The following is a 54,949-nucleotide window of genomic DNA, read 5'->3' as shown; positions in this document are numbered from 1 at the left end:
GCGCGCCGGGCGGCGGAGGGCCCGGGCCGAGCACCGGAGCGTCGGGCCCGGCCACGCCGCCGTCGACGGGCGGGACCGGCTCGTCGCCGTCCACCTCGCCCACCAGCAGCGCGCCCAGCACCCCGGCGCCGACCCTGCGGGTGCTCAGCGTCAGCATCGACTCCTACGGCTGCTACGGCCTCTACGGGACCACGGCCAAGGTCACGGTGCAGACCGACGGCGCGGCCGACGGGGTGCTGACCCTCAGCTGGCTCGACGCGGGCAACGCCACACCGGTCGGGGTGGACCACATCGTGCTGCCCAAGGGCCAGCGGACCGTGTCGGGCACCTACACCCACACCTTCGGAGCCGGCGACCGGGCAGCCGACTGGGGCGTGCGGGTGGCGACCGACCCGGCGGCGACCCGCGGGCAGAACGGCTTCCAGCAGGTCCCGTCCTACTACTGCAACCCGCCCCGCTGAGACGTAGGAAGAGAGCGATGACAGCACGTCAGGAACCGTCGGGGCCGGAGCCCGTGGCAGCTACTGAGGACCGGCCGACCGCCCGGCTCGGGTCCGCCGTGGACGGTGGGGCGGCGGCGACCGTCCGGTTGGATCCGGCCGTCGCGCAGACCGTTCGGTTGGACCCGGCCGTGGCGCAGACCGTCCGACTCGAGAAGTCGTCGGCGGAGACCGTTCGGTTGGCGGAGCCGTTGGCGGAGACTGTTCGGCTTGAGGAGCCGTTGGCGCAGACCGTTCGGCTGGAGAAGCCGTTGACGGAGACCGTTCGCCTCGAGAAGTCGGTCGGTGTGACTCTGCAGTTGGACCCCGCCGTGGCGGAGACCGTTCGGTTGGATCCGCCGGCCGACGAGACCACCGTGCGGCTGAGCGACCCGGTGGACGCCGAGGCGATCACCGTGCGCTTCGCCGAGCCGCACGGCGCACCCGCCGAGGAAGTGGACACCGCCACCCTGCTCGCCGACGAGGTCTGGCACACCCCGGACCTCACCGTCGAGCTCGCCCACGGCACGGTCGCCACCCTGCCCCTGCCCGCCGACGAGCAGCCCGACCGCGCCCCGGAAGCCGCCTCCGAAGCCGCCTTCGAAGCCGCCCCCGAGCCGGCCCCGATGCCCGCCGGCGAAGCCGTCCCCGGACTTGCCGCGGAGCCCGACGCCGACGGTCTGCGCCGCTTCGGCCCCGGCATCCCGACCGCCACCACCCCCACCCCCGAGCGGGTGGCCGAGCTGTGGCACGGCACCGGGCCCGGCCAGGCCGCGCGCCGGCGTCGGCGGTGGCTCGCGCTGCTGCTCCCGCTGCTCCTGGTGCTGGCGCTGCTCGGCCTGTTCGCGTGGCAGCGCTACGTCCCGGCACTGACCGTCACCGGGGTGTCCGCGCACACCGACCCGGCCGGCCCCGCGTGCGGCGGTACCCAGCAGGTGATCGGCACGCTGGACACCGACGGCCGCGCCGGCACCGTCAGCTACCGTTGGCTGCGCAGTGACGGCACGGTGTCCGGCACCCTGAGCCAGCCGGTCCTCAAGGGCACCCACCACACCGACGTCGTGCTGCGCTGGACCTTCGAGGGCCACGGCACCATGGCGGCCACCGCCACCCTCCAGGTGCTCTCCCCGAACGCGCACTCGGCCACCGCCTCCTTCGCCTACAACTGCGCCTGACCACCGCTCAGGCGGGCCAGCCGGTCGAGTTCGGCCAGCAGGCTCCGCCCGAGCGCGGCTATGCCGCGGGCGGCCTCGCCGGCCGCCTGCGGGGCCAGCAGCGCCACGTACTCCGCGCTGCCGGCCTGGACGGTCATGGCGGTCAGCTCGTGGGCGATCACGTCGTGCAGCTCGTCGGCGATCCTGTTCCGGGCGGCCTCGCCGGCCAGCTCGGTCTCCGCCTGTACGACGCGGTCCGTCAGTTCGGTCGCCGCCGCCCGCCGCACCCGGGCCCACCGGCCCCACCCCCAGCAGAGCAGCCAGGGCAGCGAGCCCAGCACGGCGATCACGGCCAGCTGCCCGGCGGAGCAGGCGTCGAGCTCGCCGTCACCCAGCCCGCGCCACACCGCCACCGGCCCCACCAGCAGCGCGCTCACCAGGACGGCCCGCCCGACCCCGCACGAGCCGAAGCAGGCGCCCCAGCGGGCCAGCACCAGGAAGCCGAGGTCGAGCGGCTCCGGCGGCGCACGGGTGAGCAGGAGCCCGGCGCCCAGCACGATCGCGGCGGTCACGGCGAGATCGGGGTGCCGGCGACGCACCATCATCAGCGCCGCCAGCACCGCCGCGAGGGCCAGTCGCCCGACCGGCTGCGCGAGGCCTGGCCCCGGCAGCACCACGGCCTCCCGCACGCCCAGCAGGAGCAGCAGGAGTGCCCACCCGCCGTCGCCCACGACGGGGTGGCGCAGCAACCAGTTCTGAAGTCGGTACACGCAGCAAGCCTAGGCAGCCGGGGCCTGACCGCGGGTCAACCAACTGGATGATCTGCCCTCAATCTTCGGGGGTAGCCCGCCACCCCGATAGGCTCGGCCCGCCCGGCGGAGGCCGTGGGTCGGGGCCGGGGGAGCGAGGGCGCAGGTCCTGTTCGGCGAGCGGTACCCGGAGGTCGAACCGTCCGGAGCTGCCGGCGCTCGGGCGGCTGCTGCGCGGCCCGGCCGGACCCAGGGTGCGCGGAAGTCAGGGCGCGCGGAAGGCGCTCGCGAACCGTGGGGCGAGCCACGGCTTGCGGCCCCAGGCGACGATCGAGCCGGTCAGCACGGCCTGGGCCGTGCTGCGGCGGCCCAGCGCGAGCAGGAAGAAGGAGACCGGCTCGGCCATGATCGTGCAGTCCGGGCGGTGCGCCGGCGGCTGCTCGCTGACGGTGGCGGTGCCGCCGGCGACGCTCACCCAGAACCTCGGGCCGCCGCGCAGGTTGACCGCGAAGCGGGCGTCGAGCCGGGCGGCGGTCGTGGGGTCGACGACCCGCGGCATCGCGCGGAGCAGGAAGGGCACCGCGTGGACGACGCGGGCGCTGTCCACCATGTGCGGCTGCCGCAGGGCGCGGGCCAGGTCGTAGCCGTGGCCGAGCTGATGGGTGAGCAGGTAACTGGCCAGGGTGCCCTGGTCCATCGGGCCCATCGGGGTGTCCACCGGTTCGTCGGCGGCGCGGGCGGCGGCCTGCTCGGCGTAGTCGCGGGTGTGGGCGACGAGCGCGTCGGCCAGCACTCGCGGGTCGCGCTCCGGGTAGTCGGCCAGGCCGTCGTCGTTGGCCGCGGCCAGGCCGGCCGGGGTGCCGTCGCCGTACGGGCGGTCCAGGCCCCGGGCGAGGTCGGCCATCAGGGCGTTCGCCAGCACGAGGTGGGCCGCGGCCTCGCCGACGGTCCACCTGGCGCCGGGGATCGCGGCGGCGGGGTCGGGGTGGGCGCGCAACAGACGGGCGATGTCCTCGGCGGTGGCGAGGTTCGCCTCGATCAGGGGCGCGGGGACGCGGGGGCCGGCGGCGGACTCGGTCATGGTGACGGAGCATGCGGCATCTGCGGCCCCCTGTCCAGAGGTTGGGCGCGTTCCGGAAGCGCGGTCCGGGGGACAGGAACGGGTGGCGGGACGGATGGCGAGAATGTACCCAGGGATGTCTTCTGAGACTCTCGGGAGCCGCCCCGCGAGCGGACAGAGTGGGGACATGAGCGAACAGAGCGAGAACCAGATGAAGACCGTGGTGCAGGTCGAGGCCGTGCCACCGTTCGAGATCGGCCCCGGCATCGTGAGCCGGCGACTGCTCGCCACCGAGCACGCCCGTGGCTGGCTGATCGACTTCGCCCCCGGCGCCGAGTGGCCCGAGGTCGACCTGCACGCCACTGAGGAGCGCTACTACGTCCTCAGCGGCGAGGTGATCGAGGGCACGGAACGTCACGGCCCCGGCAGCTACGTCGTCTACGCCCCGGGCAGCAGCCACCGCCCCCGCACCGAGACCGGCGCCCGGATGCTGGGGTTCAGCCTGCAGCGGTAGGTCGGCCGCCGCAGTGCAGGAGCCCGGCGCGCCGGGGCGGTGCCGGTGGCGGCCGGGGAAAGTCGGGTGACTCCACCCAGGGCTCCGGTGACACTGGCGGCATGACCGCTGCTGCACTGCCTCCGTTGCTCCGGCCGCGTGCCCTGCGGCCCGGGGATCTCGTCGTCATCGCCGCGCTGTCCGGTCCGCTGCCGCCCGCTCACGAGCCCCATGTGGAGCGGGCGGTGGTCGTGCTGGAGCGGATGGGGTTCCGGGTGCGTCGGGCTCCGCTCCTCGAAGCAGGGCGGTGCCACTGGTGGAGCGCGGCCACGCCGGCGGAGATCGCCGGGGAACTCAACGGTCTGCTGCGTGATCCCGAGGTGCGGGCGATCGTCGCGAGTGACGGCGGCCAGACGGCGCTCGGCTACCTCGACCTGATCGACGTCGAGGCGATCAAGGCCGACCCCAAGCCGATCCTCGGCTACAGCGACATCTCACTGCTGCACCTGGTGCTTCATGCGCGCACGGGACTGGTCGGGTTCCACGCCGACATGGCCGTGCCCGGCTTCGGCGGGAACTGGCAGACCGCGCCGGTGGCGCGCCAGGTCGAACTGGAGAGGCTCTACGCCGGGTTGCTGACCGGCACCGAGCCGATCGGTGCGCTGCCGGCCAGTCCGTCGTGGGAGTGCTGGCGCCCCGGCCGGGTCGAAGGTCGGCTGATCGGCGGGGTGATCAACCGCATCGTGCTGGCGCAGGCGACGCCGTTCGCGCTGCCGCTCGAACGGTTCGACGGTGCGGTGCTGTTCTGGGAGGAGATGGGCGGCCTGGCCTCGTACGTGTGGAGCTACCTGCAGGTGATGCGGCACTGCGGCATCCTCGATCGGATCTCCGGCATGGTGGTGGGCGTTCCGCGGGAGATCGGTGGACTCGAGCCCGGTGCCTCCCCGACCCTGGCCGAGATCGTCCTCGACGTCCTCGGCGACCGCGACATCCCGGTGCTGGGCAACGTCGAGTTCGGGCATGCCGGCCCGAACCTGCCGCTGCCGGTCGGCATCCGCGTCGGCCTCGATGCGCGGCAACGGACGCTGTCGCTGCTCGAACCGGCGGTGGCGCCGCACCCGACGACCGGTCCGGCCGGCGGGGCACCGTGAGGACGGCGCCCCGCAAGCGGACCCTGACATGCCGTCAGCCGCCGGCTCGCCAGCCCCTGCCGGCTACCCCGTCAGCAGGGCGAGCCGCTGCGCGTCCTCGGTGTCGGGTTCCGCGCTGTAGACCATGATGCGCAGGTCGCTGCCCGCCACGGTGAGCAGGTCGCAGTCCAGAGTCAGGGCGCCCACCTGCGGGTGCTCGATCCGTGGGTGCTCGATGACCTCGGCCGCGGCCCGCAGCTGGGCGGCGGTGCCGCGGTCCCACAGTTCGGCGAACCGCTCGCTGCCGGCGACCAGTTCGGCGACCAGGCGGTGCAGCCGCCGGTCGTCGGGGTAGCGGGCGGCGGTCGCGCGCAGGTCGGCGACCACCGCGCTCTCGTAGGCCCGCCGGGACTCGGGCGTGTGCCGGACCCGGCCGCTCCGGCCGAGGAAGTGCCGCCAGACGCCGTTGCGTTCGTTGCCGGACCGACCGGCGGCCTCGCCCATCAGCGCCGCGTAGGGCGCGGTGGCCACCAGCAGGGTCCAGCAGGCGTCGTAGACCGCCACGGGGGTGCCGGTGAGCCGGTCCAGCAGCCGCTGGACGCTCGGGGTGAGGTACGTGGGGACCATGTCCGGGCCGGGCAACGGCACTCCGGCCAGCCGGAACAGCTGGAGGCGCTCGGCTCCCGACAACCGCAGGGCTCTGGCCAGCGCCTCCACGATCAGTGCCGACGGGTGGCGCGCGCGGCCCTGTTCGAGCCGGGCGACGTAGTCGACCGAGGTGCCGGCCAGCAGGGCCAGTTCCTCGCGCCGCAAACCTTGTTCGTGATCCTGCTCGCAGGTGGGCAACCCCGCGGCCGCCGGTGTGACCCGGTCGCGCCAACGGCGAACCGCCTGCCCGAAATCCGACCTCGCCATACCCACCAGTGTGCACCCGCCGGGCGGAGTACCTTTCCGGTACCGGGTAGTTGGAGGAGGACCGCGGCCGAAACCGCAGCCCAAGCGGTACACCATTCGCAGACGGAATTCTTGGGGACATGACGACAACACTGATCACCGGGGCCAACAAGGGCCTCGGCTTCGAGACCGCCCGCCGCCTGATCGCGGCGGGTCACACCGTGTACGTCGGCTCGCGGGACCTCGAACGCGGCCGCCGCGCCGCCGAGGAGTTGGGGGCGCGGCTGGTGCAACTCGACGTCACCGACGACGCCTCGGTCACCGCCGCGGCGCAACTGATCGAGGCCGACGGCGGCCTGGACGTGCTGGTCAACAACGCCGGTGTCGACAACCCGGTCGGCGCCGCGGACCTGACCGCCGAGCTGATGCGCCCGCTCTTCGAGACCAACCTCTTCGGCCTGGTCCGGGTCACCCACGCCTTCCTGCCGATGCTCCGGCGCTCCGCCGCCCCCGTGGTGGTGAACGTGAGCAGCGGCCTGGCCTCGCTGACCCGGGCCACCGACCCGGACCACCCGGTCTACGTGTACCAGGGTGTCGCCTACCCCGCCGCCAAGGTGGCGGTCAACATGGTGACGGTCCAGTACGCGAAGGCGTTCCCGGAGATGCGGATCAACACGGTCGAGCCCGGCTTCACCGCCACCGACATCAACGGGAACACCGGCACCAGGACGGTGGAGGAGGGCGCCGAGATCATCGTCCGTATGGCCCAGCTGGGCCCCGACGGCCCGACCGGCTGCTACTTCGACTCCGACGGCCCGGTCCCCTGGTGACCTATCCGTCCTGACCCTTCCGCGCCGGGTTCCGCACCCGGCTCCACCCCCGACTCGCCCCCGCCGGTCCGCAGCGACCGGCGGGGGCTTCGTCGTCACCCCTCCTCCGCGTCACTCCTCCTCGTCACTCCTCCGCGGGGCCGCCGGCCCGGGTGCGGCGGGCGTAGGCGCGGGCGGCGCGGGCGCGGTCGCCGCAGCGCACCGAGCACCAGTGGCGCCGGGCGTGGGTGCGCAGCAGGAAGCGCCGGCAGGGGGTGGAGGAGCAGGCGGCGAGCTGGTCGGCGTCGGGGCCGGTGAGCAGGTCGGCGGCGTCGGCGGCGAGGACGGCCAGGACGTGGTCGACCAGCCGGTCGAGGGGGTGCACCTGGATGCGGTGCAGGCCGAGGGCGGGGTCCCAGCCGAGCAGGGCGGCCGCGGGCGCGCCGGCGAGGGCCTCGTTGACGGCGCGCAGGGCCGGCTCGGGCGCGGGTTCGCCCTGGACGCGGGCGGCGAACAGCTCGCGCAGCCGGTCCCGCAGGGTGCGCAGCCGGACGGTGCACGGTTCGTACACCTGGGCGTCGGCCGGGATCAGGTCGTGCTCGGCCAGCCAACGTGCCGCCGCCGCGGGGGAGTCGAGCAGCTCCTGGGACCGGCCGCCGGGCAGCTGCAGCGTGGTGTTGACGAAGTCGAGGGCACGGTACTGCTCCGCGCCGGGGGCGGGCGGCAGGGGGGCGGGGCCGGGGTCGCCGGTCGCGGTCTCCTTCATGGGCCTCATGGTAAGCCTTGCGCTTCTCCGTGAGAGTCGCTTAGCCTCCTCTCACGGGAAACACCTCCACTAAACGTGATGATCTGAGGACACGATGGCCGAGACCAGCACGCCCACTGCGCAGCAGCCCCCCGTCAGCGTCTTCGGCGGCCCGACCGCCCTGATCGAGTACGGCGGCCTGCGCTTCCTGACCGACCCCGCGCTCGACGCCCCGGGCGAGTACCCCATCGGCAACGGCCGGGTGCTCACCAAGACCGCTCCCGCCGCCGTCGAGCCCGCCGCGCTGCTCCCGCTCGACGTGGTCCTGCTCTCCCACGACGAGCACCCCGACAACCTGGACCACTCGGGCCGCGCCCTGCTGGCCGACGTCCCGCTGGTGCTGACCACGCCGGGCGGCGCGGGCCGGCTCGGCGGCACCGCCCGGGGCCTGGCCCCCTGGGAGTCGATCGCACTGCCCCGCCCCGACGGCGGCACCCTGACCGTGACCGCCACGCCCGCCCAGCACGGCCCCGAGGGCTGCGAGCCGGTCACCGGGGAGGTGGTCGGCTTCGTGCTCACCGGCGCCGACCTGCCCACCGTCTACGTCAGCGGCGACAACGCCTCGCTGGACGTGGTGCGCGAGGTCGCCGGCCGCTTCGGGCCGGTGGACACCGCCGTGCTCTTCGCCGGCGCCGCCCGCACCGTGCTGTTCGACGGTGCGCTGCTCACCCTGGACAGCGCGCAGGCCGCCGAGGCCGCCGCCATCCTCGGCGCCCGCCGGGTGGTCCCCGTCCACTTCGACAGCTGGGGTCACTTCACCGAGGGGCGCACCGAACTGGCGGCGGCCTTCACCGCCGCCGGCCTGCGCGACCGGTTGGAGCTGGTGGCGGACTGAGCTCGCGGCCGGGGATCCGGCCCGCCCGGCGGCAGGGCGCCGCGGGCGCTCAGCGGTCCGGGCACCAGTCGGCCACCAGGCGGGTCCGCCCGTCGGCCGCGGTGACCGGACGCCAGCGGGCGTGCAGGCGCGAGGGCGCGTCGGCGGGGGTCGGCTCCGCGGGGATCGGGGCGGCGATGGCGTGCAGCACCGGGCTGTCGAGCGGGCTCGCGGCCAGCCGGGCGGCGACGCGGGCGAGCGGCGCGCGCAGTGAGCCGCCCCGGCGACCGGGGAGGGGGACCACGGCGTGGAATGCATCGAAGACTGACATCCGGCTCACCTCCAGGCGGGCCCGCGGAACGTGCGGGTATCGGCCCAGCCTGCCCCACCCGGTCGGCCGGTTGAAGGCGCTTGACGGGTTGCTGACGAGTCGCTGACGGTTTGCCAACACCAGTCGCCCCAGGGCCGCTTGGGCGCCTCGCCCGCCGTCCTCCGGGGAGCCGCGCGGCCGCCCCGTAGCCGGTGCCGCGCCCCCGCCGGATCTTACGGAACGCGAACGGTCACCCCGCCCACCGGCCGCGACCCCGCCGCCTCTCGTATCCTCGGCCGGGTGAACGAGAGCTCCAGCACCGGTGGGCCAGCGCGGCCGGGGCGCATCCTGGTGATCGACGACGACCCGACGGTGGCGGAGGTGGTCGCCGGCTACCTCACCCGCGCCGGCTACCACGTGGACCGGGCCGCCGACGGCAACCACGGCCTGGCACTGGCCCGCGCCCACCGCCCCGACCTGCTGGTCCTGGACCTGATGCTCCCCGGCATAGACGGCCTGGAGGTGCTGCGCAGGCTGCGCGGTGCCACCGCGGGCGGCGCCGAGCTGCCGGTGGTGATGCTCACCGCCAAGGGCGACGAGGCGGACCGGATCCTCGGGCTGGAGCTGGGCGCGGACGACTACGTCACCAAGCCGTTCAGCCCGCGCGAGCTCGTGCTGCGGGTCCAGTCCGTGCTCCGCCGCTCCCGGGCCGCCGCACCCGCCGAGTCCGGCGGCCCGGCCGGCGGCCTGCTGCGCTCCGGCGACCTGGTGCTCGACCCGCGGGCCCGCCGCGCCCACCGGGCCGGGCACGAAGTCCAGCTCACGCTGCGCGAGTTCGACCTGCTGGCGTTCTTCCTGCGGAACCCGGGCGCGGTGCTGTCCCGGCAGGAGCTGATGGCCCAGGTCTGGGGCTGGGACTTCGGCGACCTGTCCACCGTCACCGTGCACGTCCGCCGGCTGCGGGAGAAGGTCGAGGCCGACCCAGCGGCACCAGTGCTGATCACCACCGTCTGGGGCGTCGGCTACCGCTACGACCCGCCCGCCGCCGGGCCGGCGGAGCCCGAACGGCCCGCGCACCCGTCACAGCCTGCGCACCTCGAACAGCCCGCGCACCCCGAACGGCCTGCGCGCCCCGGACAGAACGGCGGCCCGACCCCGTGAAGGACCTGCTGCAGATCGCCCTGATGGCCGCGCTCGGCGCGGGCGGCGCCGGCCTGCTCGGCTGGGCGGCCGTCCGCTGGCTGCGCCGGCGCTCCTTCGCGCTCGCGCTGTTCTGCGTCGCGGTGGTCACCGTGCTCGCGGTCACCTCCGGGACCGTCGCCGTCGCCCAGGCGATGTTCCTGTCCGGGCACGACCTCGGCGTGGTGATCACCGTGCTCTGCATGGCCTCGGTGGTCTCGCTGGTGACCGCCGCGCTGCTGGGCCGCCAGGTGGTGACCGGCAGCCGGGCACTGACCGCGGCCGCCCGGACCGTCGGCAGCGACACCGGGTTCACCGCGCCCGACCGTCCGCTCGGCCGGGAGCTGGCCCAGCTCAGCCAGGAGCTCGCCGCCACCAGCGCCCGGCTCGCCGAGTCCCGCTCCCGCGAGAAGGCGCTGGAGAGCTCGCGCCGCGAACTGGTCGCCTGGATCTCGCACGACCTGCGCACCCCGCTGGCCGGACTGCGCGCCATGGCGGAGGCGCTGGAGGACGGGGTCGCCGAGCATCCGGACCGCTACCTGCAGCGGATCCGCACCGAGGTCGAGCGGCTCACCGGCATGGTGGACGACCTCTTCGAGCTCTCCCGGATCCAGGCCGGCGCGCTCTGCCTCTCGCTCTCCCGGGTCTCCGTCTACGACCTGGTGGACGACGCGCTGGCCGGCGCGTACCCGTTGGCCCGGCAGCGCGGGGTCCGACTGGAAGGCCAGTGGGTCGCCGCCGAGCCGGTCGAGGTGGACAGTAGGGAGATCACCCGGGTGCTGGGCAACCTGCTGGTCAACGCGATCCGGGCGACCCCGGCGGACGGTGTGGTGGCGGTCTCCGCCCGCCGCGAGGCGGACGAGGTGGTGCTCGCGGTCACCGACGGCTGCGGCGGCATCCCGGAGCAGGACCTGCCGCGGGTCTTCGAGACCGGATGGCGGGCCGGCACCGCCCGCACCCCGCGCCCGGCCGACCCGTGGGGGCGCCGCGAGGGGCCCGAGGGCGGTGACACCGGGGCCGGGCTCGGCCTGGCGATCGTCCGCGGCATCGTCGAGGCCCACGCCGGCCGCGCCTGGGTGCGCAACGTCGTCGGGGGCTGCTGCTTCGAGATCGCGTTGCCCGTCGCACCGGCCTGAGCGGGAGACTCCGACCCCCGTCGGCTTCCGCGCGGCTGGTCAGGTCTGCGGCGCGGCTGGTCAGGCCTGCGCCTCGGCCGCCTGCTGGATGGCCGTGGTGCAGCGGGCCAGCAGGCTGCGCAGCTGGTCGCGCTCGTCCGCGGTCAGCTCGTCGGCGATGGCCTGCTCGATCGCCGAGGCGCGGGCGTCGGCGAGCTCCAGTGCGGTGCGGCCCTGCTCGGTGAGCCGGGTTTCGAGGACGTTGCCGTGCCAGGGGTGCGGCGCGCGTTCGACCAGTCCGCGGTCGGTGAGGTTCTTCAGCACCACGGCCATCGCCTGCGGCGTGACGTTGCAGACCCGGGCGAGCGCGGCGCCGCTGATGCCGGAGCTCTCGGCGAGCACGAGGAGCGCGGCGTACTGCGGCACGGTGAGTCCGGCGGGGTCGACCGCCGACCGCTTGGCCGCCATCAACTCCTGCTCGGTGCGGCGGATGTCGACGCCGAGTCGTTCAGTGCGCGGCATTCCCATGGCGTGATCCTACAAGCCCGGCAGCAGCGACAGGTCGGTTGACCGTCGTCAAGGTATTGATGATAGTCGGGTTGATGATCATACTGGTGAGCCATGCAGATACCGCAGCTACTCGACCGCCCGCACGCCCGGCTCGCCTACCAGAGCACCGGGAGCGGGCCGCTCGCCGTCTACGCCCACGGCGCGATCTCCAGCCGCGACCACGAAGAGCGGATGGGCTTCTTCGACTGGAGTCCGGTCGCCGCCGCGGGCCGCCGCCTGGTCCGGTACGACGCCCGTGGTCACGGCCGCTCCACGGGCCGCCCGGTCGCCGCGGACTACGCGTACCCGAAGCTCGGCGAGGACCTGCTGGCCCTCTGCGAGCACCTCGCACCGGCGGGCCCGGTCGCCGGCCTGGGCAGCTCGATGGGTGCGGCGACCCTGCTCTGGGCGGCGCTGCAGGAGCCGCAGCGCTTCGACCGGCTGGTGCTGGTGATCCCCGCCGTGGCCTGGCAGGCGCGGGAGAGCCGGCGGGCGGGGCTGCGGGCCGCGGCCGAGCTGGTCGAGCGGGAGGGGAAGGCGGCCTTCGTCGCCGCGGTGCGCCGAGGCGGCCCGCCGCCGGTGCTGGCCGGGGTCCCCGACTACCCGCCGGAGTTCGACGTCACCGAGTCGCTGCTGCCGACCGTCCTGCGCGCCACCGCGGCCGCCGACCTGCCCGACCCGGCGGCGCTGCGCGGTCTGTCCCAGCCCACCCTGATCCTGGCCTGGGACACCGACCCGGCCCATCCGGTGGAGACCGCCGAAGCCCTGGCGGAGCTGCTCCCCGTCGCCCGGCTGCACGTCTCGCGCGACCTGGCCGACATCCGCACCTGGGGCTCGCGCGCCGCCGCCTTCCTCACGGAGTGAGGACCGGAAACCCCGCCGAGGCCGGCGTCGCTGCCGCGGCCCGCACCGGCCGTGGCCCACACTGACGCCGTGGCCCGCGCCGGCTCGGGTCACGGCATCGGCGGCGCCGCCGGGTCCGGCACGATCAGCTCGGGCCCGTTGTTGCGCACGTTGTTGACCGCCAGGCCCACCGGCACCGCGGCCAGCCGGCCGTCGGCGGGCTGGTGCAGCAGGGCGCGCAGGCTGTCGGGGTCGGTGTGGGCGGGGTCGAGCCAGCCGTCCACGTCGGCCGGCGCGAGGGCGAGCGGCATCCGCGGGTGCACCCGGCCGGCCACGTCGGTGGCCTCGGTGGTCAGGATGGTGCAGGTGGTCCACCAGGCGGCCGGGTCCTCGCGGTCCCGGCCCGGGTCGCGCCAGAACTCGTACAGACCCGCCAGCCACATCTTCTGCGCCGGGTCCTCCGGGCGGATGAAGTAGGGCTGCTTGCGGGCCTTCCCGCCGGTCTGCTCGGCCGTCAGCTGCGCCCACTCGTAGAAGCCGTCGGCCGGCAGCAGGCACCGGCGGGCGGCGAACGCCTTGCGGTAGGCGGGCTTCTCGTGCACGGTCTCGACCCGGGCGTTGATCATCCGGGACCCGACGGACGGGTCCTTCGCCCAGGACGGCACCAGACCCCACCGCAGGGCGCGCAGCTGCCGCTCCACCTCCCCGGTCTCCTTGTCCAGCCGCTCCAGCACCGCCCAGACGTTCGCCGTCGGCGCCACGTTGTAGTCCGGGGCGAGGGTCACGGCCGGATCCCAGCGGGTGACCGACAACTCGGCGACCAGGTCCTGCGGACTGCTGGTGGACACGAACCGGCCGCACACACGCCGCTCCTCCCGCCGGCCGCGCCGGCACGCTCGGGTGCCGTCCCGCGGCCCGCGGGGGCGTGGGGCGGCCTGCTCGCTCCCCACCCTCGCACAACCGGTCGCACCGGTGGCACGACACCCCAGCCGTCACCGCGGCCCCACCGCGACCGGCCCGCGGCCTGAGCTCACGTCAGGCCGCGGGTGTGACGTGAGCTCAGCTCGCCGCCGCCTCGGCCTGCCGGCGCAGCAGCTTCTTGTCCGGCTTGCCCGCGTCGGTCAGCGGCAGCGCGTCGGTCAGGGTGATCCGGGCCGGCTCGTACATCGCGCCGCGCTCCTGGCGCACCAGCTCGCGCAGCTCCCGCTCGTCCGGGGTGCTGCCCGGGGCGACCACCACGACCGCGTGCACCTGCTCCATCCGGTCGGCGTCGGGCACCCCGAAGACGGCGCTCTGCAGCACCTGCGGGTGGGTGTTGAGGACCTCCTCCAGTTCGGTGGTGTAGACGTGGCCGCCGACCACGATGATCATGTCCTTCAGTCGGTCGACCACGGTGAGGTACCCCTCCGCGTCGAGCCGCCCGAGGTCGCCCGTGTGCAGCCAGCCGTCGCGCAGCACCTCCGCGGTCAGCTCGGGCTGCTTCCAGTAGCCCTGCATCACGCTGGCCGCGCGCACGCAGATCTCGCCGAGCTCGCCGGTCGGCAGCGCCCGGCCCTCGGGGTCGCGGATCTCCACCTCCACGTCGGCCAGCACCTTGCCCGCCGAGCGCAGCCGGTCGGGGCGCTCGGGGTCGTGGTCCTCGACGGACAGCGTGCTGATCGCACCGGCCTCGTTCTGGCCGTAGGCCTGGAAGAGCACCGGGCCGAACCGGCGCACGGCCTCGGCCAGTCGGGTGGGGGAGGCCGGGCAGCCGCCGTAGAACAGGTTGCGCAGGCTGGAGGTGTCGGCGGTGGCCGCGGCCGGGTGGTCGAGCAACTGGTAGAGCAGCGGCGGCAGCACGAAGACCCGGGTGATCCGCTCCCGCTCGACGGCGGCGAGCACCTCGGTGGCATCGAAGTCGTCGAGCAGCACGACCGTGCCGTTGCCGGCCAGGGTGTGGTCGGCCAGGTGACCGGCGGCGTGCGCCAGGGTGGTGCAGGCCAACTGCCGCTCCGGCGCGTCGGAGAGCTCCAGCGCGTTGCGGAAGGCGACGCCCTGGGCGAAGGTGCTGCAGATGCCCTTCGGGTGGCCGGTGGTGCCGCCGGTGTGGCGGATGCTGCTGATGTCCTCGGGCCGGGCGAGGCTCGCCAGCGGCTCGGCCGACTGGTCGGCGGCCAGCGCCAACAGGTCGTCACCGACCTTCGCCTCGCCGAGCACCAGGACGTCGGAGATGGGCGCGAGCGCGACCAGGTCGGCGGCGCGCTGGGCCAGGCGCGGGTCCACGACCAGCGCGGTGGTCTCCACGTCCCGGACGATGGCGGCCTGCACCTCCACCGAGAGCTTGTTGTAGAGGTGGTTGATCGTGCAGCCGAGCAGGTTGGCCGCGTACCGGGCGGCGATCGTGCCGGGCAGGTTGCCGCTCAGCAGGGTGACGGTGCTTCCGCGCCCCAGTCCCCGGGCGCGCAGCGCCCGGGCCATCCGGTACACCAGGTCGCGCAGCTCCGCCGCGGTGATCCGCTGGTCCTCGTGGACCACCGCCTCCCGTTCGGGGTGCTGCGCGAGGGCGTCGAGGATCTCCTCCACGTACGTCTGGAACTGCTGGGTTTCGCCGGGCATGACGGCAGGTCCCTTCTGCGGCCGGCGCGTCCCCCTCGCCTGCCGGCCGTCGTCAAGTTCGGTGGTGGCGAACAATGGTGACGGTTCGCCAGATCGAGGCGGGAGCCGGTCCGGGCTCTCGTCGCACTGGCTGGTTGCTCAGGGCAACCATACGTACAGAAATCGTATCTGTACACAAGATCGTGCGACTGAGTGACCGTCCGGTGACCCCGGGTGGGCGGTTTTCGGCCATCTCGCGAGAGCGGTGCGGGTGTGTCGAGCGGTGCGGGTGCGTCGGGGGTCAGTGGGCGACGGGGTTGCGCAGCAGGAGGTCGAGGCGGTCCAGGATCCAGGACCAGGACTCCTGCGGGCCGGGCGCGCTGTGGTCGAAGCTGCCGGCGAGCTCCAGGCTGACGTAGCCGTGGAAGACGCTGCCGAGCAGTCGCACCGCGTGGGTCTGCTGCTCCTCCGTCAGGTCGTAGCCGTGCAGGATCGCCCGCATCATCGCGCTGTGCCGGAAGGCGGCGCTGTCCGCGGCGGTCTCCGGGTCGAGCGGGAAGCGGGTGGCGGCGTAGCGGCCGGGGTGTTCGCGGGCGTAGTCGCGGCAGACGTTCCCGTAGGCGGCCAGGGCGTCCTTGCCGGCCCGGCCGACCATCGCCGCGGCGGCCCGGTCGGCGAGTTCGGCCAGTGCGAACAGGGCGATCCCGGTGCGCAGGTCCTGGGCGTTCCTGATGTGCGAGTAGAGGCTCGCGACCTTGACGTCCAGGCGTCGGGCGAGCTCGGACGGGGTCACCTGGTCGAACCCGATCTCGTCGGCGAGGTCGGCTCCGGCGCGGACCACCCGGTCCGTGGTCAGTCCGGCGCGTGGGTATGCCATGAGGTCTCCTCCAGTTGTCTACTCACATTATGCATTTGCCTAAAGCTTTTAGGCAATCTACCGTGGCGTTCATGAAGCCACTGACCGAACAACAGATCCGCGCCGCCTTCGTGAACTGCACCAAGGGCGAGGCCGGCCGCCTCTCCGTCCCGCGCGACCTGGCCGAACGGCCCTGGGACGACCTGGACTTCCTCGGCTGGCGCGACCCCCAGGCCCCCGACCGGGCGTACCTGGTGGCCGAGCTCGACGGGGCGCCCAAGGCCATCGCCCTGCGCGGCACCAGCGGCCACCTGCGACAGGCGCGGCGCAGCATCTGCTCGATCTGCGTGACCACCCACACGGCCGGCGTCGGCCTGATGGTCGCGCCGAAGGCCGGCAAGGCGGGCAAGCAGGGCAACTCGGTGGGCCTCTACCTCTGCAGCGACCTCGCCTGCTCGCTCTACCTGCGCGGCAAGAAGGACGCGGGCGCGGGCGGCCGGCTGCACGAGTCGCTCACCCTGGAGGAGAAGATCGAGCGGACCGTGCGGAACCTGGCCGCGTTCGTCGCCAAGGTGACCGCGGTCTGAGCCCGGGTGCCGCCGATCGGCAGCACCCGGGCCTGGCGCGGCTGTTCACCGCCGCCTTGGTTCGCATCCCGGGGGAGATCCGGTATCACCCAGACCAGGGGAGATCCGGTGTCACCCACCGAGGAAGGAGGCGATGAACCCGTTCAGATCCGCCAGCGCCGCCGACAGGTTGGTACTGCTCAGCTGGCTGCCGAGCGAGCCGGTGGCCAGGAAGTAGCCGAGCGTCGCCTGGCAGTTCTGCGCGGACGTCGGCGAGGGCGAGGCCGCCGCCGCAGGCGAGAGCGACGTCAACGGGGACTCGGACGCGGTCGACGGTGGGGTCAGTGACGAGGGCGACGTGACCGGCGAGGACGGCGAGGTCGACGAGGCCGAGGACGTCGGCGAGGTCAACGGCGACGGCGTGGTCGTCGAGGCCGACGGCGAGGCCGAGGGCGACTGACCGGGCTTGGGCAGCGCGCAGCTGATCTCCTGGGCCGGTCCGCCCGGGCCCTGGAAGGTCACCAGCGACACGATCGGGTTGGGCTGCCCGCTCGTGGGGGCCTGCTGGCTGGCGGCCAGGTTCGGCTCGTGGACGCCCACCGGCACGCCGACCACGGTGACGTACAGGCCCGGTGTGTTGGTCGGCACCACGTGCAGCACATCCCCGGACTGGTGGGGCTGCGCGGTGCAGGTGTTCGGCGGGGCACCCCCGCCCGGCGTCGTGGCCTGCGGGATGAACGGGCAGGCCAGGTCGATGTTGGTCTGCGCACCGCCACTGTTGAACACGGCGTGCACCAGGGAGGTGTACTGCGCGCTCAGCGGGTCGGTGCTGTTGGCGCCGGGGTGGACGTAGGCCTGCTCGCCGCCGTCGGCGCTGAACGAGACCACGTCGCAGGCCCAGCCGCTCGGCGCGACCAGGTACTGCGCGTCACCCGGGTAGCTGGCGCCGTAGACCGTCACCGACGGCGGCAGGGTGACCCCGTTGGGTACCGGCACGCTGCCCGCCACGGGCTTCAGCGACGGCGACGGTGACGGTGCACCGGGCGCGAGCGGCTCGGCCGGACAGGCCTGGACGGGCACCGTGCGGGTGCTCGAGCTCGACGGCGGCGCGGCGCCGCCCGCCGCGAAGGCCGCCTGCCCGCTCCCGGCCACGGCCGCCACCAGCGCGGTCGCCGCCAGCAGGACCCCGGCCCGCCGGCTCCCTGAGGTCCCCCTCGGATTCCCCCGTGGCGTTCGCGGTGAAGTCCCCCGTGAACCGGTCGTGCAGCGCATGGCTCCCACCTTTCCCGGGGGCGCGGCAGGCGGTGTTCGGCCAACGGAGCCTGTCGGAGCCCCCCTTGGGATCGCAGCCGGCTCACCCGCCCGTGCCTGGGCCGCGTATCGGGCAGCGAGGGGATCGGCACGAGGGCGGCACACCGGCAGCCGTCATAACGCCAGCGTAGGTCCACCGGCACCCCTCCCGCGCGCGGGCGGCCGCGGCCGCCCGCAGCTGCCGCACCCGCCCGTCCGTCCGGCGCCGGTCCGGGTGAGGGCCTGATGGGGACCCGACGGGAGCCGACGAGCGATCAGCCGACCAACTCCTGGTCGTACTTGGCCAGGATCGACTCCATCAGCGCCCGGTCCGGCCGGCCGTCCGCGGCCAGCCGCATCGCCTCGACGAAGAACTGCTCGAAGCCGGCCGGCGACAGCACCACCAGCATCGTGCCCGGCGTCTCGCCGATGGCGGTGAAGGCGTGCGGGTGGGTGCGCGGCACGTGGCAGAACCCGCCCGGGCCGAGCTCGGCGACCCGGTCCCCGCAGCGGAACCGGAAGCGGCCGGCCACCACCTGGAAGGTCTCGTCGTGGCCCCGGTGCAGGTGCGGCGGGGCGCCCTCGCCGGGCTGGAAGGTGGACTCCAGGACGGCCAGCGAGCCACCGGTCCGCTCGCCGCCGAGCTTGATCAGGTACGGGCCCGCCAGCTGTCCCGGGCCGCCCTCGCCCGGGCCGAGCAGCACGGCTTCGCGCCGGGCGGCGGCCGGGGCATCCGGTCCCGTGGTCTGGTCAGCCATCGAGGAACGCCTCCCGGTTGCGCGTCGCCCAGCTGCGGAACGAGGTCGCCGGCCGTCCGGTGAGCTGCGCCACCGCCGGGGTGACCCGGGCCCCGAAGTCCTCCAGCGAGGCGGCCCGCAGCGCCATCACCGCGTCGGCCATCACCGGCGCCAGCCCGTGCTCCAGGAGCGCCTCGCGCGCGACCTCGGGGGAGATCGCGACGTAGGTCAGCGGCAGCGCCAGCACCTCGGCCAGGATCGTGACCAGCTCGCCGGGGGAGTGCGCCTGCGGCCCGGTGAGCAGGTACTCCCGCCCGTGGTGGCCCGGCTCGGTCAGCACCCGGGCCGCGACGGCGGCGATGTCCGCGGGGTCGATCAGGGCCGCCCGGCCCGCGGCGAACGGTGCGTGGACGGTGCGCTCGCGGCGGATCGAGCCGGCCCAGGCCAGGGCGTTCGCCATGAAGCCCAGTGGGCGCAGCATCGTCCAGGCCACCCCGCTGTCCCGGACGGCCGCCTCGCCGGCCCGGTGCCAGCCGGCGATCGGATCGGTGGCTCCCGGGTCGCCGGCCCGGCCCGAGGAGAGCTTGACGATGCTCTCGACGCCGGCCCGGGCGGCCGCCCGGGCGAGGTTGGCGTCGTGCTCGGCGAGGCGCGGTCCGTCGGAGAGCAGGAACACCTGCCGCACGCCGCGGACCGCGCCGGGCAGGCTCTCCGGCACGCCGAGGTCCGCGTGGGCCACCTCGACCCCGGCCGGCAGGGCGGCCCGGTCGGGCCGGCGGCTGGTGGCGCGCACCGGTGCGCCGGCGGCGAGCAGGTGGTCCACGAGGGTGCGGCCGACCGTGCCGGTCGCCCCGGTCACCAGGATCATGACGGTTCTCCCTTCACAGCATCCGTTGCGACGGCGTCCGGCTGGACGGCGTCGTGCTTCGCCGCGCCGGACAGGCCGTCCAGCAGGGCGTCGTGCCAGCTCAGCTCGGCCCGCAGTCGGGCCAGGCAGTGCTCGAAGATCCACGGTTCGCGGCCGACCAGGTCCGGTCGGCCCGCCGCGTACTGCTCCTCGAAGGCGGCCAGCCGGTCGGCCACGGCCTGCCGGCGGGCGGCGACGGCCGCGGTCAGCTCCGCGTCGCCGAGGTCCGCGGAGCACTGCAGGGCCAGGTCGACCGGATCGGGCAGCAGCCGCACTGTGCGCAGCGCGCTGTCGCGCAGCGCGGTCAGCTCCTGCCGGCCGCGGTCGGTGATCGCGTAGACCGTGCGTTCCGGCGGGTTGCCCACCTTCTCGGTGCGCACCACCTCCACCAGGCCTTCCTCGGTCATCCGCCGCAGCACGCTGTACAGCGAACCGGGCTTGACGTCGGTCCACAGCTCGGTCCGGTCGAGTTGGGCGGCCTGCCTGATCTGGTAGCCGTGCATCGGGCCGCCGCGGGCCAGGGCGCCGAGCGCGAAGAGTCGAGAACTGGTCACCTGGCTAGTCAAACGCAACTATGGATGTCGGGTCAATAGTCAAACGCGACTACGAGGGCGAGTGGACCTTGATCGTGGCCGCGCGGGCTTCCTCTAGAGTTCTTCCGTGGCCGCGCCCGCCCGCGTTCCCCGCCCGGCGGCGCGTGCCGACCAGCCCACGGCCCGACCCAGGAGTGACCATGACCGACGCGGCGTCCATCGCCCTGCAGCAGGAGATCGCCCGGGACCTCCAGGTGAGTGACACCTTCGAGGCCGAGCAGGAGATCGAGCGCCGCGTGGCCTTCCTCGCCGAGCGGCTGACCACCACCGGCCTGCGCTCGCTGGTGCTCGGCATCAGCGGCGGGGTGGACTCCACCACCGCGGGTCGGCTCTGCCAGCTCGCCGTGGAGCGGGTCCGCGCCACCGGCGGGGAGGCGACCTTCTACGCGATGCGGCTGCCCTACGGCACCCAGGCCGACGAGCACGACGCCCAGCTGGCGCTCGGGTTCATCCGGGCCGACCAGGTGCTGACCGTGGACGTGAAGCCCGCCAGCGACGCCGCGCTGGCGGCCGCGCTGGCCGGTGGCACGGTCTTCCGCGACGCGGGTCGGCAGGACTTCGTGCACGGCAACATCAAGGCCCGCCAGCGCATGATCGCCCAGTACGCGGTGGCCGGCGCGCACGACGGTCTGGTGGTGGGCACCGACCACGCGGCCGAGGCGGTCTCCGGCTTCTTCACCAAGTTCGGCGACGGCGCTGCCGACGTGGTGCCGCTCACCGGCCTCACCAAGCGCCGGGTGCGGGCCGTCTCGGAGGCGCTGGGTGCGCCGGCCGAGCTGATCTGGAAGACGCCGACCGCGGACCTGGAGACGCTGAAGCCGGGCCTGCCGGACGAGGAGGCGCTCGGCGTCACGTACGACCAGATCGACGACTTCCTGGAGGGCAAGCCGGTCGACGAGGTGGCCTTCGAGGCCATCGTCAAGCGCTACCGGATGACCGAGCACAAGCGCCAGCTGCCGATCGCCCCCTGAGCCGCCGGGAGCCGGCCTCGCCCGCTCTGCCTGCTCTCCTGCTCCGCCCGACCGCGCCGGTCGACCTCCTGGTCGGCCGGCGCGCGCCGTTTCCGGGAGCTCCGCGAGGAGATGCGTACCGGAGCATGCTTGAAGAGCTGTTCATATGTTCCTGTATGGTGCCGACATGTCCGCCACCCTGATCGAGCGCCCCGCCCCCGGCCCGGCCGCCGCCGCGACCCTCGCCCCGCGCCGCCGCACCCGGGTGTTCGCGCTGCCCGAGGCCCGCTGGGCCGCCGCGGCCACGGCGCTCTTCCTGCTCGCCCTGCCGCTCCGGCTGACCGGCGCCCCCGCCTGGACCTGGGGGCCGCTCTACGCCCTCGCCTACGCCACCGGCGGCTGGGAGCCCGCCTGGGCCGGGCTGCAGGCGCTGCGCGAGAGGACCCTCGACGTCGACCTGCTGATGATCGTCGCCGCGCTGGGCGCCGCCGCGGTCGGGCAGCTGACGGACGGCGCGCTGCTGATCGTCATCTTCGCCACCTCCGGCGCCCTGGAGGCGCTGGCCACCGCCCGCACCGCCGACTCGGTGCGCGGCCTGCTCGACCTGGCCCCGGCCACCGCCACCCGACTGCTCGACGGGGGCACCGAGGAGAGCGTGCCCACCGGGCTGCTCGCCGTCGGCGACACCGTCCTGGTGCGCCCGGGCGAGCGGATCGGCGCCGACGGCCGGGTGCTCGACGGGACGAGCGAGGTCGACCAGGCCACCATCACCGGCGAGCCGCTGCCGGTCGCCAAGCAGGCCGGCGACGAGGTCTTCGCCGGCACCCTGAACGGCACCGGCGCGCTGCGGATCGAGGTCGACCGGGACGCCGCCGACTCGGTGATCGCCCGCATCGTGGCCATGGTCGAGGAGGCCGCCGGGACCAAGGCACCCACCCAGCTGTTCGTCGAGAAGGTGGAGCAGCGCTACTCGATCGGCATGGTGCTCGCGACGCTGGTGGTCTTCGCCGTGCCGCTGGCGTTCGGCGCGGCGTTCACCGGGTCGCTGCTGCGCGCGATGACCTTCATGATCGTGGCCTCGCCCTGCGCGGTGGTGCTGGCCACCATGCCGCCGCTGCTCTCCGCGATCGCCAACGCCGGGCGCCACGGCGTGCTGGTGAAGTCCGCGGTGGTGATGGAGCGGCTCGGCCAGGTCGACGCGGTGGCCCTGGACAAGACCGGCACCCTCACCGAGGGCACCCCGCGGGTCACCGACCTCCACCCGCTCCCCGGCGCCGCCCTGACCGAGGACGCCCTGCTCGCGCTGGCGGCCGCCGCCGAGCACCCCAGCGAGCACCCGCTGGCCCGCGCCGTGGTCGAGGCCGCCCGCACCCGCGGCCTGCCCCTGGCGCCGGCCGCGGACTTCGTCGCCACCCCCGGCGTCGGGGTGACCGCCACCGTCGACGGCCGCGCCGTCGCGGTCGGCGCCCCGGCCCGGCTGCTCCCCGGCGCCGCGCATGCCGTGCATCCCGCGCATGCCGCGGATCCCGCGGCCGAGTACGCCGCCGTGGTCGCCCGCGAGTTGGAGGAGGGCGGTCGGACCGCCGTGCTGGTCCGGGCGGACGGCCGACCGGTCGGCGTCCTCGGCATCGCCGACCGGCTGCGCCCGGACGCCGCCGCCACGGTGACCGCCCTCACCGCGCTCACCGGCTCGGCGCCGCTGCTGCTCACCGGCGACAACCCGCGCGCTGCCGCCCGCCTCGCCGCGGACGTCGGCATCACCGACGTCCGCGCCGGCCTGCTGCCGCAGGACAAGGTGGCAGCGGTCAGGGAGTACGAGGCGGCCGGGCGCAAGGTGCTGGTGATCGGGGACGGCGTGAACGACGCGCCCGCGCTGGCGGCCGCCCACGCCGGCATCGCCATGGGCCGGGCCGGCTCCGACCTCGCCCTGGAGACCGCGGATGCGGTGATCGTGCGCGACGAACTCGCCACCGTGCCCGCGGTGGTGGCCCTCTCCCGGCGGGCGCGCGGCTTTGTGGTGCAGAACCTGGCGATCGCCGCGCTCTTCATCTCCGGCCTGGTGGTCTGGGACCTGGTCGCCACCCTGCCGCTGCCGCTCGGCGTGCTCGGTCACGAGGGCTCGACGGTGCTGGTCGGCCTCAACGGCCTGCGGCTGCTGCGCGAGTCCGCCTGGAAGTAAGGACAAAACCCCAGGTAGCAATGGGTGCTTCGTATACCATATGGTCTAGACCATGGATTTCATGAAGCGTCCGGCCGACGACTGCGCGACGACGCCCGCCCACCACCGGCTGGGCCCGCTGACCCGGGTCGGCGGCCGGTGGCTGGTGGGTGACCACGAGGGTCCGGCCCACCTGGAGTTCACCGAGGTCGGGGTGGTGCCCTGGGCGGCGGACCGGCCGGGCGCGGTGCTGCTCTGGTCCCGGTTCATGCAGCTCGGACTGCACGTCACCCCCGACGCCTACACCGGGTCCAAGGGCTACGCCTTCCTCACCCTCGGCAAGGCCCCGCTCGGGCTGACCGGGCCGCACCTGGAGGCGATGGTCCGCCACCCGTACGAGTTCTGGACCGGCCGGTTCAGCCACCACCTGCGGCGCTACCGCCCCGCCGAGATCCGGCTCGCGGGCGAGCTGATCCAGCAGACCGTCAAGGCCGGGCAGGCGCAGCGCCTGGGGGAGCGCGACTGGCTGGACGGCGCTGGCCCCGCTCACGCCGCGCACCCAGGCGCGCGCCCGCCGGGCGGTCGCCGAGCTGGTGCAGGGGTGAGCGGGTGGCCGGCCGGGCGGTGCGGGAGCTGCCGCACCGCCCGGCCGGCCAACGGTCCGGCTCAGCGGATCAGTCGACGCTCCACTGCTGCAACGGCGAGGAACGGTCGGGCTGCTGGCTGAGCAGCGCGCCGTCACCGGTGCCGGCCGTGGTGAGCAGCAGGCCGGTGTGGACGTTGGTGAACGTGTAGGCACTGGAGGGCAGTCGGTCGGCCCTCCAGCGCTGGTTGTCGTTGCCGGTGCAGCCCCACTGGATCACGGCCGTGCCGGCCGCGGTGCCGCCGCCCTCGTCGTCCGCACAGAGCGTGGAGTAGGCGTTGGCGATGGTGTAGGAGCCGTCGGCCTGCCGGGTCAGGACCCAACTCTGGTTCTGGCCGCCGTTGATCGCCCAGCTGTCGAGCTGGATGCCCGCGGTGGTGGACCAGTTGGGGTCGTCCAGCGCCTCGCCGCCGGTCGACAGCACATGGCTGCCGCTGAGGTCCGGTGCGCCGCCGGCCGGGGTGAAGGTGACCAACTGCGCGGCGGCCGGGCGGGTGTCGCCGGTGCCGCCGGGGTTGTCCCAGTCGCGCTGCGGGGCGGTGGCCACCGGCTGGGTGCCGCCGGTGAGGCTGAGGGCCAGGTCGCTGTAGCGGTTGACCAGGCGGAACGCGCCGGTGGGGGTGGAGGGGCCGCTCTCCGCCGGGCTCTGCACCACGGTCTGGATCGACCACTGCTCGCCGACCGTGGCGCTGCCGCCCGGCGCCCGCAGGGTGGGTGCGGCGCCCCAGGCCCGTCCGGCGTTGCCCGTGGCGTCGACGCCGAGCAGGTACCCCGAGCCGGCGTTGGCGACGGTGTAGAAGCCGTCGCCGGTGGGGGTGAAGGTCCACTGCTGGTCCGGGCCGCCGGCGCCGGTGGTCGTGGTGGTCAGCGTGCCGCCGCCGCTCTGCGCGAGGTCCTGCCCGTTGCCGGCCGCGATCAGGTACGGCGTCCCGGCGTTCACCGGAGCGCTCGGCAGCGGGCCGGCGCTGGTGGGGGCGATGGTGACGTCGGCGTACTCGCCGTCGCTGGTGGCGCAGCTGATCCAGCAGTAGGAGCGGAAGGTCTTCCCGACCACGGTGGTGCCGGTCCGGCTGCCCGCGTCCACCAGCCAGCGGTACCAGGAGCTCTGCGGGCCGCCGGCGGTGCCGATGTCGGTCCACTGCTCGGTGGCCAGGTCGTCGGTGACGTAGTAGTGCTGGGGCTGGTTGGAGCCGGCCTCGTTCTCGGGGGTGCCGAGGTACTTGCCGAGGTAGGCGTCCCAGACCACGTTGAGCACCGAGAGCTGGGAGGGGGCCGGGATGGTCCCCGCGGCGATCTGGGCGCCGACCGTGCCGGGGTTGCCGGGGGAGTAGCCGTCGCCGGGGGCCAGGTAGCCGGTGCCCACGCCCTGCGCCGGGACCAGATCGCTCTCGGCGCCGCCGATGCCCGGGGTGGACCAGGAGCCGTCGTCCCACTTGGTCCACGAGCCGGCGGCCATCTTCTGCGCGATCGGGGCGCGGGCGACGTGCTCCTCGAACCCGCCCCAGCCGCCGTTCTTGTCGACCGCGCGGGAGAGGTAGAAGACGTAGAAGTAGCCGGAGCGGTAGTCGGTGAACAGGCGCGGGTCGCCGTCCCCGTAGGAGTAGGTCGAGGCGGGGAAGGTGCCGGTGTCGCCGCGCACGGTGCTGTAGGGGGTGGTGACGGCGTGGTCGACGATGGTCCAGGTGACGCCCTGGTCGCGGGAGACGGCGTAGTCGATCGCGTCGTAGTGCAGGCCGTCGCCGAACGGCTGCGGGGTGAACTCGTTGTGCACCAGGCCGTACCAGTCGCCGCTGTCCGGGTCGACCCAGACGCCGACCAGGTCGCAGTAGTTGCGCTCGGCGTAGCCGGAGCCGGCGGGTGCGTAGCTGGCGCTCAGGCCGGTGGGGCTGTTGTTGCAGCGCCAGGTGGTGTCGCCGTTGCCGTCCTGGGAGTTGGCCGGGTTCACCGCGGTGCTGATCGGGGCGAGGGTGGCGGTGTCGAAGTCCGCGCCGCTGTAGAACTGCCAGCTGCGGCCGTCGGTCGCGCCGTAGAGCGAGTGCGAGGACTGGTAGTAGAACTGCCCGTTGCTGTCGGTGTACCCGGCGGCCGGGGTGTCGTCGGCGTTGCCGAACGGGACGGGGGTGCCGGCGCTGAGGGTGTACCGGGCGGGCGGGGCCGCGCTGCCGCCCCAGACCTCGGTGGGCGAGGGGGTGCACGGGGCGAGTCCGACGCGGTCCCGGTCGGCCGGCGAAGTGCCCTGGACGGTCAGGCACTTGGCCGACTTGACGGCGTAGATCGTGCCGTCCGGGAACCAGCCGAACTGCTGGTTCGGTCGGGAGGTGCAGCTGTACAGCTCGAGCAGGGCGCCGGTGGCGTTCGAGCCGCCGGTGATGTCCAGGCACTTGCCGAAGACCGTGACGCTGCCGTCGGTGTGCCAGGTCCACTGCTGCTCGGGGGAGCCGTTGCAGCCGAGGAGTTGGACGGTGCTGCCGTCGGCGGTGCCGGCGCCGGCGTCGTCCAGGCACTCCTTGCCGATGGTGACGCTGCCGGCGGTGTCGGGGTGGGCGGCGGGAGTTCGGGCGGTGCCGGTTCGGGCGGTGCTGGTTCGGGTGGCGGCGGTGCGGATGGCCGGGGCGGCGGTGGCGGACGTACTGAGGGCGGGGGTGGCTGCGGCGGCCAGGGCCAGGACCGGCGCCAGCGAGGCCCGGACCAGCCGGGACGCTGTCCGTCTCATGGGGATCCTTCCGGTTGCGTGCTGCCGGTGAGGGGCGGCAGGCACGGACCGATGATTAGTTCCGCCAGAATCCGAACATATCGATGGTCATGTCAACCCCCGCGCACGGGATCCGTGCGGGAACCGCCTCCGCCGGGGTCGGCCGGCCTCGGCGATCGGCCTCGGTGATCGGTCCCGGCGGCCGGCCTCAGCGGTCGGCCGCGGCCATCGCGCGCACCGGATCCTGGTAGACCGCGTCGAGCGCCAGCAGCGCACCGCCGCGCACCGTGCCGGCCAGGCCGGTACTGGAGAGCACGATCTCGCAGCCACCCGCATCGGGCGCCATCACCCGCTCGTGCACCTGGGCGGTCACCCGGTCCAGCAGGAACTCGCCGAAGAAGGCGAAGTGCCCGCCCAGCACCACCAGTCGGGGGTTGAGGATGTCGGCGAGCAGCGCGACCCCGGGCGCCAGGTTGTCGGCGATCCGCCGCAGCGCCTCCAGGGTGCGCGGATCCCCGGCCTGCGCCCGCCCGCGCAGCTCGGCCAGCCGCCGCTCCAGGTCCACCAGCGGATCCCAGACCAGGTCGCCCGGGTCCGCCGCGTAGCGCAGCAGCGCGCCCCGCCCCACGGTGTTCTCCCAGCACCCGCGCCGCCCGCAGGCGCACTGCTGCTCGGAGGGGACCAGCGGCAGGTGGCCGACCTCGCCCGCGTAGCCGCCGGCCCCGCGCACCAGCTGCCCGCCCGCGATGATGCCGACGCCGACCCCGGTCTGCCCGGTGACGAAGACCAGGTCGCGCACGTCGGCGGCGGAGGCCAGCACGTACTCGGCCAGGGCGCCGAGCTTGGCGTCGTTCTCCAGGTGCAGCGGCGGCGCGCCTGGCCCGAGCCGCTCGCGCAGCGCGGCGACCGCGGGCACGTCGCGCCAGCCGATGTTGGAGGCGTAGGCGACGGTGCCGCTCGCCAGGTCGACGGCGCCCGGGGTGGCCAGGGTCACCCCGACCGCCCGGCCGCCGGTGCGGTGCAGCGCCTCGATGCCCTCGGCGACCAGCTGCGCGGTGGTGTCCAGGGTGGCGTCGGGGCCCGCGGCCCGGACGTCGAAGGGGATCCGCCGCTCCGCGGTGACCTCGCCCTTGAGGTTGAGCGCGAGCAGGCCGACGTAGTCCACGTTGATCTCGGCGCCGATGCCGTGCACTCCGCCGCCGTCGATCTCCACCGCCTGGCCCGGGCGGCCGACGGTGCCGCGGTCCCGCTCGGCCTCGCCCTCGCGGATCAGGCCGCCCTCCAGCAGTTCCGCGGTCAGGTTCGAGACGGTCGCCTTGGGCAGGCCGGTGTCCTCGGCGATCCGGGCCCGGGAGCGCGGTCCTTCGTCCCGCAGCAGCCGCAGCACCATGCCGAGGTTGGCCCGGCGGGACGAGGAGCGGTCCCGGGCGACGGCAGGGCCCGCCATCGCCAGTCTGCGGACTCCCGTCCCGTGGAGGGCTGGCTTCACCGCCGCTCCTCTCCCGTCCTGTCGTGCGTACGCCGATGTCCTCACCCTTGACTTTAGCAAGGTTGGTTCAAACAATAACCGAACGAATTCAGCGCTCCCCGCTTCCGGCCCTGCTCGGCCCTGCCCGGTCCTGCCCGGTCCTGCCTGGCCTGGCTCGGCCCCGCCCGGAAGCCCCCGGCACCACCCCCGGCACGAGGAGAGAGACGATGAAGGCACGACCCAGCACCCTGGCCGCGGCCCTGGCGGCCGTCACGGCGGCGGCCCTGGTGGCCGGTTGCTCGTCCGGCGGCGGCTCCTCGGCCACCAGCGGCGGTGCCGGCCCGGTGAAGCTGGACTTCTGGGGCTGGGCTCCGGGCTACGCCCAGTCGGTGGACCTGTTCGACAAGGCCCACCCGGACATCCAGGTCTCTTTCGACCAGACCGCCTCCGGCGCCAAGGGCGGCTACACCAAGATGCTCACCGCGGCCAAGGCCGGCAACGCCCCCTGCCTGGCCCAGGTCGGCTACGAGACCCTGCCGAGCTTCGCCGCCGCCGGCGCCCTCGACGACGTCAGCGCGTACACCGCCGACGCCAAGGGCCGGTTCGCCGACTGGACCTGGAACCAGGTCACCATCGGCGGCCGGACCTACGGCATCCCGGTCGACACCGCGCCGATGGCTCTGCTGTACCGCAAGGACCTGTTCGCCCGGTACGGCATCACCGCCCCGCCGCTCACCTGGGCCGACTACGCCGCCGACGCCGCCAAGGTGCACGCCGCCGACCCCACCGTCTACCTCGGCGACTTCGGCAACGACGCCTACGACTACGCGGGCCTGGCCTGGCAGGCCGGCGCCGGCTGGTTCGGCACCGCCGGCGACCAGTGGCAGGTCACCCTGGACAGCGGTGCCAACCAGAAGGTCGCCGGCTTCTGGCAGGACCTGCTGAACCGCAGGCTGCTGAAGACCGATCCCAGCTACGACCCCTCGCTGTACGCCGACATGACGGACGGCAAGATCCTCTCCGACGTCAACGCGGTCTGGGACGTCCCGATCCTCGCCAGCAGCGTCAAGGGCGGCGCCGGCCAGTGGGCGGTCGCCCCGATGCCGGTCTGGGACGCCGCCGCCCCGGCCTACGGCAACGACGGCGGCTCCGCCACCGCCGTCCTCAAGGGCTGCGCCCACCCCAAGGAGGCCGCCGAGTTCGCCGCCTGGCTCAGCACCGACCCCGGCAGCGTCGGCAACCTGATCAAGGTCACCGGGATCTACCCGGCCGCCACCTCCGGCCTGGCCAACCCCGCCCTGACCGCGCCCGACCCGTTCTACGGCGGGCAGACCATCTACGACGTCTTCAAGGCCGAGGTCCCGCACATCGCCACCGACTGGCAGTGGGGCCCGACCATGACCCAGACCGCCACCGACCTCGGCGACGGCCTCGGCAAGGCCGGCACCGGCGGCACCACCCTGCCCGGGATGCTCGCCGACGTGCAGGGCCGGACGGTGGCCGGCATGAAGCAGCAGGGCCTGAGCGTGGCCGGCTGACGGCCGGTGACGAGCGAACGAGGAGAAGTGACCCCCGCATGACCACCGCCCCGGCCGGCCGGTCCGGGCCGCGGGCCGGTCGGCGCCCCGCGCCCCGCCGGGCCCGCACCGCCGCGCTCTTCCTGGCCCCCTTCCTGCTGCTGTTCACCGCCCTCTACCTGGTCCCGATCGGCTACACCCTCGACCAGAGCCTCTACCGGATGCACCGCTCCGGCCTCGGCCTGACCGCCCCCACCCAGGTGTTCGCGGGCTTCGCCAACTACGCCACGGCCCTGGGCGACCGGGAGTTCCGCGGCTCGCTGCTGCGGGTGCTGCTGATCGGCGTGGTCCAGGTGCCGGTGATGCTGCTGCTGGCCCTGGTGCTGGCGCTGCTGCTGGACGCCAGGTCCACCCGGTTCAAGCGCTTCTTCCGGCTGGCCTTCTTCCTGCCCTACGCACTGCCCGGCGTGGTCGGCGCCATCATGTGGTCCTACCTGGTCGCCCCCGGCCTCAGCCCGATCACCGCCGCCGCCCACCACCTGGGCCTGCACCTGAACCTGACCTCGGACGGCATGCTGGCCCCGACCATCGGCAACATGCTGACCTGGGGCTGGACCGGCTACAACATGCTGATCATCCACTCCGCGCTGCAGGCCATCCCGGCCGAACTCACCGAGGCGGCCACCATGGACGGCTGCTCGGCCTTCGCCGTCGCCTGGCGGATCAAGGTGCCGATGGTCCGCCCGGCCCTGGTGCTGACCACGGTCTTCTCCATCATCGGCACCGCTCAGCTCTACAACGAGCCGGCCGTGCTGCACAACGTGGCCCCCAACCTGAGCAGCGGCTACACCCCGATCTACGCCGCCTACGAAGCCGTGGACGCCGACAACTTCAACGCCGCCGCCACCGAGTCGGTGATCCTCGCACTGCTGGCCTTCGTGCTCTCCTTCGGCTTCCTGAAGCTGGTGCAACGCCGCGGAGCCGCCCTGTGAGCGCCCGTGAATCCGTGACCATGCGTCAGGCTGCCTCCCGCTGGGTCGTGCTGGCTGTGCTGCTGCTCGCCTCGGTCTACTTCCTGGCCCCGGTCTGGTGGCTGCTGGTCTCCTCGACCAAGACCAGCTCCGAGCTCTTCGCCGGCAACGGCTTCTGGTTCGGCCACTTCGCGCTCGCGGACAACCTGCGCCAGGTCTTCACCCGCCAGGGCGGGATCTACGGGCAGTGGCTGGCCAACAGCGCGCTCTACGCGGTCGGCGGCGCGGGCATCAGCACCCTGATCGCCGCCATGGCCGGCTACGCGCTGGCCAAGTACCCCTTCCGTGGCCGGGAGTTCACCTTCAACACGGTGCTCGCCGCGGTGCTCGTGCCGCAGCCGCTGCTGGCCGTGCCGCTCTACCTGCTCTTCTCCGAGCTGCACCTGGTCAACACCTACTGGGCGGTGCTGCTGCCCAGCACGGTCAGCCCGTTCGGCGTCTACCTGGCCCGGATCTACGCCGCCGCAGCCGTGCCGGACGAGCTGATCGAGGCCGGCCGGCTGGACGGCGCCGGCGAGCTGCGGATCTTCGCCACCATCGCGCTGCGGGTGATGGCGCCGGCCCTGGTCACCATCTTCCTCTTCCAGTTCGTCTCCATCTGGACCAACTACCTGCTGCCGGTGCTGATGCTGGCCGACGACCGCCTGCAACCGGTCACCGTGGGCGTGGTCGGCTGGCAGGCGCAGCGCGCCCTCGGCTCCGGCGCCGCCCCGTACAACGTGGTGATCACCGCTGCCATGGTGTCCGCGATCCCGCTGGTCGTCCTGTTCCTGTCCCTGCAACGCTTCTGGCGCTCCGGCCTGACCGCCGGCAGCGTCAAGTGAGGAGGCCCGCGTGCCCGCCCGGTACCACCTGCGCTTCCAGCTGCACCCCACCCCGGACGCGGCCGAACGCGCCGCGGAACTGGCCGCGTTCTGCCGCGAGGCGGACGTCGGCGAGGTCGTCCTGCTGCTCGGCGCCGAGGAACTGCACGCCGGCCACCCCGGCGGCGAGTGGGCGGACCGCCTGTACGAGAGCGCCGCCACCGCGCAGAAGGTGCTGCACGAGGCCGGGCTGACGGTCAGCCTCAACCCCTGGGTCACCGTCGGGCACGCCGACCGCGGCCGCACCGACCGGCTCGGCTTCGCCCCCATGGTCGGCCCGACCGGCGCGGTCGCCGCCGGGCAGGCCTCCTTCGCCTGCCCGCGCTGGCGCGCCTGGCTCACCGCGCACTACGCCCGCTACGCCGGCCTCGGCTTCCGGGTGCTCTGGCTGGAGGACGACTTCCGCTACCACAACCACGCCCCGCTGCCCTGGGGCGGCGGGTTCGAGCCGCCGATGCTGGCGCGACTCGCCGAGCTGGCCGGGCAGCCGCTGACCCGGGAGCAGGTGGTCGCCGCCGTGACCGCCCCCGGCCCCCCGCACCCGTGGCGCCGCCTGCTGCGCCAGGTCTGGCGCACCGCGCAGCTGGAGGTCGCCGAGCAGTTGGCGGACGCGGTCGCCACGGCCTCCGACGGGCGCAGCCGGCTCGGCCTGATGAGCTCCGAGCCGGCCGTGCACGCGGTCGAGGGCCGCGACTGGCCCGCCCTGTTCGCCGCCCTCGGGCGGGCCGGCGAGGTCTCGCACCGCCCGCACTTCGCCCGCTACACCGACGCCCCCGGGCGCGAACTCAGCTTCTCCGTCTGGCAGCTGGAGGCCCAGCGGGCGCTGCGCCCGCCGGGGGTGCGCAGCGAGCCGGAGATCGAGAACTGGCCGCACACCGCCTGGTCCAAGTCCGACACCCAGACCTGGTCCGAACTGGTCGCTGCCCAACTCTCGGGCGCGGACGCCCTCTTCCTCAACCTGCACCCGATGCAGTCCGGCCGGGCCCGGCACTTCCCGGGGATCGCCGAGCTGCTGCGCCGCGCCCGCCCCGCCCTCGACCTGATCGCCGAGCGGCAGCCCGGCCCGCCGACCACCGCCGGCGTGGGCCTGCCGGTGCTCCCGGACGCGGCCGCCCAGGTGCGCACCCGGGCCGCCGGTGACCTCGCCGACCTCGCCGTGGACGCCACCCCCGCGGCCGAGCTGCTGCTGCGCTACGGCATCCCGGTCACCGCCGGCCCGGCCCCGGTCCAGGCCCTGTTCGGGCAGCTCGCCCGGGCCGTCGAGGACACCGAGCTGCGGCGGATGCTGGCCGGCGGGCTGCTGGTGGACGGCGGCGCGGCGCAGATCCTCACCGAGCGGGGGTACGGCGAACTGCTCGGCGTGGCGGTGACCGAGCTCGCCGGACGGGAGCAGCCCACCGAGCCCGGCCCCTACGCGCTGGAGCGGGTGCTACCGGCGGCCCACCCCGGCGCGCCGGACGAGGAGAGCTGGCTCAGCGTCAACCTGCAGCCCGCGCTGGCCCGCCTGCGGCCGGCCGCCGGCGCCGAGGTCCGGACCGAGATCCGCACCCCCGACCACCGGTTCTGGGGCGCGGGCCGCTGCCAGTTCCGCAACGCGCTCGGCGGCCGGGTCGCCGTGCTGGCCGCCACCGCGCCCGAGCAACTGCCCTGCGACGACGAGGGCCGGCGGCTGCTCCAGGCCGCCGTCCGCTTCCTGGAGGGCGCCGCGCCCACCCTGCCGCTGGTCACCGGGGGCCCGCACCTGATCCCGCAGCTGTTCCGCACCCCCGACGGGCACCGGCTCGCCATCGCCAACGGCAGCGCCGACCCCGCCCGCCCGCAGGTCACCCTGCCCACCGCGCCGACCGCCGTCCGGGCCACCCTGCTGGCACCGCTGGCCGCCCCCGCCGCCGCGCGGCTCGGCTGCGCCGGCGGCACGCTCCGGCTGGAGCAGGACCTGCCGCACCGCGGGTGGCTGCTGATCGACTGGCAGTGACCCCATCGCCTCACCCATCGCCGACGCCACGACACCACCGATGATTTGGGAAACCGTGACCAAGACCACCGCCAACCTGGCGGACGGCCGCGAGATCGTCTACTTCGACCAGGCCGGGTCCGACCCGAGGATCTCGCTCGACCTGCGCCCGTTGCAGACCGGCGCCACCCCGTCCACCGTGCGCCGCGACCCGGCCACCGGCGCCTGGGTGACCATCGCGGCGCACCGGCAGGCCCGCACCCACCAACCGCCGCCGGACCGCTGCCCGCTCTGCCCCACCCGTCCGGGCCGGCTCAGCGAGATCCCGTGCGCCGACTACCAGGTGGCCGTCTTCGAGAACCGCTTCCCGGCGCTGGCCGCGGCCCCGGCGGCCGGCTCGGCCGGGCCGGACCAGGGCTTCACCGGCCCGCCCTCGCTGCGCTCGCAGCGCCCGGGGGTCGGGCGCTGCGAGGTGGTCTGCTTCACCCCCGACCACGGCTCCTCCTTCGCCGACCTCACCCCGGCCCGGGCCCGGCTGGTGCTGGACGCCTGGACCGACCGGACCGCCGCGCTCTCCGCGCTGCCCGGGGTGGCCCAGGTGTACTGCTTCGAGAACCGCGGCGCGGAGGTCGGCGTCACCCTGGCCCACCCGCACGGCCAGATCTACGCCTTCCCGTTCGTCACCCCGCGCACCGCGCGGATGGTCGAGCAGGCCGGTCGGCACCGCAGCGCCACCGGCCGCAACCTCTTCGAGGACCTGCTGGCCGCCGAACGGGCGGACGGGGTGCGGGTGGTGCTGGCCGGGGCGCACTGGACGGCGTTCGTGCCGTTCGCCGCCCGCTGGCCCTACGAGGTCCACCTCTACCCGCACCGCCGGGTGCCCGACCTGACCGCGCTCGGCGAACCCGAACGCGCCGAACTCCCGGTAATCTACCTGGAGTTGCTGCGCAGGTTCGACCGGCTGTTCGCCGACCGGGAGCGCGGGGAGGCGCGCTCGCCGACCCCCTACATCTCCGGCTGGCACCAGGCCCCGACCGCCGGGGGTGGTGAACTCGCCCTGCACCTGGAGCTGTTCACCATCCGCCGGACGGCCGGGAAGCTGAAGTACCTGGCCGGCGTGGAGTCCGGGATGGACGCCTTCGTCAACGACGTCAGCCCGGAGCGGGCGGCCGAGCGGCTGCGCGAGGTGGCCTCCTGACCGTGCTCGCCCCGCCGCCCCGCCGTCGGCCGCCCGCCCGACGGCGCGGATCAGCGGATCAGCGGATCAGCTGGGCAGCGTCCAGCGCTGGTTGGCGTTGCCCGTGCAGTCCCAGAGCTGCACCTGGGTGCCGGGAGTGGTCGACCAGCCGGTGTCGTCCAGGCAGCGGCCGGACTGCGGGTTGAAGAGCGAGCCGTCGGAGCGGGGGATCCACACCTGGGACCCGGTGTCGTTGCAGTCGTAGAGGTCGACCGGGGTCCCGTTGGCGGTGCCGGCCGCATCCACGTCGAGGCACTTGCCCAGCACGTGCAGGGTGGTGCCGGCCTGGACGAAGGTCCACTGCTGGGCGGCGGTGCCGTTGCAGGTGTAGACCTGGACCGGGTTGTAGTCGGCGGTCGAGGCCGAACGGTCGTCCAGGCAGAGCCCGTTGTAGCCGGTGATCGGCCCGGTCCCGCCGGACCCGGCGCCGGTGGTGGTGTAGGCGGCGACGTCGGCGATGCTCAGGGTGGCGCCCGAACTGGTGCCGGCGGTCGGGGTGGTGCAGCCGCAGACGCCGTTCGGGAAGCCGCCGCCGACGGCCAGGTCGAAGACGATCGACAGGTTGTGGTCGAAGGCCTGCTGCCAGGTGGCGGTGCCGACCTGCGCCTCGGTGACGCTGAAGTACGCGGCGCCGTCCCGGTACCAGGTGATGGACTCGGCGGCGGTGTCGGTGCGGTCCAGGATCATCGCGTAGGTGTGGAACCCGGTCTGGCAGCCCGGGCAGCCGACCAGGCCGCTGCCGATCCCGTTGCTCTCGTTGCACGGCCCGCCCGGGTCGACCCCGCAGTGGATCGTGCCGGCGACGTCGGAGAGGGCGTTGACGTCCTCCATGATGTCGATCTCGCCGTTTTCCGGCCACTGGCCGGGGCCCAGCATCCAGAACGCCGGCCAGTAGCCGTGGCCGTCGGCCGGGTCGGGCTGCTCGATCGACGCGGTGACCTCCAGCTTGCCGCCGGCCGGCGCGCCCGCCAGGGCGGTGGGGGTGTGGATCCGGCCGGAGGTCCAACTGCCGCCGTCGTTCAGGGCGGTGATGTCCAGGTGGCCGTTGCCGTCCAGGTGGACGTTGGCGGTCGAGTCGGTCATGGTCTCGATCTCACCGGTGCCGAAGTTGCTGCCCGGGCCGGTGTCGTAGGTCCAGCTCGCGCTGTTCGGCGCGCTGCCGGCCGGGCCGGCGAAGTCGTCGCCGAACACCGTGGTCCACCCGGCCGGCGGATCGGGGACGGGGTCCGCGTGCGCGGCGGTCGCGCCCGCGCCGAGCGTCACCAGCAGGGCTGCGGTGAGCAGGGCGAGGGTGCGGCGCAGGCGCCGGTGCAGGGGAAGGGAGGCGGGTCCGGTTGCCATCTGCGGCTCCTGGGAACCGGCGGCCGCCGCCGCGGCACGCGCCGGGGCGGCCGCGCTGACGTGTGGGGGGAACGGCCGCGGACCGTTCTGGGAGTATGTGGTCTGGACCGGTACGCGTCAAGGTTGCTGCCCGGCGGCAGCGTTGGAGCCGGCCCCGGCCGGGGCGTGGTGCTGCGCCGGCCTCGCACCGCCCACCGGCGATGCGGCCCAGTAGGCTGACGGGACGTCCAGGACGACGTGGATCGGGACCGCAGACGAGGTGGGGGAGAAACGGCAGTGGCGCTGCAGCAGGGCGATCCGTCGGAGATCGGCGGGTACCGGTTGGAGGACCGGCTCGGCGCGGGCGGCATGGGAGTGGTCTACCGCGGGCGGTCGGTCTCGGGCCGGCAGGTGGCGGTCAAGGTGATCCGGCCGGAGCTGGCCGAGCACCCCGAGTTCCGCACCCGCTTCCGCCACGAGGTCGACGCCGCCCGCCTGGTGAGCGGCGCGTTCACCGCCCCCGTGCTCGACGCGGACGCCGACGCCCCCGCACCCTGGCTCGCCACCTCCTACATCGCCGCACCCTCGCTCGCCGACCGGGTCGCCCGGCAGGGCCCGCTGACCGCACCCGCCGTGCGGCAGCTGGCCACCGGCCTCGCGGAGGCGCTGCGGGACATCCACCGGGTCGGCCTGGTGCACCGGGACCTCAAGCCCGGCAACGTGCTGCTCGCCGACGACGGCCCGCGGGTGATCGACTTCGGCATCGCCCGCGCCTTCGAGGGCACCCAGCTCACCACCGCCGGCGTGGTGGTCGGCACGCCGCCGTACATGGCGCCCGAGCAGTTCCGGCTCAGCACCGCCACCCCGGCCACCGACGTCTTCGCGCTCGGTTCGGTGCTGGCCTACGCCGCCACCGGTCGCGTCCCGTTCGGGACGGACTCGGCGCACGCCGTCGGCTTCCGGGTGGTCTACGAGGAGCCGGACCTGACGGGCGTGCCGGAGGAGCTGCGCCCGCTGATCCTGGCCTGCCTGGCCAAGGCGCCCGAACAGCGCCCGACGGTGGACCAGCTGCTGGGCCGTCACCCCGTCGCCGCCCCGGCCCCGGCGACGGTTGCCGCCACCGTCACCGTCGTCGCCACGGGCGCGAACGCCCCGCTCGGCCGCCCGGCGCGCCCCGCCCCGGTCGCGCCCCCCGCCCCTGCCGGCCCTCCCACCGCCACCCGCACCGACCCGCCGGCCCAGGAAGCCGCGGAGGGCTCGGCCTCGATCGGCCTGCTGGTGCTGATGATGGTGGTGCCGCTGGTGCTCGTCGGCCTGATCGCCTTCCTGGCCTCCTGAGGCCGGCGAGAGTGCCGCCGGCTCCGGCCGCCCTCCCGGACGCGTCGCCCGCGGCCATCGTCGCCGCCCTCGGACAGCGGGCGGTCGCCGGCTGAGGCGGATGACCGGAAGGCGCCCCCGGGGCACGGCTGACCGTCCGTCGGGCGGGGCGATCGGCGTGCGGGCAGCCGGGGCGCGTACGATCATCAGGTGTCTGACATGACGGAAACCACGCCGGGCTGGCTCGCCCCCGACGAGCTCGAGACCACGCGCGCGCGGATGCCCATCCTGTACGTCGAGGCCGTGCCGGTGCGCGTCGACGACGCCGGCGAGGTCACCAGGATCGGGCTGCTGCTGCGGATCGGGCCGGACGGGACGGTCAGCCGCACGCTGGTCTCCGGCCGGGTGCTGCACCACGAGCGGATCCGCGACGCCCTGCTGCGGCACCTGGAGAAGGACCTCGGCCCGGTGGCGCTGCCCCGGATCCCGGCCTCGCTGCAGCCGTTCACGGTCGCCGAGTACTTCCCGACCCTGGGCATCACCGAGTTCCACGACCCCCGGCAGCACGCGGTCTCGCTCGCCTACATCATCCCGGTGGCCGGCGACTGCCGGCCGCGGCAGGACGCGCTCGACCTGGTCTGGTTCAGCCCGCAGGAGGCCGCCTCGGCCGTGGTGCAGCAGGAGATGCCCGGCGGGCAGGGCACGCTGCTCAAGCGGGCCCTCGCGCATGTCGGCTGCCTGGCCTGAACCCGGGGCCGCCGCCCCGCAGGCCGCCGCGCGCATACTGGAACCGTGTGCGCGGACTGGGTGCTCCACGTGGACCTCGACCAGTTCATCGCCGCGGTCGAGGTCGCGCGGCGGCCGGAGCTGCGCGGGCGGCCGGTCGTGGTCGGCGGCCGCGGCGACCCCACCGAGCGCGGGGTGGTCTCCACCGCCTCGTACGAGGCGCGCGGGTACGGGATCCGCTCCGGCATGCCGCTGCGGGTGGCGGCCAGGCGCTGCCCGGAGGCCGTCTTCCTGCCGGTGGACGCACCGGTCTACCGCGAGGTGTCCGAACGGTTCCTGGACGCGCTGCGCCGGTTCCCGGTGGTGGTGGAGGTGCTCGGCTGGGACGAGGCCTTCGTCGGCGCGCACACCGACGAGCCCGAGGCGCTGGCCGACGAGCTGCGCGCGGCGGTGCGGGCGGCGACCGGCCTGTCCTGCTCGGTCGGCATCGGCGACAACCGGCTGCGCGCCAAACTGGCCACCGGCTTCGCCAAGCCGACCGCCCCCGGCGGTCCGCCTCCCGGTCAGCGGTTCCGGCTCACCCGGGAGAACTGGTGGGACGTGATGGCCGACCGGCCCACCGACGCGCTCTGGGGGATCGGCGCCAGGACCGCCCGGAAGCTGGCGGCGGCCGGCATCGGGACGGTCGAGGGGCTGGCGGCAGCCGATCCGGCGGAGCTGGCCGCGCGCTTCGGCCCGGCCATGGGGCCGTGGTACCGCCTGCTCGCGCACGGCATCGGCGACACCGGGGTCACCGCCGCCCCGCACGTCGCCCGCTCGCACAGCCGGGAGACCACCTTCCAGCACGACCTGGCGGACCCCGCGGAGATCGCCCGCCAGGTCGCCGAACTGGCCGGCCGGGTGGCCCGGGACGTGGCCGACGAGGGCCGCCCGGCCACCCGGGTCACCGTGAAGGTCCGCTTCGCGCCGTTCCTCACCCACACCCACAGCAGTCCGCTGCCCACCCCGACCAGCACCGCCGGCGCCATCACCCACGCGGCACTCGCGGCGCTGGACCGGTTCACCCTGGACCGCCCGGTCCGACTGCTGGGCGTCCGCGCCGAGTTCGGGGAGGAGTAGGGGGTGTCTTTCGGATCACGTCGGATCAGCGGGGCGCAGGGCGCGCGGGCGAGGGGCAGGACGGTGTGCGCACGCACTATTGCACAGGCCTTGCATGACTACCCGTCAGTCAGACCGTACGATGCGCCACATCGGTACGGCGACCGGTGCGCGTGCGCCTAGCCACGCCGTGTCGTGTCCTGTGAAGCCGAGGGAGCACGCTTTGCCCGATCAGCGCTACGACCTGCACTCCAAGGCCTACTTCGCCGACCCCTACCCCGTCTACCACGCCATGCGCGAGCACGACCCGGTCTACCGGCAGCCCGAGACCGGCGCCTGGATGCTCACCCGCCACGACGACATGGTCGAACTCTGCCGCCACCCACGGGTCTCCGCCGATCGCACGGCACCGCTCTTCCCGGCCGGCAGCGACAGCGGTACCGGCAGCGACCTCGGCACCGGCAGCGACGGCGACATCGGGGCCGCCACCGCCGCCGACCGGCAGAACGCCACGCTGCGCAACTTCCTGGCCCCCTGGTTGATCTTCCTCGACGGCGCCGAGCACGCCCGGGTGCGCTCGGTCCTCAGCCGCTCCTTCACGCCCCGGGCCATCGCCGGGCTGCGCCCGTTCGTCCGGACCGTGGTGGACGACGCGATCACCACCCTGCGCGCGGCCGACTCGCCCGACCTGATCCGCGACCTCGCGCTGCCCGTGCCGGCCCGGGTCATCGGCCACCTGCTCGGTCTGCCGCCCGAGGACCTGCCCGGCTTCCAGCAGAGCGTCAACGCCGTCTTCCAGTTCGCCGGACAGCTCGGTGACCCGGAGGAGAACCTCCGGCTCGCCCACCGGGCCACCGAGGAACTCGGCGACTACTTCCGGGCCCTGGTCGCCGAGAAGCGCCGCGCCAGGCGCGGCCGGGCCGCGGACGAGCCGCCGGCGGACCTGGTCAGCATCATGATCACCGCGGACGAGGACGGGGGGCTGCTGACCGAGCACGAACTGGTCGCCAACTGCGCCCTGCTGCTGGTCACCGGCCACGAGACCACCACCCACACCCTCGGCAACGGCGTCATCGCCCTGCTGCGCCACCCGGAGCAGCTGCGCCTGCTGCGCGACAAGCCGGAGCTGATCGGCTCGGCGGTCGAGGAGATCCTGCGCTACGACAGCTCCAGCGGCCTGATCGGCCGCCTCCTGCTGGACGACATCGAGATCCGTGGTCAACGGATCGAGCAGGGCTCCTTCGTCTACGCCGTGGGCCAGGCCGCCAACCGCGACCCCGCCGTGTACCCGGACCCCGACCGCTTCGACATCACCCGCACCGGCCCCCGCCACCTGGGCTTCGGCCACGGCGTCCACGCCTGCATCGGCGCGGCCCTCGCCCGCCTGGAGACCGATGTCGCCCTCACCGCCCTGCTCCGGGCCTTCCCCGATCTCGCCCCGGTCACCGACGAGTACGACTGGATCGCCAGCTACTCCCAACGCGGCGTCCGCTCGCTGCCGGTGGCCCTCTGACGTTCGAGCATCCGTCCGCCGAACGGTCACCGTGACCGTTCGGCGAACGGGTCGTGCCGGACAGCCTGCTGCACGTCGGCCCGGCCGGGCTCGGGTCGACTCAGTGGAAACAACGGCCCGGGTCACCGCGGATGGCCGACCGGCAGACACGTCCTACGCAGGACCGGCGGTGCCGTCCGTCCCGCTGCCGCCGGTGCCCGGGTTCCGCACCGGACGGGTGTGGACCTTGGCCAGGCAGGCGGGGATGGCGGCGCCGTCGTCGTGGTTGCGGGCCCGGTAGGCGCTCGGGGTCTCGCCGACCAGCTCGGTGAAGCGCGAGCTGAACGACCCCAGCGAGGTGCAGCCGACCGCCATGCAGACCTCGGTGACGCTCAGGTCGCCGCGCCGCAGCAGCGCCTTGGCCCGCTCGATCCGGCGGGTCATGAGGTAGCTGTACGGGGTCTCGCCGAAGGCGGCCCGGAAGCTGCGGGAGAAGTGGCCCGGGGACATCAGGGCGACCTGCGCCAGGGCCGCGACGTCCAGCGGCTGCGCGTAGTCGCGGTCCATCCGGTCCCGGGCCCGGCGCAGCCGGACGAGGTCGGAGAGCGGGAGACGGGACACACCAGAACGGTACCGAGCCACCCGGGCGCACCGCGAGTCCGGGACGGTGTCGACGCAGGGTCCGGGGGCGGTGTCCAGATCGACCCGCCGCCGGTGTCACAGCCCGGTCACCTCGACTGTCCCCTCTCCGGTGCGGTCGTCGGGCCGCCCCCGCAGGTCGGCCGGCAGCCGCCAGCAGAGCAAGGACGAGACATGGAGACCGTGACCGTGGAGCGCGTGATCGCCGCCCCGATCGCCGAGGTGTTCGACTGGTGCGCCACCTCCACCAACTACACCCGCAGCCCGTTCGTGTTGCGGGCGCGGCTGGACCGGCCGGGCGCGGAGGCGCCCTACGGCGTCGGCGCGGTGCGGGTGCACACCTGGCTGATCGGCTGGTTCTGCGAGCGGATCTCCGCCTACAACGCGCCGCACGGCTTCGACTACGTGGTCGACCGCAGCTTCCCGCCGGCCCGGCACGAGGGCGGCCGGATGACCTTCACCGAGGTCGCCGGGAGCACCCGGGTGCGCTGGACGACCTCCTTCGAGCTCCCGGGCCCGTTGGGCGGCGCGATCGCCCGCCGGGTCGGCAGGCCCGTGATCGCGCACGTCTTCGGCCGGATCCTGGCCGCCGCCGACGCCGCCCTCACCACCGGGGCGCACGACCGCCACTGAGTGGCGCCGGGAGGCGCCCGGGCCCCGGGGGAGAGCTCTACCAGCTGCGGAAGGCACGGCGGTACGCGTCCGGCGGTACGCCGACGGTGCGGCTGAAGTGCCGGCGCAGGGTGGTGGCGGTGCCCAGCCCGGCCGCCGCGGCGATGCTGTCGACGCTGTCACCGGTGGTCTCCAGCAACTCCTGGGCCCGGCGGATCCGCTGGGTCAGCAGCCACTGCAGCGGGGTGGTGCCGGTCACCGCGCGGAAGTGGCGGCCCAGGTGACGGGAGCTCAGGTTGGCCTGGCGGGCCAGGTCCGTCACGGTCAGCGGGCGGTCCAGCCGGGCCAGCACCCAGGGGAAGAGTTCGGCCAGCGGGTGGTCGTCCCGCTCCGGCACCGGCGCCGTGACGAACTGGGCCTGGCCGCCGGCCCGGTGCGGCGCCACCACCAGCCGGCGGGCGACCGCGTTGGCGATCCGCGAGCCGTGGTCCAGGCGGACCAGGTGCAGGCAGAGGTCCAGCGCGGCGGCCTTGCCGGCGGAGGTGAGCACCCGGCCCTCGTCCACGTAGAGCACGTCCGGGTCGACCTCGACCCGCGGGTAGCGGGCGGCCAGCTCCTCGGTGTGGGCCCAGTGGGTGGTCGCCCGCCGCCCGTCCAGCAGGCCGGCGGCGGCCAGCACGAAGGCGCCCGTGCAGAGCGAGACCACCCGGGCCCCCGCCCGGTGGGCGGCGCGCACCGCGTCGACCAGGTCGGCGGGCGGCTCCCGGTCGACGTCCGCGACCGCGGGCACGATCACCGTGTCGGCGCCGGCCAGCCGGTCGAGCCCGCTGTCCGGCTCCAGCCGGAACCGGCCGACCTGCACGGCGGTGGAGCCGCAGACGGCGACCCGGTACCAGGGGACGGCGACCCCGCCCGGGGCGGAGCCGAAGACCTCGAAGGCCAGGGCCAGTTCGAAGTGCAGCATCCCGTCGGTGGCGGCCAGGGCGACAGAACTCATGTCCGGAAGTGTATGGGTCGTGTCGTTCCGGCTACTGGGCACCGGCGGCCGGCGCCAGCAGGATGATCAGCATCTGATCATCACTGGAGGAACTGATGGCATCCGGACAGATCGTGGCCGTCGTCGGCGCTTACGGGCACACCGGCCGCTTCGTGGTGGACGAGCTGCGCGAGCGCGGGTTCGTCCCGTTGCTGGTCGGGCGCGACGCGGCCAAGCTGCGGGCGCTGGCCGCGGACCGGCCGGGACTCGAGGCGCGACCGGCGTCGGTGGACGACCCCGCCGCGCTCGACCGGGCGCTGCACGGCGCGGTGGCCGTGCTCAACTGCGCCGGGCCGTTCGCCGCGACCGCCGCCCCGGTGATCGAGGCGGCGCTGCGCGCGGGCATCCCGTACCTGGACGTGGCGGCCGAACTCGAGGCGCTCGGCGACACCTTCAGCCACTTCGCCGAGCCGGCCCGGGCCGCGGGCACCGTGGTGCTGCCCGCGATGGCCTTCTTCGGCGGCCTCGGCGACCTGCTCGCCACCGCGGCGATGGGCGACTGGACGGCGGCCGACGAGGTGCACATCGCGTACGGGCTGAGCAGCTGGCACCCGACGGCCGGCACCCGGGCCGCCGGCGCGGTCTCGCGGGAGCGGCGCGGCGGGCGACGGATCCGGTTCGCCGGCGGGCGGTTGGAGTACCGCGACGACGCCCCGCCGACCACCTCCTGGACCTTCCCGGCGCCGCTGGGCGAGCGGACCGTGATCGGCGAGTTCACCATGGCCGACGTCATCACCGTGCCCAGTCACCTGGCCGTGCCGGAGGTGTGCACCTACATGACCACGGAGGCGGCCACCGACGTGCTGGCCGCGGACACCCCGGCGCCGGCCGCCGTGGACGAGCGGGGCCGGTCCGCGCAGACCTTCGTGGTGGACGTCCGGGTGCGCTCCGGCCGGCTGGAGCGGCGGGCCGTCGCGACCGGCCGGGACATCTACGCCATCACCGCGCCGCTGGCGGTGGAGGCGCTCCAGCGGATCCTGACCGGCCGGACCAGGACGACCGGCCTGGCCGCGCCCGGCGCGCTCTTCGACCCGGCCGACTTCCTGCGCGCGCTGGGTCCGCAGCTGTCGTTCGAGCTGTACGGCGAGCGGACGTCGGCAGCCGGGCCGGCGGCCCGCTGAGCCGGAGCCGGAGCCGGAGCCGGAGCCGGAGCCGGAGCCGGACCCGGAGCGGGACCCGGAGCCGGAGCGGGACCCGGGCCGGGACCGGAGCGGGCGCAGCGTGCGGCGGGCCCGGCCCGTGGGAGGCTTGCGGCCATGGGTGAGACGGTGGGCGGCGCGGCGTCGAAGGACGCTCCGCTGCTCGTGGTGGACGCGGCCAACGTGGTGGGTTCGGTGCCGGACGGCTGGTGGCGCGACCGGCGCGGTGCGGCGGAGCGGCTGCGCGACGCGCTGCCGGCCGTCGCGGCCCAGGGGTTGGCTGAGCGCTCCGGTGCACCGCCGTGGGCGTGCACCGGACCGCTGGCGGTGGTGCTGGTCGTGGAGGGCGCGGCTCGCGGGGTGGCGGGGGTGCCGGGGGTGACGGTCGTCGAGGCGGCCGGCTCGGGGGACGACCGGATCGTGGCACTGGTCGAGTCGGTCCTGGCCACCACGGCGGACCGGCCGGCGCGCCGGTGTCTGGTCGTCACCGCGGACCGCGGCCTGCGCACCCGCGTCACCGCCCTGGGCGCCGAGGTGGTCGGCCCGCGCGCGGTCCGGCCACGCTGACGTTCTCGGGACGGTCCCGGCGGGAACTCGCACAGTCGCACAACCGTTTGCCTGCCGTCGGAAAGCCGTCAGGGGGAGGCACGGTGGACAGGACCGCGTTGGGTGGGATACGGCTCCCGTGGCGGGCGCCGGCGGGGAGACCTTCCCCGGAGGAGCCGCCCGCGGAGCGACCGCGCCGCCCGTTCTGGAAGGAACTGCCGGTCCTGGTGGTGATCGCCCTGCTGCTGGCGCTGCTGATCAAGACCTTCTTCGTCCAGGCCTTCTCCATCCCCTCCGCATCGATGGAGAACACGCTGCGGATCGGGGACCGGGTCCTCGTCGACAAGCTGACCCCGACCTTCGGCTCCGAGCCCTCGCGCGGCGAGGTCGTGGTCTTCCACGACCCGGGTGACTGGCTGCGGGCGGAGCAGCAGCACCGGGGCAGCGGCAACGCCTTCCTGCGCGGCCTGCAGGACGTCTTCTCCACCGTCGGGCTGGCCCCCTCGGCCGACGAGAAGGACCTGATCAAGCGGGTGATCGCGGTCGGCGGCGACACCGTCAGCTGCCACGGCACCGGCCCGGTCTACGTCAACGGCAAGGCGCTGGACGAGCCCTACCTCTACCCGGGCAGCACACCCTGCGGCGACCGGAACTTCGGCCCGCTGACGGTCCCGGCGCACTCGCTCTGGGTGCTGGGCGACAACCGCCAGAACTCGGGGGACTCCCGCTACAACATGGCCGGCCCCGGCGGCGGCTTCGTGCCGGAGAGCAAGGTGATCGGCCGGGCGATCACGGTGGCCTGGCCGGTCACCCACTGGAAGACCCTGCCGATCCCCGACACCTTCTCCCAGCCCGGCATCTCCGACCGGGCCGCCACCCTCGCCGGGTCGCACCCGGTGCTGGCGAGCCTGGCCGGCGCAGCCCCGCTCACCCTGCTCCGCCGCCGGTGGAGACTGCGCTCGGCGCGGCGGGGCGCGGGCCGGAAGAGCCGCTAGATTTTTTTTCGCGGATTCCCGTCGCGGAGGTCGAGAACGTCGGACGTGCTTCGACCTACCCGTGAGAGCCCCCAGCGGGGGGCGGAACCACGAACGAGGAGCAGAACCGTGAAGTACATGCTGCTGATGCAGTTCAGCGAGAAGAACGTCGACTTCCCGAAGATCGACGAGTGGCAGCCCGAGGAGTTCCAGGCCCACATCCGGTTCATGCAGGAGACCACCGCCGGCCTGGCCGCCGCCGGTGAGCTGGTGGACGCCCAGGGCCTGGCGATGCCGGACACCGCCAAGATCGTCCGCTCGCACAGCGGTGGTGCGCCGCAGGTCACCGAGGGGCCGTTCGCGGAGACCAAGGAGTGGGTGGCCGGCTGGTGGATCGTGGACTGCGAGAGCGAGCAGCGGGCGATCGAGATCGCCGCCACCGTCTCGGCCGCCCCCGGCCCGGGCGGCCAGCCGCTCGACATGCCGATCGAGGTGCGTCAGGTGATGGCCGCCCCGCCCAGCGAGCTCTGAGCCCGCTCCGTTGAGCGAGATCCGAGCCCCCCGAGCCGCCGGCTCACCCGCCGTCGACGACCTGCTGCGCACCCTCGCGCCGCAGGTCGTCGGCCTGCTCACCCGGCGCCACGGGGACTTCGCCGCGGCCGAGGACGCCGTGCAGGAGGCGCTGCTGGCCGCCGCCACCCAGTGGCCGGCCGACGGGCTGCCCGCCAACCCGCGCGGCTGGCTGGTCCAGGTCGCCTCCCGCCGCCTGGTCGAGCAGGTGCGCAGCGAGCAGGCCCGCCGCCGGCGCGAGGAACTGGTGGCCGCGCAACTGCCGGCCGACCGGCGCACCGCGCCCGCGGCCGACGCCGGGGCGGCGGAGCAGGACGACACCCTCGCGCTGTTCTTCCTCTGTTGCCACCCCGTGCTCTCCCCGGCCTCGGCGATCGCGCTCACCCTGCGCTCGGTCGGCGGTCTGACCACCGGTGAGATCGCCCGCGCCTTCCTGGTGCCGGAGGCGACGATGGGCCAGCGGATCAGCCGGGCCAAGCAGCGGATCAAGACCTCCGGCGTGCCGTTCCGGATGCCGGCGGCCGCCGAGTGGCCGGCCCGGCTGGACGCGGTGCTGCACGTGCTCTACCTGATCTTCAACGAGGGGTACGCCGGCAGCGCCGGCCCCGAGCTGCGCCGCGTCGAACTCTCCCGGGAGGCGATCCGCCTCACCCGGGCCGTGCACGCGCTGCTGCCGGCGGACCCCGAGGTGGCCGGGTTGCTCGCGCTGATGCTGCTCACCGAGGCCCGCGGGCCGGCCCGCACCGAGCCGGACGGCGAACTCGTCCCGCTCGCCGAGCAGGACCGCAGCCGCTGGGACGCGGCCGCGATCGCCGAGGGCATCGCCCTGATCACCGCCGCGCTGCCGCGCGGCCCGGTCGGCCCCTACCAGGTGCAGGCGGCGATCGCGGCCGTCCACGACGAGGCGCCGACCGCGGCGGAGACGGACTGGCCGCAGATCCTCGCCCTGTACGGGGTGCTCGCCCGGATCTCCGACAACCCGCTGATCACCCTGAACCGGGCGGTCGCCACCGGCATGGTGGAGGGTCCTGCCGCCGGCCTCGCCCTGCTGGCCGAGCTGCCGCCCGCGCTCGCGGGGAACCACCGGCTGCACGCGGTCCGCGCCCACCTGCACGAACTCGCGGGCGACCTGCCGGCCGCCGTCGCCGAGTACCGCGCGGCTGCCCAGCGCACCGCCAGCCTGCCCGAACGCCACCACCTCACGCTGCGCGCCGCCCGGCTGGCGGCCCGGTCCTAAAGCTTGTTGCAGAAGGCTGGGGGCGGGGCCGGGCGACCCCGACCCCGCCTGGCAGCTGCCGTCAGCGGAAGTCGGCCGCGTGGTCCGCCGCCCAGCGGGCGAACGGGAGTGCCGGACGCCCGGTCACCTCCCGCACCCCGTCGTGCACCTCGGCGGGCACACCGTCGTAGCCGGCCCGGTAGTCGACCAGGACCTTGGCGACCTCCGGACCCGCGAACGGGGTCAGCCGGGCGAGCTCCTCCTCGGGGGTGGCCTGCTGGATCCGGATCGGCCGGCCCACGGCCTCCGCCAGCAGGTCGACCATCTCGTGCTCGGTGAGCGACTCGGGGCCGGTCAGCGCGTGGACGGCCCCGTGGTGCGCGGCGTCGAGCAGGCTCTGCACGGCCACCGTGGCGATGTCCTGCTCGTGGATGGGCGAGTTGTGGGTGTTGGGGAAGGCCGAGGGCACCACGCCCGCCTCGCGGATCGAGGGCGCCCACAGCAGGGTGTTGGTGGCGAACGAGCCGGGCCGCAGGATGGTCCACGCCAGCCCCGAGGCGATCAGTGCCTGCTCCGCCGCGACGTGGAACGCGCCGATCGCGTTCGACTCCGGATCCGGCTCGCCCGCCGCCAGCGAGGAGAGCAGCACGACGTGCTCGACCCCGGCGCCGCGGGCGGCGTCGAGGAACGCGTCGATGCCCGTGGGCTCCGCGTAGAGGAACACCTTGCGGACGCCGTCGAGCGCGGCCGCGAAGCCATCGGGATCGGCGAGGGCGAGCCGTACGGACTGGACGCCGTCCGGCAGGCCGGCCGCCGCGGGCTCGCGCCCGGCGGCCCGCACGGACTCACCGCGCTGCACCAGCTCCCGCAGGACGGCCGCGCTGACCCGCCCGCGCGCGCCGGTCACCAGGATGGTCATCGGAACTCCCCTCGCCGTGCTCCGTAGTTGACACAGGATCAACTACCGCCCAGGCCAAGGAATTCCCGTCTGGTTCGCGCAGTAGGCGGTGATCCGGGCGCCGGTCACCGCGGCGCTGCCGCACGGGTGGAAGGACTCCCGCAGGGCGGCGCGTTTGGCCACCGCGTTCGGGTCCGTGCCGCCGGGCTCGCCGCCCGGGTCGTGGACCACGACGATCCGGGCGAACGCCCGCATCCGGGCGGCGAGGTCCGCGGGTGGCAGTTCGACGCCGGCGAGCGTGTCGGAGGCGAGCGGCGCCCGGACCAGGGCGAGGTCGACCAGGCCGGCGGCGTCCTGTGGGCGGTCGGCGATCCAGACGCGGCGCTGCTCGGGCAGGAAGAGCAACCCGTCCCCGGGACGGGCGGCCTGCCGCACGGCCCGGCCGACCGCCGCCACGTCGTCGTGCCGGCTCTGCGGGCTGCGCAGTTGGAGGCTGACCGGGACCAGCGCGATCAGCGCCACGGCCGGTGCGACCCAGGCGGCCCAGTGCACCGGCCGGCGCTGCCAGGCGTGGTCGAGCCGGGCACCGAGCAGCAGCGCGAAGCCGATGCTGCTGTAGAGGACGTAGCGGTCGACGAACAGCGGCGTGACGGTGGAGAGGGTGAGCAGCAGCAGGCCGGGCAGCAGCAGCACGGGCAGGGCGAGGGCGGTCAGGCGGACCGGGCCGCGGCGGGGGTAGGGGGTGCGGGCGCACCACAGGCCCAGCACCGCCATGGTGACCAGCTCGAGGGCGTCCAGCGGGTCGGGCCAGGCGATCCAGGAGACCTGTGCGACCTGCCGGCTGCTGAACGCCATCAGCGGCAGCGCCCCGACCACCGCGCCGGCCGCCGCACCGGCCCACGCCTTCAGGGTGCGCCGCGGGTGCCCCGACCGGAGCAGCGCCAGTCCGTGGGCCGGCACCACCAGCACCGCGAGCTCGTGCAGCAGGCAGGCGCTCCACAGCACCAGGGCGTACCCCGCCCACCACCAGCGCCTGGCAGGCTGCCCCGCGCACCGGACCAGCAGGCAACTCGCCCAGGTGACCAGGGCGCTGACCATCGCGTAGGAGCGGCCCTCCTGCGCGTACCGCTGGACCAGCGGGATCAGCGGGAAGACGAGGCCGGCCAGCAGACCGGCGCGCGGCCCGGCCAGCTGCCGCCCCAGCAGCACGATGCCGCCCGCCGTCAGGGCGGTGGCCACCACCGAGGGCAGCCGCAGTGCGACCAGGCCGCCGCCGGTGAGGGCGAAGACCTGGTGCATCAGGGTGTAGTAGAGGCCGTGCACCACGTCGACGTGGGCGAGCGTGCGCCACAGGTGGGGCAGGTCGCGGCGGGCCACCTCGTAGGTGACGGCCTCGTCGCCCCACAGGGTGTTCTCCCGGCGGATCCCCCACACGCCCATGGCGAGGGCCAGCAGCACCGGCGGCAGGACCAGCCGACCGCCCCGCACGGCGGCCACCAGCGGCCGGCCGGGCGCCGCACCGGTGGGCCCGGGCGCCGGTGGAGCCGTGCGCTTCGCGGTGACGATGGGGACCTCGCAGGGGAGCCGCAGCCGGACGTCGGTCCGACGGGCGTCAGACCGCGTTTTCCCCGGCCGAGGCTACTGCCCGCCCGACGTCCACCGGCGGATCGGCCCACGGGCGCGTCGCCTCACCCCTGCTGCCCCCAGATCCGCGCCAGGACACCGCTCAGCACGCACACCGCGGCGAAGGCGGCCGCGGGCGCGGCCCGCCACCAGGCGGCCAGCGCGGCCGTGCCGGCGCCGTACCAGAGCAGCTCGAAGCCCACCCGCGGCACCCCGTGCAGCGGGTGGACGGCGCTCGGCGCGCCGAACAGCGCCCACAGCACGACGAGCACCAGCGGCCCGCCGAGCCCGAGCAGCAGCCGGGTCGCGCGCCGCCGACCGGCGGTGAAGCCCCACCCGCCCGCCGCGACGTAGACCCCGAGTTCCAGCAGGAACGCCACCGTGGCGTTCGCGTCCTTGGCCAGCACCAACACGGATGTTCCCCCATGAGCCTTGACGTGACTGATGATCAGTTGATCACCCGAGCGGCGTAGTGTAGGGAACGAAGCTGAATCACAGCCGACCGGTGATCCGTTCCAGCAGCGGGACGGCGCCGGCGAGCAGGGCGCGCTCGGCCGCGGTCAACTCCTCGTCGACCGCCCGGGCCAGCCGGCGGTCACGCTCCTGGCGGGTGCCGCGCAGTCGGGCCCGCCCGGCCTCGGTCAGCGACACCACCACGCGCCGGCCGTCGGCGGGGTCGGGGGTGCGAGCGATCAGGCCGTGCTCGCGCAGGGCGGCGACGATCGCGCCCATCGACTGCGGGCGGATCCGCTCGCCCGCGGCGAGTTCGCTCGCCGTGGCCGGGCCCTCGCGGTCGAGCCGGGCCAGCACCGAGGCCTGCGACAGGGTGAGTTCGTCGTCGGGCCTGACCTGGCGCAGCCGCCGGACCAGCGGCCCGAGGCAGGCCCGCAGCTCGGTGGCCAGCTTCGCGGCGGACGGTGCGTCGGCGTCGGCCGGTCTGCCGGGGCCGGGGGCGGGATCGCGCGGTGGGGTCACGATCCACAGCCTAGACTGATCAGTCTCACCTTATGGTATAGCTGGGCCCATGAGCGATTCCATGACAACCACCACCGTCACGATCGCCGGCCACGGCAATGACGAGATCGACGCCTACCTCGCGCGACCCGAGGGTGCGCAGTCTCGCGGCGGCGTCGTCGTGATCCACCACATGCCCGGGTACGACCGGGCCACCAAGGAGATCGTCCGCCGGTTCGCCGAGCTCGGCTACGACGCGATCTGCCCCAACCTGCACCACCGCGAGGCCCCCGGTGCCGCGCCGGACGACGCGGCCGCCGCCGCCCGCGCCGCCGGCGGGGTGCCGGACGAGCGTCTGCTGGGCGACGTCGCCGGGGCCATCGCGCACCTTAGGGCGCTGCCGGGCAGCAACGGCCGGATCGGCGTGATCGGTCACTGCTCGGGCGGCCGGCAGGCGGTCCTGGTGGGCTGCCAGCTGGACGTGGCGGCCGCCGTCGACTGCTACGGAGCCTTCGTCACCGGCACCCCGCCGGAGGGCTTCCCGCTGAAGGTCACCAACCTGGTCGACCAGCTGCCCGCCCTGCGCGCCCCGCTGCTGGGCCTGTTCGGCGCGGAGGACAAGTTCCCCGGCCCGGAGCAGGTGGCCGAACTGGAGCAGATCCTCACCGAGCACGGCAAGGACTTCGCGTTCCACACCTACGAGGGCGCCGGCCACGCCTTCTTCGCGGTGGACCGACCCTCGTACAACGTGGCCGCGGCCAACGACGGTTGGGAGCGGATCGCGGCGTTCTTCGGCACCCACCTGGAGGGCTGACGCATGTGCACCTACCTGACGGTCAAGGACCAGATCGACGGCAGCGCCAAGGGGCCGGGCGGCAGCTGGTTCCACGTCTCGGACGTGACGGTGTACTTCGACCACCCGGTGCACGCGATGGCCGAGCACACCCTCAACATCGACCTGACCGACCCCAGCAAGGGGCCCGGCGCCCGGGTCGCCCTGGAGCTGACCGCCGACTCGGCGCGGGCCCTGGTGGCCGCCATCCAGCAGGCGCTGGCGGCGGTGCCGCCGGAGCTGGCGGTCTGACCGGACGCCGCTCCCGGGACCGGCCGGCCGTGCGCCGGGCCGGCCGGTCACCAGGACTGGTCGTCCAGGTCCCGGGCGGGCCGCCAGCCGGTGGCGCGCGCCCGGGTGAGGTCGAGGACCACACTGCGCGACACCTGGTCCACCGCGTACCGGGTGAGGCCCGGCACCCGGCCCGTACGCGCTGCCGCCCGGGCGACCCGGAGCGGCAGGTGGACGATCCGGGCGCGCACGCCGTGGGCCAGCAGCACCCGGCGCACGGCGTCGTCGCGGCGGTAGGGGTGGGCGTCGGCGATGTTGTACGCCCCGGGCGGCCAGCCCGGGCCGCGCCCCCCGGCGGCGGTCAGCCCGGCGGCGGCCAGGCAGGCGTCGGCGAGGTTCTGCACCGCCGTCAGACTGAGCGTCACGTCCCGCCCGGGGAGCGGCAGCACGCCGTGCCGCACCCGGGCGAGCAGCGCGGGCACCAGGTGCGGATCGCCCGGCCCGTACACCGCACGCGGGCGCAGCACCACCGCACCCGCCGCCAGCGCCAGGCGCTCGCCCGCCGCCTTGGTGCGCCCGTAGGCGTTGAGGTGGCCGCCCGCCGTCGGGTGGTCCTCCCGGATCGGGGCGCCGGTGGTCCGCGGGTCGTAGACGCTGGCGCTGCTCACCCAGACCACCGGGCGCCCGGCGGCGGCGCGCAGCAGGTGGGCGGTGCCGCCGACGTTGACCGCGTGCTGCCGGTCCGCACCGGGCGAACCCGGCGGCAGGTCGGCGACGGCCGCCGCGCAGTGCACCACCAGGTCGGCGTCGCCGAGGTCGGGGCGGCCGGCGGTGGCGTCCCAGTACACGTGTCGGCCGACCGGGCCCGGGCGACGGCCCAGGCAGCGCACCTCGGCGCCGCGGGCGGCGGCGGCCCGGGCGACCTGCGCACCGCAGAAGCCGGACGCCCCGGTGACGGCTATCCGCACGACGCTCCAGCCCCGCGGACGATCAGCAGGCGGTAGCCGGGCAGCGCCGCGCGCCGGTCCACCCGGCGGCGCACCACGACCGGCCGGTGCACGGCCAAGGCGGCCAGGAAGTCCGCGAGTTGGGCGCGGGCCAGGCCGGCGCCCGGGCAGGCGTGCGGACCGGTACCGAAGACGGCCTGGGCGGCCACGGGTGCGGCCGGCCCGGGGCGATGGGCCTGCGCGGCGTGCCGGGCGACCAGCAGCAGCCGGTCACCGGCCCGGATCGGGCAGCCGGCCACGGTGGCGTCGGCCGCGGCCACCCGGGGCAGCAGCGGCGAAGGGGCGGTCGACCGGAGCAGCTCGGTGGCGAGCCCGGGCGCCGCGTCGGGGGTCGGCCAGCAGCCGGCGTCGGCGCACCAGGCGGCGGCCCGGGGCAGGGCGGCGACGGTGGTGTTCACCGCGGCGACGGCGAGCATCGCCTCGGCCGGGTCGGCGAGCAGCGCGGTGAGCGCGGCCGTGGCGTCGGCGGCGGTGCTGCCGGCCCGCCCGCGGCGCCGGTGCGGGCCCGGTAGGTGCTCGCGGGCCGCGGCTGCGGCCGCAGCGGTCGCGGCGCGGGCCAGCCGGAGCGGGTCGGCGGTGCTGCCGGTCAGGGCGGCCGTGGTGCGGCCGGCCAGCTCCAGGGACAGCTCGACGAGATCGAGCGTGCCGCCGTCGGTAAGGCCGGCCAGCCGCTCGGCGAGGAGGGCCTGCCAACTCGCCCGGGCCCGGCGCACGACGGCCGCGTTGAGCTCGCCGGCCAGCGCCCGGCGGGTCGTGCGGTGGTCGCTGCCGTCCTGGTCGAACAGCAGGCCGGGGGCGAGCGGGGCACGGGGGGTCGGGTTGCCGTTGTCCGGCGCGCTGCCGCCCGGTGCGCCGCTGCTCGCCGTGCTGCCGCTCGCCGTGTGGCCGTCCGGCGCGCTGCCGCTCGCCGTGCCGCCGCCCGGGTTGCCCGTCAGCCGGGCGGCGGCACCACCGGTCGTCCCCGCCGCCGTCCGGTCCAGCGGCACCCTGGTCAGCACCTCGCGGTAGGCCGCCGTGCCGTGCACCAGGACGGTGCGCCCCAGCCGGACCACCGGCCGGTGGCGGGTGGCACAGAGCAGCGCGAACAGCACGGGGTGCCCGACCAGGTACACCCGGCGGTCCCGCCGCCGCGCCCGGGCCCAGGCCCGCTCCGCTGCGCCCCCGCTCGCCGCTGCACCTCCGCTCACCGCTGCACCCCCCGCAACTCCGCGGCGCAGTACGCCGCCGCGGCGGCCCGGTCGGGCTTGCGGCTGCGCCCGGCGAGCGGGACCGCACCGAAGAGCAGGGCGTCCGGCTGCGCGTCGCCCATCCGGGCCAGCGGGCCCGCGAGGGCGGCGCGCAGCCGGCGCAGGTCGCTGCCGGGCTGCGGCTGGACCAGGGCGACCAGCCGCTCGTCACCGTCGCCGTCCCCGCTCGGCACGCCCACCAGCACGGCCAGCTCGACCCCGGGCAGGTGCAGGGCCGGCTCGTAGAGCCCGGGGTAGATGTTCTCGGCCCGCCGCAGCACCATGTCCTTGAGCCGCCCGGCCAGCACGATCCGCCCGTCCGGCGTGCGGGCGGCCCGGTCGCCGGTGCGCACCCAGGGGTCGGGTTCCTCGCCGAGGTAGCGGTGCCGGGCGCCCGGCCCGGTGAGCAGCAGCTCGCCGTCCGCGCCGAGGTCGGCGCGCACGCCCGGCAGCGGGTGGCCCACCAGGTCGCCCGTGCCGGCGCCGGCGCCGAACGCGCTCTTCGCCGCCTCCTCGACGGCGGCGGCCGGGAACAGCTCGGTGAGCGCGTACACGCCCCACGCCTCGTGCGCGCCGGCCTGCTTGACCCGGCGCAGCAGGCCGGCGTCGGCGGGCGCGGAGCCGGTCCACACCCGGCCGCCGAACCGGGCCCCGGCGGCCAGTGCGACGCGCAGCTGCGGCGGTGTGAGGTAGGTCTGCGCCGGTGCCAGCGCGGCGAGTTGGCGGGCCAGCGCGGGCCCGGTGCGGGCCGGCAGGGCGACGGTGGCGCCGGCCGCGAGCGCGGGCACCAGGACGAAGAAGGTCCCGCCGAGCACGGTGCTGCCGGGCTGCGGCTCGACCAGGTCGGCGACCGCGCGCAGGTTCGCTGCCAGGGTGTCCCGGGTGTGCACCACGGCCCGGGGTCGAGCGGTGGTGCCGGAGGTGAAGACGATGACGGCGTCCGCGCCGCCGTCGTGCTGCCGGGTCGCGGCGGCGGGCAGGGCGCCGCCGCGGTCGAGGGCGGGCGCGCACCCGGGCCAGCGGCGTCCCAGCGTGCGGACCGGGCCGAGCCCGGCCAGGTGCGGCAGGGCGAGG

Annotated in this window: 55 protein-coding genes (1 of these 55 cut by a window edge); 30 read left to right on the top strand and 25 right to left on the bottom strand. The window is 74.9% G+C overall.

Features of this window, described 5'->3' with window-relative positions:
- A protein-coding gene (locus ACQRUO_RS00275) for a serine/threonine-protein kinase (protein ID WP_428313564.1) crosses the window boundary here: on the top strand, positions 1-461 show its 3' end. The gene continues 1,411 nt to the left of window position 1, outside the view; 461 of the gene's 1,872 nt are visible here — the last part of the coding sequence; its start codon lies off the left edge, out of view; it ends in the stop codon at positions 459-461.
- A gap of 326 nt (positions 462-787) precedes the next feature.
- Positions 788-1,654, top strand: a complete 867-nt coding sequence (locus tag ACQRUO_RS00270) for a hypothetical protein (protein ID WP_428313563.1) — start codon at positions 788-790, stop codon at positions 1,652-1,654.
- Here the strand turns inward: ACQRUO_RS00270 and ACQRUO_RS00265 are convergent.
- Together ACQRUO_RS00265 and ACQRUO_RS00260 are read right to left on the bottom strand one after the other, a co-directional pair.
- Positions 1,639-2,403 (bottom strand): histidine kinase, encoded by a 765-nt coding sequence (locus ACQRUO_RS00265; RefSeq protein WP_428313562.1) that lies wholly within the window; start codon positions 2,401-2,403, stop codon positions 1,639-1,641. The genes ACQRUO_RS00270 and ACQRUO_RS00265 overlap by 16 nt on opposite strands.
- A 244-nt stretch (positions 2,404-2,647) precedes the next feature.
- Positions 2,648-3,463 carry a maleylpyruvate isomerase family mycothiol-dependent enzyme gene (locus ACQRUO_RS00260; RefSeq protein WP_428313561.1) on the bottom strand — a complete coding sequence of 272 codons (816 nt, stop codon included), beginning with the start codon at positions 3,461-3,463 and terminating at the stop codon, positions 2,648-2,650.
- Between the two features lie 166 nt (positions 3,464-3,629).
- On the opposite strand from ACQRUO_RS00260, the gene ACQRUO_RS00255 reads away from it, so the two are divergent.
- Together ACQRUO_RS00255 and ACQRUO_RS00250 are read left to right on the top strand one after the other, a co-directional pair.
- Positions 3,630-3,956, top strand: coding sequence for a cupin domain-containing protein (locus tag ACQRUO_RS00255; protein WP_428313560.1), 327 nt, complete (start codon positions 3,630-3,632; stop codon positions 3,954-3,956).
- Between the two features lie 101 nt (positions 3,957-4,057).
- On the top strand, positions 4,058-5,086 hold the full coding sequence (locus ACQRUO_RS00250) for a S66 peptidase family protein (RefSeq protein WP_428313559.1): 1,029 nt from the start codon (positions 4,058-4,060) through the stop codon (positions 5,084-5,086).
- Positions 5,087-5,149: 63 nt separating this feature from the next.
- Here the strand turns inward: ACQRUO_RS00250 and ACQRUO_RS00245 are convergent, their stop codons facing one another.
- A complete protein-coding gene (locus ACQRUO_RS00245) occupies positions 5,150-5,980 on the bottom strand; it encodes a helix-turn-helix domain-containing protein (RefSeq protein ID WP_428313558.1) in 831 nt (276 codons plus the stop codon).
- 119 nt (positions 5,981-6,099) lie between these two features.
- Between ACQRUO_RS00245 and ACQRUO_RS00240 the strand changes: the two genes are divergently transcribed.
- Complete coding sequence (locus tag ACQRUO_RS00240) at positions 6,100-6,789, top strand: SDR family oxidoreductase (RefSeq protein ID WP_428313557.1); 690 nt, start codon at positions 6,100-6,102, stop codon at positions 6,787-6,789.
- 124 nt (positions 6,790-6,913) lie between these two features.
- Here ACQRUO_RS00240 and ACQRUO_RS00235 read toward each other — a convergent pair whose 3' ends face one another.
- Positions 6,914-7,534 carry an ABATE domain-containing protein gene (locus ACQRUO_RS00235; protein WP_428313556.1) on the bottom strand — a complete coding sequence of 207 codons (621 nt, stop codon included), beginning with the start codon at positions 7,532-7,534 and terminating at the stop codon, positions 6,914-6,916.
- A 94-nt stretch (positions 7,535-7,628) separates the two neighbouring features.
- Here ACQRUO_RS00235 and ACQRUO_RS00230 point away from each other — a divergent pair, with 94 nt between their 5' ends.
- Positions 7,629-8,408: an MBL fold metallo-hydrolase gene (locus ACQRUO_RS00230; RefSeq protein WP_428313555.1), complete on the top strand. Its 780-nt coding sequence runs from the start codon at positions 7,629-7,631 to the stop codon at positions 8,406-8,408.
- A 49-nt stretch (positions 8,409-8,457) separates the two neighbouring features.
- Here ACQRUO_RS00230 and ACQRUO_RS00225 read toward each other — a convergent pair whose 3' ends face one another.
- Positions 8,458-8,718, bottom strand: coding sequence for a hypothetical protein (locus ACQRUO_RS00225; protein WP_428313554.1), 261 nt, complete (start codon positions 8,716-8,718; stop codon positions 8,458-8,460).
- A 279-nt stretch (positions 8,719-8,997) separates the two neighbouring features.
- Here ACQRUO_RS00225 and ACQRUO_RS00220 point away from each other — a divergent pair, with 279 nt between their 5' ends.
- Complete coding sequence (locus ACQRUO_RS00220; protein WP_428313553.1) at positions 8,998-9,858, top strand: response regulator transcription factor; 861 nt, start codon at positions 8,998-9,000, stop codon at positions 9,856-9,858.
- On the top strand, positions 9,855-11,012 hold the full coding sequence (locus ACQRUO_RS00215; RefSeq protein WP_428313552.1) for a sensor histidine kinase: 1,158 nt from the start codon (positions 9,855-9,857) through the stop codon (positions 11,010-11,012). The genes ACQRUO_RS00220 and ACQRUO_RS00215 overlap by 4 nt, the downstream gene beginning before the upstream one ends.
- A 60-nt stretch (positions 11,013-11,072) precedes the next feature.
- Here ACQRUO_RS00215 and ACQRUO_RS00210 read toward each other — a convergent pair whose 3' ends face one another.
- Positions 11,073-11,513 (bottom strand): MarR family winged helix-turn-helix transcriptional regulator, encoded by a 441-nt coding sequence (locus ACQRUO_RS00210; RefSeq protein WP_428313551.1) that lies wholly within the window; start codon positions 11,511-11,513, stop codon positions 11,073-11,075.
- A gap of 99 nt (positions 11,514-11,612) precedes the next feature.
- Between ACQRUO_RS00210 and ACQRUO_RS00205 the strand changes: the two genes are divergently transcribed.
- Positions 11,613-12,404, top strand: a complete 792-nt coding sequence (locus tag ACQRUO_RS00205) for an alpha/beta fold hydrolase (RefSeq protein WP_428313550.1) — start codon at positions 11,613-11,615, stop codon at positions 12,402-12,404.
- A gap of 89 nt (positions 12,405-12,493) precedes the next feature.
- On the opposite strand, the gene ACQRUO_RS00200 is transcribed toward ACQRUO_RS00205, so the two are convergent.
- From ACQRUO_RS00200 to ACQRUO_RS00190, 3 genes are all read right to left on the bottom strand, one after another.
- A complete protein-coding gene (locus ACQRUO_RS00200; protein WP_428313549.1) occupies positions 12,494-13,246 on the bottom strand; it encodes an SOS response-associated peptidase in 753 nt (250 codons plus the stop codon).
- A 196-nt stretch (positions 13,247-13,442) separates the two neighbouring features.
- Positions 13,443-14,978, bottom strand: coding sequence for an AMP-binding protein (locus ACQRUO_RS00195; RefSeq protein ID WP_428313548.1), 1,536 nt, complete (start codon positions 14,976-14,978; stop codon positions 13,443-13,445).
- A 280-nt stretch (positions 14,979-15,258) separates the two neighbouring features.
- Positions 15,259-15,834, bottom strand: coding sequence for a TetR/AcrR family transcriptional regulator (locus ACQRUO_RS00190; RefSeq protein ID WP_428313547.1), 576 nt, complete (start codon positions 15,832-15,834; stop codon positions 15,259-15,261).
- A gap of 71 nt (positions 15,835-15,905) precedes the next feature.
- Between ACQRUO_RS00190 and ACQRUO_RS00185 the strand changes: the two genes are divergently transcribed.
- Complete coding sequence (locus tag ACQRUO_RS00185) at positions 15,906-16,400, top strand: FBP domain-containing protein (RefSeq protein ID WP_428313546.1); 495 nt, start codon at positions 15,906-15,908, stop codon at positions 16,398-16,400.
- A 111-nt stretch (positions 16,401-16,511) separates the two neighbouring features.
- Here the strand turns inward: ACQRUO_RS00185 and ACQRUO_RS00180 are convergent, their stop codons facing one another.
- The 4 genes from ACQRUO_RS00180 to ACQRUO_RS00165 all read right to left on the bottom strand — a co-directional run bounded on the left by ACQRUO_RS00180 (position 16,512) and on the right by ACQRUO_RS00165 (position 19,867).
- Positions 16,512-17,531, bottom strand: coding sequence for a hypothetical protein (locus ACQRUO_RS00180; RefSeq protein ID WP_428313545.1), 1,020 nt, complete (start codon positions 17,529-17,531; stop codon positions 16,512-16,514).
- A 413-nt stretch (positions 17,532-17,944) separates the two neighbouring features.
- Positions 17,945-18,427, bottom strand: coding sequence for a cupin domain-containing protein (locus ACQRUO_RS00175; protein ID WP_428313544.1), 483 nt, complete (start codon positions 18,425-18,427; stop codon positions 17,945-17,947).
- Positions 18,420-19,274 (bottom strand): NAD(P)H-binding protein, encoded by an 855-nt coding sequence (locus tag ACQRUO_RS00170; RefSeq protein WP_428313543.1) that lies wholly within the window; start codon positions 19,272-19,274, stop codon positions 18,420-18,422. The genes ACQRUO_RS00175 and ACQRUO_RS00170 overlap by 8 nt, the downstream gene beginning before the upstream one ends.
- Positions 19,271-19,867 carry a PadR family transcriptional regulator gene (locus tag ACQRUO_RS00165; protein WP_428313542.1) on the bottom strand — a complete coding sequence of 199 codons (597 nt, stop codon included), beginning with the start codon at positions 19,865-19,867 and terminating at the stop codon, positions 19,271-19,273. The genes ACQRUO_RS00170 and ACQRUO_RS00165 overlap by 4 nt, the downstream gene beginning before the upstream one ends.
- A 179-nt stretch (positions 19,868-20,046) precedes the next feature.
- On the opposite strand from ACQRUO_RS00165, the gene nadE reads away from it, so the two are divergent.
- The 3 genes from nadE (at position 20,047) to ACQRUO_RS00150 (ending at position 23,741) form a co-directional block, all read left to right on the top strand.
- Positions 20,047-20,877 carry an ammonia-dependent NAD(+) synthetase gene (nadE, locus tag ACQRUO_RS00160; RefSeq protein ID WP_428313541.1) on the top strand — a complete coding sequence of 277 codons (831 nt, stop codon included), beginning with the start codon at positions 20,047-20,049 and terminating at the stop codon, positions 20,875-20,877.
- 166 nt (positions 20,878-21,043) lie between these two features.
- Positions 21,044-23,035: a heavy metal translocating P-type ATPase gene (locus ACQRUO_RS00155; protein WP_428313540.1), complete on the top strand. Its 1,992-nt coding sequence runs from the start codon at positions 21,044-21,046 to the stop codon at positions 23,033-23,035.
- A 52-nt stretch (positions 23,036-23,087) separates the two neighbouring features.
- On the top strand, positions 23,088-23,741 hold the full coding sequence (locus ACQRUO_RS00150) for a hypothetical protein (RefSeq protein ID WP_428313539.1): 654 nt from the start codon (positions 23,088-23,090) through the stop codon (positions 23,739-23,741).
- On the opposite strand, the gene ACQRUO_RS00145 is transcribed toward ACQRUO_RS00150, so the two are convergent.
- On the bottom strand, positions 23,689-26,370 hold the full coding sequence (locus ACQRUO_RS00145; protein ID WP_428313538.1) for an RICIN domain-containing protein: 2,682 nt from the start codon (positions 26,368-26,370) through the stop codon (positions 23,689-23,691). The two genes, ACQRUO_RS00150 and ACQRUO_RS00145, sit on opposite strands and share 53 nt — an antisense overlap.
- A gap of 187 nt (positions 26,371-26,557) precedes the next feature.
- A complete protein-coding gene (locus tag ACQRUO_RS00140; protein ID WP_428313537.1) occupies positions 26,558-27,838 on the bottom strand; it encodes an ROK family transcriptional regulator in 1,281 nt (426 codons plus the stop codon).
- A 206-nt stretch (positions 27,839-28,044) separates the two neighbouring features.
- On the opposite strand from ACQRUO_RS00140, the gene ACQRUO_RS00135 reads away from it, so the two are divergent.
- The 5 genes from ACQRUO_RS00135 to galT are packed head-to-tail and all read left to right on the top strand — an operon-like array spanning position 28,045 to position 34,380.
- A complete protein-coding gene (locus ACQRUO_RS00135; RefSeq protein ID WP_428313536.1) occupies positions 28,045-29,355 on the top strand; it encodes an extracellular solute-binding protein in 1,311 nt (436 codons plus the stop codon).
- Positions 29,356-29,393: 38 nt separating this feature from the next.
- Positions 29,394-30,326, top strand: a complete 933-nt coding sequence (locus tag ACQRUO_RS00130) for a carbohydrate ABC transporter permease (protein ID WP_428313535.1) — start codon at positions 29,394-29,396, stop codon at positions 30,324-30,326.
- Positions 30,327-30,346: 20 nt separating this feature from the next.
- Entirely contained in the window at positions 30,347-31,189 is an 843-nt protein-coding gene (locus ACQRUO_RS00125; protein ID WP_428313643.1) for a carbohydrate ABC transporter permease, read from the top strand.
- Between the two features lie 10 nt (positions 31,190-31,199).
- A complete protein-coding gene (locus ACQRUO_RS00120) occupies positions 31,200-33,203 on the top strand; it encodes a hypothetical protein (protein ID WP_428313534.1) in 2,004 nt (667 codons plus the stop codon).
- A 55-nt stretch (positions 33,204-33,258) separates the two neighbouring features.
- A complete protein-coding gene (gene galT, locus ACQRUO_RS00115; RefSeq protein ID WP_428313533.1) occupies positions 33,259-34,380 on the top strand; it encodes a galactose-1-phosphate uridylyltransferase in 1,122 nt (373 codons plus the stop codon).
- Between the two features lie 66 nt (positions 34,381-34,446).
- On the opposite strand, the gene ACQRUO_RS00110 is transcribed toward galT, so the two are convergent.
- Positions 34,447-35,760, bottom strand: coding sequence for a ricin-type beta-trefoil lectin domain protein (locus ACQRUO_RS00110; protein WP_428313532.1), 1,314 nt, complete (start codon positions 35,758-35,760; stop codon positions 34,447-34,449).
- 276 nt (positions 35,761-36,036) lie between these two features.
- Between ACQRUO_RS00110 and ACQRUO_RS00105 the strand changes: the two genes are divergently transcribed.
- The 4 genes from ACQRUO_RS00105 to ACQRUO_RS00090 all read left to right on the top strand — a co-directional run bounded on the left by ACQRUO_RS00105 (position 36,037) and on the right by ACQRUO_RS00090 (position 40,393).
- A complete protein-coding gene (locus ACQRUO_RS00105) occupies positions 36,037-37,077 on the top strand; it encodes a serine/threonine-protein kinase (RefSeq protein WP_428313531.1) in 1,041 nt (346 codons plus the stop codon).
- Positions 37,078-37,275: 198 nt separating this feature from the next.
- Positions 37,276-37,803 carry an NUDIX hydrolase family protein gene (locus ACQRUO_RS00100; protein WP_428313530.1) on the top strand — a complete coding sequence of 176 codons (528 nt, stop codon included), beginning with the start codon at positions 37,276-37,278 and terminating at the stop codon, positions 37,801-37,803.
- Positions 37,804-37,848: 45 nt separating this feature from the next.
- Positions 37,849-38,901, top strand: coding sequence for a DNA polymerase IV (locus ACQRUO_RS00095; RefSeq protein WP_428313529.1), 1,053 nt, complete (start codon positions 37,849-37,851; stop codon positions 38,899-38,901).
- Positions 38,902-39,103: 202 nt separating this feature from the next.
- Entirely contained in the window at positions 39,104-40,393 is a 1,290-nt protein-coding gene (locus tag ACQRUO_RS00090) for a cytochrome P450 (RefSeq protein ID WP_428313528.1), read from the top strand.
- Positions 40,394-40,546: 153 nt separating this feature from the next.
- On the opposite strand, the gene ACQRUO_RS00085 is transcribed toward ACQRUO_RS00090, so the two are convergent.
- Complete coding sequence (locus ACQRUO_RS00085) at positions 40,547-40,939, bottom strand: helix-turn-helix transcriptional regulator (RefSeq protein WP_428313642.1); 393 nt, start codon at positions 40,937-40,939, stop codon at positions 40,547-40,549.
- A gap of 246 nt (positions 40,940-41,185) precedes the next feature.
- Here ACQRUO_RS00085 and ACQRUO_RS00080 point away from each other — a divergent pair, with 246 nt between their 5' ends.
- Positions 41,186-41,644, top strand: a complete 459-nt coding sequence (locus tag ACQRUO_RS00080; protein ID WP_428313527.1) for an SRPBCC family protein — start codon at positions 41,186-41,188, stop codon at positions 41,642-41,644.
- A 37-nt stretch (positions 41,645-41,681) separates the two neighbouring features.
- Here the strand turns inward: ACQRUO_RS00080 and ACQRUO_RS00075 are convergent, their stop codons facing one another.
- Entirely contained in the window at positions 41,682-42,620 is a 939-nt protein-coding gene (locus ACQRUO_RS00075) for a helix-turn-helix domain-containing protein (RefSeq protein WP_428313526.1), read from the bottom strand.
- A gap of 95 nt (positions 42,621-42,715) precedes the next feature.
- Here ACQRUO_RS00075 and ACQRUO_RS00070 point away from each other — a divergent pair, with 95 nt between their 5' ends.
- The 5 genes from ACQRUO_RS00070 (at position 42,716) to ACQRUO_RS00050 (ending at position 47,125) form a co-directional block, all read left to right on the top strand.
- The gene (locus ACQRUO_RS00070) at positions 42,716-43,780 is read left to right on the top strand and encodes a saccharopine dehydrogenase family protein (RefSeq protein ID WP_428313525.1); all 1,065 of its coding nucleotides are present in this window, start codon (positions 42,716-42,718) and stop codon (positions 43,778-43,780) included.
- Between the two features lie 135 nt (positions 43,781-43,915).
- Positions 43,916-44,365, top strand: a complete 450-nt coding sequence (locus ACQRUO_RS00065; protein ID WP_428313524.1) for an NTP pyrophosphohydrolase — start codon at positions 43,916-43,918, stop codon at positions 44,363-44,365.
- An 83-nt stretch (positions 44,366-44,448) separates the two neighbouring features.
- The gene (gene lepB, locus ACQRUO_RS00060; protein WP_428313523.1) at positions 44,449-45,339 is read left to right on the top strand and encodes a signal peptidase I; all 891 of its coding nucleotides are present in this window, start codon (positions 44,449-44,451) and stop codon (positions 45,337-45,339) included.
- A gap of 117 nt (positions 45,340-45,456) precedes the next feature.
- Complete coding sequence (locus tag ACQRUO_RS00055) at positions 45,457-45,849, top strand: YciI family protein (protein ID WP_428313641.1); 393 nt, start codon at positions 45,457-45,459, stop codon at positions 45,847-45,849.
- Positions 45,850-45,859: 10 nt separating this feature from the next.
- Positions 45,860-47,125, top strand: coding sequence for an RNA polymerase sigma factor (locus ACQRUO_RS00050; protein WP_428313522.1), 1,266 nt, complete (start codon positions 45,860-45,862; stop codon positions 47,123-47,125).
- Between the two features lie 61 nt (positions 47,126-47,186).
- Here the strand turns inward: ACQRUO_RS00050 and ACQRUO_RS00045 are convergent, their stop codons facing one another.
- From ACQRUO_RS00045 to ACQRUO_RS00030, 4 genes are all read right to left on the bottom strand, one after another.
- Positions 47,187-48,023: an NAD(P)H-binding protein gene (locus ACQRUO_RS00045; RefSeq protein WP_428313521.1), complete on the bottom strand. Its 837-nt coding sequence runs from the start codon at positions 48,021-48,023 to the stop codon at positions 47,187-47,189.
- 42 nt (positions 48,024-48,065) lie between these two features.
- Positions 48,066-49,490, bottom strand: a complete 1,425-nt coding sequence (locus ACQRUO_RS00040; RefSeq protein ID WP_428313520.1) for a glycosyltransferase family 39 protein — start codon at positions 49,488-49,490, stop codon at positions 48,066-48,068.
- 200 nt (positions 49,491-49,690) lie between these two features.
- Positions 49,691-50,038 (bottom strand): YrdB family protein, encoded by a 348-nt coding sequence (locus ACQRUO_RS00035; RefSeq protein WP_428313519.1) that lies wholly within the window; start codon positions 50,036-50,038, stop codon positions 49,691-49,693.
- Positions 50,039-50,117: 79 nt separating this feature from the next.
- Complete coding sequence (locus tag ACQRUO_RS00030) at positions 50,118-50,600, bottom strand: MarR family winged helix-turn-helix transcriptional regulator (RefSeq protein ID WP_428313518.1); 483 nt, start codon at positions 50,598-50,600, stop codon at positions 50,118-50,120.
- A 49-nt stretch (positions 50,601-50,649) separates the two neighbouring features.
- Between ACQRUO_RS00030 and ACQRUO_RS00025 the strand changes: the two genes are divergently transcribed.
- Together ACQRUO_RS00025 and ACQRUO_RS00020 are read left to right on the top strand one after the other, a co-directional pair.
- Positions 50,650-51,393: a dienelactone hydrolase family protein gene (locus ACQRUO_RS00025; protein WP_428313517.1), complete on the top strand. Its 744-nt coding sequence runs from the start codon at positions 50,650-50,652 to the stop codon at positions 51,391-51,393.
- Positions 51,394-51,396: 3 nt separating this feature from the next.
- Positions 51,397-51,663 (top strand): DUF6295 family protein, encoded by a 267-nt coding sequence (locus tag ACQRUO_RS00020; protein WP_428313516.1) that lies wholly within the window; start codon positions 51,397-51,399, stop codon positions 51,661-51,663.
- A 47-nt stretch (positions 51,664-51,710) separates the two neighbouring features.
- Here ACQRUO_RS00020 and ACQRUO_RS00015 read toward each other — a convergent pair whose 3' ends face one another.
- From ACQRUO_RS00015 to ACQRUO_RS00005, 3 genes are all read right to left on the bottom strand, one after another.
- Positions 51,711-52,610, bottom strand: a complete 900-nt coding sequence (locus tag ACQRUO_RS00015; protein ID WP_428313515.1) for an NAD-dependent epimerase/dehydratase family protein — start codon at positions 52,608-52,610, stop codon at positions 51,711-51,713.
- Positions 52,601-53,836, bottom strand: a complete 1,236-nt coding sequence (locus ACQRUO_RS00010) for a cytochrome P450 (protein WP_428313514.1) — start codon at positions 53,834-53,836, stop codon at positions 52,601-52,603. The genes ACQRUO_RS00015 and ACQRUO_RS00010 overlap by 10 nt, the downstream gene beginning before the upstream one ends.
- The coding region (locus ACQRUO_RS00005; RefSeq protein WP_428313513.1) for an AMP-binding protein at positions 53,833-54,949 on the bottom strand (1,117 nt) is incomplete at its 5' end. The genes ACQRUO_RS00005 and ACQRUO_RS00010, both read right to left, overlap by 4 nt.

The sequence above is a fragment of the Kitasatospora sp. LaBMicrA B282 genome, from assembly GCF_050325825.1.
Lineage (GTDB): Bacteria > Actinomycetota > Actinomycetes > Streptomycetales > Streptomycetaceae > Kitasatospora.
The sequence above is the reverse complement of the archived record's forward strand: the minus strand, read 5'-3'. Positions and strand labels throughout refer to the sequence as shown.

Excerpts from the sequence above, each read along its gene's own strand:
- ACQRUO_RS00260 (WP_428313561.1), bottom strand. The coding sequence starts at position 3,463 with ATGACCGAGTCCGCCGCCGGCCCCCGCGTCCCCGCGCCCCTGATCGAG.
- ACQRUO_RS00255 (WP_428313560.1), top strand. The coding sequence starts at position 3,630 with ATGAGCGAACAGAGCGAGAACCAGATGAAGACCGTGGTGCAGGTCGAG.
- ACQRUO_RS00250 (WP_428313559.1), top strand. The coding sequence starts at position 4,058 with ATGACCGCTGCTGCACTGCCTCCGTTGCTCCGGCCGCGTGCCCTGCGG.
- ACQRUO_RS00245 (WP_428313558.1), bottom strand. The coding sequence starts at position 5,980 with ATGGCGAGGTCGGATTTCGGGCAGGCGGTTCGCCGTTGGCGCGACCGG.
- ACQRUO_RS00240 (WP_428313557.1), top strand. The coding sequence starts at position 6,100 with ATGACGACAACACTGATCACCGGGGCCAACAAGGGCCTCGGCTTCGAG.
- ACQRUO_RS00235 (WP_428313556.1), bottom strand. The coding sequence starts at position 7,534 with ATGAAGGAGACCGCGACCGGCGACCCCGGCCCCGCCCCCCTGCCGCCC.
- ACQRUO_RS00230 (WP_428313555.1), top strand. The coding sequence starts at position 7,629 with ATGGCCGAGACCAGCACGCCCACTGCGCAGCAGCCCCCCGTCAGCGTC.
- ACQRUO_RS00225 (WP_428313554.1), bottom strand. The coding sequence starts at position 8,718 with ATGTCAGTCTTCGATGCATTCCACGCCGTGGTCCCCCTCCCCGGTCGC.
- ACQRUO_RS00210 (WP_428313551.1), bottom strand. The coding sequence starts at position 11,513 with ATGCCGCGCACTGAACGACTCGGCGTCGACATCCGCCGCACCGAGCAG.
- ACQRUO_RS00205 (WP_428313550.1), top strand. The coding sequence starts at position 11,613 with ATGCAGATACCGCAGCTACTCGACCGCCCGCACGCCCGGCTCGCCTAC.
- ACQRUO_RS00195 (WP_428313548.1), bottom strand. The coding sequence starts at position 14,978 with ATGCCCGGCGAAACCCAGCAGTTCCAGACGTACGTGGAGGAGATCCTC.
- ACQRUO_RS00190 (WP_428313547.1), bottom strand. The coding sequence starts at position 15,834 with ATGGCATACCCACGCGCCGGACTGACCACGGACCGGGTGGTCCGCGCC.
- ACQRUO_RS00185 (WP_428313546.1), top strand. The coding sequence starts at position 15,906 with ATGAAGCCACTGACCGAACAACAGATCCGCGCCGCCTTCGTGAACTGC.
- ACQRUO_RS00175 (WP_428313544.1), bottom strand. The coding sequence starts at position 18,427 with ATGGCTGACCAGACCACGGGACCGGATGCCCCGGCCGCCGCCCGGCGC.
- ACQRUO_RS00170 (WP_428313543.1), bottom strand. The coding sequence starts at position 19,274 with ATGATCCTGGTGACCGGGGCGACCGGCACGGTCGGCCGCACCCTCGTG.
- nadE (WP_428313541.1), top strand. The coding sequence starts at position 20,047 with ATGACCGACGCGGCGTCCATCGCCCTGCAGCAGGAGATCGCCCGGGAC.
- ACQRUO_RS00155 (WP_428313540.1), top strand. The coding sequence starts at position 21,044 with ATGTCCGCCACCCTGATCGAGCGCCCCGCCCCCGGCCCGGCCGCCGCC.
- ACQRUO_RS00150 (WP_428313539.1), top strand. The coding sequence starts at position 23,088 with ATGGATTTCATGAAGCGTCCGGCCGACGACTGCGCGACGACGCCCGCC.
- ACQRUO_RS00145 (WP_428313538.1), bottom strand. The coding sequence starts at position 26,370 with ATGAGACGGACAGCGTCCCGGCTGGTCCGGGCCTCGCTGGCGCCGGTC.
- ACQRUO_RS00135 (WP_428313536.1), top strand. The coding sequence starts at position 28,045 with ATGAAGGCACGACCCAGCACCCTGGCCGCGGCCCTGGCGGCCGTCACG.
- ACQRUO_RS00130 (WP_428313535.1), top strand. The coding sequence starts at position 29,394 with ATGACCACCGCCCCGGCCGGCCGGTCCGGGCCGCGGGCCGGTCGGCGC.
- ACQRUO_RS00125 (WP_428313643.1), top strand. The coding sequence starts at position 30,347 with ATGCGTCAGGCTGCCTCCCGCTGGGTCGTGCTGGCTGTGCTGCTGCTC.
- ACQRUO_RS00110 (WP_428313532.1), bottom strand. The coding sequence starts at position 35,760 with ATGGCAACCGGACCCGCCTCCCTTCCCCTGCACCGGCGCCTGCGCCGC.
- ACQRUO_RS00100 (WP_428313530.1), top strand. The coding sequence starts at position 37,276 with ATGACGGAAACCACGCCGGGCTGGCTCGCCCCCGACGAGCTCGAGACC.
- ACQRUO_RS00085 (WP_428313642.1), bottom strand. The coding sequence starts at position 40,939 with ATGGACCGCGACTACGCGCAGCCGCTGGACGTCGCGGCCCTGGCGCAG.
- ACQRUO_RS00080 (WP_428313527.1), top strand. The coding sequence starts at position 41,186 with ATGGAGACCGTGACCGTGGAGCGCGTGATCGCCGCCCCGATCGCCGAG.
- ACQRUO_RS00075 (WP_428313526.1), bottom strand. The coding sequence starts at position 42,620 with ATGAGTTCTGTCGCCCTGGCCGCCACCGACGGGATGCTGCACTTCGAA.
- ACQRUO_RS00070 (WP_428313525.1), top strand. The coding sequence starts at position 42,716 with ATGGCATCCGGACAGATCGTGGCCGTCGTCGGCGCTTACGGGCACACC.
- ACQRUO_RS00065 (WP_428313524.1), top strand. The coding sequence starts at position 43,916 with ATGGGTGAGACGGTGGGCGGCGCGGCGTCGAAGGACGCTCCGCTGCTC.
- ACQRUO_RS00055 (WP_428313641.1), top strand. The coding sequence starts at position 45,457 with ATGCTGCTGATGCAGTTCAGCGAGAAGAACGTCGACTTCCCGAAGATC.
- ACQRUO_RS00045 (WP_428313521.1), bottom strand. The coding sequence starts at position 48,023 with ATGACCATCCTGGTGACCGGCGCGCGCGGGCGGGTCAGCGCGGCCGTC.
- ACQRUO_RS00025 (WP_428313517.1), top strand. The coding sequence starts at position 50,650 with ATGAGCGATTCCATGACAACCACCACCGTCACGATCGCCGGCCACGGC.
- ACQRUO_RS00020 (WP_428313516.1), top strand. The coding sequence starts at position 51,397 with ATGTGCACCTACCTGACGGTCAAGGACCAGATCGACGGCAGCGCCAAG.